The sequence below is a fragment of the Empedobacter sp. UBA1574 genome (genome assembly GCF_002322895.1).
Lineage (GTDB): Bacteria > Bacteroidota > Bacteroidia > Flavobacteriales > Weeksellaceae > Empedobacter > Empedobacter falsenii_B.
Window position 1 is genome coordinate 1 of sequence record NZ_DCOI01000024.1, and the last position, 57054, is coordinate 57054.

Sequence of the window (57054 nt, forward strand, 5' to 3'; positions counted from 1 at the left end):
TTTTTAGGGAAGATTACACATCCTTTAATAAATAAAATTAATGATATAGTAACTTCTGGAATAACATTACCTAACGAAAGTGTAAATTCTTTTGTTCCACGTTTAATGAATTGTGAGTTCCATACAACTGGCTATTATAATTTTTATTATTACGTAGCACCGAATGATATGGATTTTGAATTTACATTGAAAGGAAATATTGATAAATTCCATTTTATGTTATGGAGACTTTCGAAAAATTCGAATCCTAATGATATTTTTGTAAGAACAGGTTCAAGTTCTAATGAATATACAACTATAAATCCAATTAGAGCTGTTTATAGTAACATAACAAAAGAGAAGGGTTTAAAGGGTGGTAAATTAAATGATTGTATATCAAATTCTACAGATGGTTTTGTAAGTGCTTTTGAAAATGGAAGTAAGTTAAAAGAAGGAGAAATTATTGTAATAGCAATTTATGGTACAGATAATCCAATTTTAGAGTTAACAATTAGTGGAGCTAAAACAGTAGATAATCTTGTTTTTGATAACCATTGTTATACAGATGATTATTTATTATCAGATGTGAAGACCAAAATTATAAATGATATTAGAGTTTCAGACCCAAGTATAAATGTTGGGAATATAGAATTTTATAAACCAGATAATACATCTACAAATGATAATATCAGCTATATTAACGGAATAGAACAAATTTTGTATGCCAGAGTTTATGATAATTCTAATAAATTAGTTTATATCTATAAATCTATAAAATTCAAATTTATTCCAGAGTTGATTTATACAGTTCAAAACAAAACAGAACAATATTGTGCTACGTCAATAACTTTTTTAAAAGAGGATTTAATTAGTAGAATATCTCCATCTATTAATTCCTCTAAATATGCAGATTATGAAGTATATGTTGATGACGCAATTGTTAATGGAAATATTCCTTTAAATAATTCTAATAATTATAGAATCAAATTAAAATATATTGGTGCTGAGTTCTGTTCTATAGATTTATTTTCAAGAGAAGTTGAATTTAAGCTAATTAACTCAAATCCTATTTTACCTTCTGGAAAATTTGCAGAAGTTTGTAATACTGAAATTTTATCAGAAGCTGAAATTTTAACTGCTTTAGGAGTTGACTCAACTATTTATCGTTTAGTGAATATGCCAACAACACCTTATAATTTTATTGGGAATGAAGCTAAGTTTAATGTTCAGATTGAAGATCGTTCTGATGCATCTTGTACAAGTAATATTGTAGAGTTTACAGTTAAGAAAAAAAACAAATGTAGATTTGGATAATTTGACTTTAACTTTTTGCCGAAGTGATTTTTCTTTTTCTGAATTTGAATTAATCATCAATAATGTAAAAAAGAATGATAATTTAGTTACTATAAATTTGGTTTATAATGGTACAAGTTATATTGAATCACAACTTCAAAATTTGTATAATGAGATTTACAACAATAGAACACAAACAAGTTTTAATTTATCAATTACAGGAAATAAAGCTGGTTTTTGTGAATCTACAGCTCCGTTGAAAATTACGTTAAATGATTCTTCTATTCCTACAAAACCTTTTGAAGTTTTATTCAATCCTGTTTGTTTAGGTGTGACACAAAATTATACTTTTGATATAGATGAAATAAAAGAACATATTAAAGATAAATTTGGAATTTCAAACATTACAGATTTTGATATTTTTAATTTAGATGGAACACCATTTTTACCAGTTAATGTTAATGCAAATTCTAATCAAACATTAAGTTTTAAAATAAAAAAAGTTGGTGAAAGCTGTTTTTCAGAAGATATGTATTTAATTGTAAAAACAGTTAATCAACCAAATGTTGTATCTGCAACATTTTCAGGTGTGTTTTGCGAAGGAGAAACATTAACAATTGATGATGATTTATTAAAAAATAATTTCGGACTAAATGTTTTTGATTACAAAATATTTATTGATGGAACAGAATATATTCAAGGAAATTCTATCCAAAGAATATTGAATTTTGGAGGAAATACTTCTTTGAATATTCCAATTGAATTTAAAAATACATTAAGAGAGATTTGTTTAACAGCTGTAGAATTAACGGTCAATAAAAAACAAGATTTAATTGTTGATGTTCCTTCATTAGAAAGTTATACAAAAGCGAATCCAATTGTTTTTTGTGAAGGTGAAAACGATGATGCGAAAACTCAAATTCAAGCAATTTTAGATTACATTCAAACTAATTATTCTTTAACAAGTTCTAAAACAAAAGATCAAATTTTTGATCAATTTAATTCTAATCAAGGTTCAGTAGATGTTGATTTTTATAATTTGGACTATTGTGGTGTGATTACCTTAAAATTAAACTACAAGAAAAATTCTTTACCTAATATCGAGGTTGAAAATCCAGATCCATTGTGTACAGGAGAAAAATATAAGTTAGATTTTACAACTCAAACAGATTACGATAAGTATTATTATGAGGTAGAAAAAGAAGATGGAACTAGAATTTTAGGAACATATATTTTTGAGCTTGATGCAGGTAATTATAAAATTACAATTGAAGATAAATTATCGGGTTGTTCTATTGTTAAAACGTTAGTTGTTTCTCTTTCAGTATTGCCTACAATTGATAAAATTACAATCAACGAAAAAAGTATAATTGTTTCTGCAAAAGGAAATGGAAAGTTAGAATATGCGTTGTTTGATTCTGATGGAAAAGTAATTGTAGATTGGCAAACAAAGAATGAATTAATTATTCCAGATAATATCAAAAATAATAATTTTACAGTAAGAGTAAGATTGAATAATTGTGGAGTTTCGGAGCGTAAAAATGTTATTTACCTTGCTTTACCAAATGTTGTAACACCAAATAATGATGGTTTTAATGATATTTGGCAACCAATGACAAAAGATGGTAAAGTTACCGATACATCAAATTCGTACAAATTGATTATTTTTGACCGTTACGGAAAACAGATATTGACACAAGAAGGAACAGATATTATAAAATGGGACGGAACGCTAAATGGTAAACCTGTTGCAGATGGGACATATTGGTATTTGTTAGAATTCTCGAAGCAATCAGATGATTTGCAAGTTTTATATTCTGGTAGTATATTAGTTAAACGAAAAATCAATTAATTGATTGAAACATATTTATGAAAAAAATAACACTATTCATATTAACTCTATTCTCACTTTATAAAGTAGAAGCACAACAAGGGTTGCCGTTTTATAATCACTATTTGGTGAGTGATAAAATGTTAATTAATCCTTCGTACGCAGGACAAGACCCGAATGTGATTTCTATAACAGGAACGCATCGCAATCAGTGGGACGATTTACCTGAAAGTCCAAGTACACAAACGGTAAGTGCTCACGGAATTATTGTAGATCGTTTGGCGTTGGGAATGCAATTTTTCAACGATAGAAATGGGGCAGTTAAAATGACTGGTTTCGGAATTAATGCAGCATATCACATTCCTATTGATGATAGAAGTTATGATGGAGATGAAATCAATGTTTTCTCTTTCGGTGTTGGTGCTTCTAATGTTTCGCAACGTTTTGATTATTCAAAAATTATCGCAGAAGATCCGAATGACCCTGCTTTACAAGAAGATAAATATTCTACATATTTTGCGAATTTGGGATTATCTTTCAAATATGCTGGTTTCTCCGCTGGAGTGTCGGTTTTGGATATTCCGTTAAGCCAAAATGTGTATTATGTGAACAATGTAGAGCCTTTGCCAACGTGGTATTATTTCAATGTTGGATATAAATGGAACGTTTCCGAAGGAATTGCGTTAGAACCTTCTTTGGTGTATAATTTGAACTCGAATTCGGAGCGTCATTTGGATATAAACTTGATGTCGCATATTGGTTTTGGAGACAATAATCAAGGCGTTGATATTGGAGTAGGGTACAAGCAAGGAATGGATTCTAAAAATAGCAATCCGTTGTTTGTTTCACCAATCCTAAAGTTTAAAGTTGGTTCTTTAAAAGCTGGAATTTCCTACGATATTGGTTTATCAGATTATCAAGTTGATGGTCGCAAGAACGGAATGTTATTTAGTTTAGGTTTCGATTTGCAAAACCCTTGGGGAGCAAGATTTGATTAATATTATGAATAATGAATAAAATTTTACTTTTAGTCCTATTTATTGTTGGTTGTTCATCTTTTAGTTTTTGTAAGTCAAGTCCAGAAACTAATTTTTGGAATTGGTTTAAAAAAAATGAAAAATACATTTATGATAATATAGATAGCAAAGAATTACAATTAGAATTGTATGATAAGATTAGAAATGAATTAGTAAAGGTTGATTCAAATTTAGCTTTTAATTCAAGTCCAATATTAGAAAATGGGAAAAGAGAATTTACGATTTCGGCTGATGGTTTAAAAGAGAGTTTTGTATCAGTTGAAAAACTAGTTAAACAATCTCCGAAATTCAAAAATTGGAATATTATTGCTTTTCGCCAAAGAATTGGTAATGATAATTTAGGGATTCGTTACAATGATTATGAAATATCTTATGATGATTTGTATTATAAATCGTCTATAAATGAAGGTTTATATGGAATAGATTTATACATCAAGAATTTTGATGGTAGTGGACAAATGCAAAATACAATTTATATTTTACTTGATGCTTTGTTAGGAGAATATGACACAACAATGCGTATAGATTGGATTGAATGGTATAGTTTGAATGAAGAAGATCTGTCTAATTTCAAACATATAATAGAATTAAGAAAAGAGATAGATAATAGAAAATAACCAAAAAAAACCTTCCATTTCGGAAGGTTTTCTGTTTTTATTGTAAGGGTTGTTCTAGATTATTAATTTGAACTTCACGTTTATAAATATAATAAGGTTGAAGACTTTCGCGTGTTACAATTTTTTGTCCACGTTGCGAACCTGCAAACCTTGTGAAACCAGCTCCAATTCCGAAACCAACTTCATTTTTCAAAATATAAATTTGACGATAAAAAGGATAAACACCATATTTCAAATTCGGAATAGTTGGCAATGCTAAATTTCCTTTATCATCTGCAATTGATAATATTTTTACCTTTTTAAGATATTCTTCAACTTTCGGATTTCCTTTATCACTTAAAATATTCAATCCAATAATTCCGATTGCAGTTTTATCTTTTTGTACAAAATCAATCACTTTTTCTGCATCGCCCATAGCTGTTACTTTTGCGCCATTTTCTACAGATAATTTTAATTTATCATTTATTGTATTGTAATTGGCAGAGTTTGGATGATCGTAAACAAATGTTATTTTCGGATCATTTTTATACAAATTATCCTTAATATCATTCATCGAGATAGAGTTGATTGAATTATCAACAGAGGTAATAAAAACTGTTGCGTCTAATGCAATTACAGAAGAAATATATTTTGTTGTTGTTTTATTGAATAAATGTTGTTGTTGAGCTTTTGTTAAAGGCTTACTTACCATCAAAATAGGAATCTTCCCTTCATAAAAATCTTTGATAGCTTTTTCTTCAATCTCTTCGTTAATCGTAATTTTTACATCTGGATAATCAACCATATACATATTTGCTAACGATTGCGCCAAATTCTTAAAGCTTGGATCTACCGTCATTGCCAAATCTCCGTATTCGTGTAAAGCGCGTTTTACAGCAGTTTTTTGTTCAGCTTTTGTCTGTTTTTCTTTGTCTTTACAACTAAAAGTGGAAAAAATAAGAAAGGCCGAAAGTGAAAGTAAACTAATTTTTTTGATCATTTTTATAAGATTTTATACCGCGATAAACACGAAAAGCGCCATAAACAATAAATAAAATACCCAATAACATCGCTTTTATTTCATCTAATTTGATGATGAAAAACTGATATTTCCAAGTAAAAATTCCGATCAAAAAATAACCGAAACCAATCAATCCGTAAACAATATTCTTATTCATAATTCGCAACGAAGTTACAATTTTATTGTGTTAAGATTGACTTAAAACTTAAATTTTATGCGACAAATATACATTTAAAAGAACTTTTTCTGAATAGATATTCAATTTCTTAAACAATAGAAACCATCACACTCAAAAAAATGAATGCAATGGTTTCAGAAAGAAAAGTATTATTAATTATTCGTTTGTTTGAAATCTAACAGGAATTGAAAAGATTAAATTTGCATCCGAACCATCTTCTAATTTTGCAGGCGTTATTTTTTTACCTTTTCTTAGAATTTGTTTATTGATACGCTCCAACGCAGATTTAGCTTCTTTGCCTAAATCTTGATTACTTCCACTTAACGGTTTTACTTGTGAAATTTCTCCATTTTTGTTTACAATAAATTGCATTTTTGCAACCGCTGAACCAATATTATTTCGAGAAGCAGTTTCGGCAAAATCACTTAATTCTCCACCTAACTCTTTCGAGATTTTATCACTCATACATTTTGTTAAAGCTGCATTTCCTTTTTTGCTCTCACTTTCACAACCAGGATAAATTGCCATTACTGCAGCATTTTTCGCTGAAATTGCAACATCAGGTTTTTTAGGTTCTGGAGTTTTTGGACCTTCTGGAATGTCCGTATTTTGTTTACCTACTTTATTTCCTTCGTCACTTACTTCTCCACCACCAACTTGTCCATTAGATTTATCACCATTTCTATTAAAAACGCCTAAATCTTTTCCTTTTAGTTCGTCAACAGATTTTATAGTTTCTTCAACTTTTGGACTTTCTGTTGGAGTTGGAATAATATGTTTCGCCTGATCTGTTTTTAATTGAATTGTTTTTTCTTCCATCGGTGGATCTTCTTTTGGAGGAGTTACTTCTTCTATTTTTTTATCAGGAGGAGTCACATTATCTAAAATAACAATTACACCATCATCTTTTTTTGTTATTTCATTATTCATTGTTTTATTATTTGCATAAATAGTTCCACCAGTAATTAATGCAACAATACCAATCCCAACAAAAAGAGATTTCATCAAATCGTGGTTTGCAACTTGTCTTAGTTGGTACGCACCATATTCTTTGTTTCGGTTTTCGAAAAGAATGTCTAAAAAAGCTTTGTTACTCATATCAATATAATTTAAGGTTAATGAATCTTTTTTCTTTATAGATTCATCTTTTTGCAAAAAGGTTGGTTGAGGTTTGAAAAATTTTCGAAAAAAGTTTAATTTTATTGAAAAGTAGATTTTTATGCAGCTACAAATTGATAAAAAATGCAATCAGAATTGGAACGAAATGAAGGATGCGGAGTCACAACAAAAGTTTTGTGATGTTTGTTCTAAATGTGTTCACAATTTGGACCATTATTCGTTCAAAGAATTAAAAACTTTTCTGAATGATAATCCTACCGCTTGTGTAAAAATTAAAACCAGAAATTTAGAACAATTTAATTCATACGAAGCTTCAAAATCTATTTCTAATCAATCCAAAAGATGGTTACAACTTTCTTCTTTAGTTGGATTTTTAAGCTTTTCAACTATCACAAAAGCACAAACAGAAAATGATTCGATTGTAGTGCAAGGAATTATTAATGATGGTAATGGTTTTCCAGAATATGATATTCCAGTAAATCTTAAAAATTCGAAAAATATTGTATATACAAATGAAAATGGTGAGTTTAAAATAAAGGTTCCGATTAATCAAGATTTTTATACTTTAGAATATGATAGCTATGGAATTAAAGAATTCACTTTTACAAATTCTTCTATATGTCAGAATATAAAAACTGAAACAGGAGATATTGTTTTAGGTGCTGCAGTTGTAAGTTATTATAAATCTCCAACTATTTTAAGAAAATTAAGTCGCACAATTTCTTGGCCATTTCGACAAATTGGAAAGCTTTTTTAGTGCATCCATATGTTTTTCGTCATTCTTGTCAATTAATTCAAATAAACTTCTCGTTACAATTGGTGCATTTCGTTGATTAAGTTTATCTTTGCTTCTTAAATTTTAAAACAAATGCCAAGAATACTTACAGGAGTTCAAGCTACTGGAACTCCGCACTTAGGAAATATTTTAGGAGCAATTTCTCCAGCAATCGAATTAACGGAGAAAGAAGGAAATGACTCTTTCATTTTTATTGCTGATTTACACGCTTTAACGCAAATTAAAGATGCGGAAGTGTTAAAACAAAATACGTACGAAGTGGCTGCAACTTGGCTGGCATTAGGTTTAGATCCTTCGAAAGTAGTTTTTTACCGTCAATCTGATGTGACTGAAACAACAGAATTAACATGGTATTTATTGAACTTCTTTCCATTTCAACGTCTTACTTTAGCGCATTCTTTCAAAGATAAAGCAGATTATTTAGCAGATGTAAATGCAGGATTATTTACGTATCCAATTTTGATGGCTGCGGATATTTTATTGTATGATGCTGAAGTTGTACCTGTTGGGAAAGATCAATTGCAACATTTAGAAATTACACGTAGTGTTGCCGAAAAATTCAATCACCAAATGGGAGAAACTTTTGTTTTACCACAAGCTGCAATTGATGAAAATATTATGTTGATTCCAGGAACTGATGGAAACAAAATGTCTAAATCAAGAAATAATTTTATCAATATTTTCTTACCAGAGAAACAATTGCGCAAGCAAGTAATGTCGATTGAAACGGATTCAACTCCATTAGAAGATCCTAAAAATCCAGATACAGACAATGTTTTTGCTTTATACAAATTATTGGCAACGCCAGAACAAGTAGAGGAAATGCGTCAAAATTATTTGAATGGAGGTTACGGATATGGTCATGCAAAACAGACTTTATACGAATTAATTTTAGAGAAATATGCTGATGCGCGTACTAAATTTGATGAGTTGATGAATGATAAAGTGACTTTGGATGCATTTTTAGAAAATGGTGCATTGAAAGCAAGAGATGTTGCACAAAAAGTATTGAAACGTACGCGAAACAAATTGGGATTGAAGTAATTTGATCAAATTGTAAGTTGGCGATAAATAATATAACTTAAGCGATTGTTAATATTTATATCGTTCATTATTTGAAGTCATTTTAAATAAGTATCTTTGCAATATAAAATTAGAATCAAATGATTAAGGTTTCAGAATCAGCAAAAAATAAAATAATATCACTTTTACAAGAAGAAGGAACTTCTATAGAAGAATCTTTTGTTCGCGTAGGAGTTACGAGTGGAGGATGTTCAGGTTTAAACTATAATTTAGAGTTTACGAAAGAACAAAGTGCAGAAGACAAATTGTTTGACGACAATGGTGTAAGAATTTTGGTTGACAAAAAATCATTCTTATACCTTGTTGGAATGACATTAGAATATTCAGGAGGGTTGAATGGAAAAGGTTTCGTGTTCAATAATCCAAATGCATCTCGCACGTGTGGTTGTGGAGAAAGTTTTGCAGTTTAAGATGAAAAAAATAGCTTTATTCGTTACGTTTTTGATTGGTTTTGTCGCTTTTGGACAAAATACAATTGTAGAAAAAGATTTGATGGTTTTTCAACCAACAGAATCTTCAAAAAAGTTGAATAAAGCTTATTCAGAACATATGTTTTTCGGTTTGTTTAATGTAAAACCTTTTATAAAAGCGTTAGACTTAGACGAATCAAAAATCAAAACAATTACCATTACCAATGCATCAAACAAAAAAGTTGCGTACAAAGCAAATTATGATGCGACAGGAAATCTTCTTGATTTTGAATTGACAGATGAGGTTGCAACGCCAACTAAAGTAAATTATACGTATAAAGATGGTGTAATTTCTGCCGAAACGATTGCAAGAAAAGGAAGTGAAGTAAAAACAAATCAATTCTTTTACAACCAAGAAAATATGTATGTCAAAAACGGAAATAAACTTTTTGATATCATTTGGTTAGAAGGAGATGTGATGTTGAAGAAAACCTATATGGAGCAGAAAATTGGTTTTGAAGACCGATTAATGCACGATTGTAGAATTACAAAATCATTAGGTCAAGACATAAATAAGATTTGTTATAGCAATTCGACATTTAAGGTGCCATTCAAAATAAAAGAATATACGCCAGATGTTGCACCAAAAACAGAAAGAATTAATTTGGTAGAAGGACCTTTGTCAGAAATTAAATTAATTGCTCAAAATAAATATCAGATTTCGAAAAATAATCAACCACAATTTGAGGTGATTTTAGATCAAAATCAACGATTAAAAGAATTCAAATTTTTAGGAAATAAAGCTAATAAACAGCAACCTTTACAGTTTAATTTTACCTATACATTTTATAAATAATAAGATGAGTAACACAAAATATACAGAAGACGATCTACGTGAAGATCTTGCTAGCCAAAAGCAATATGAGTTTGGTTGGACGACTGAAATGGAATATGAAGAATTCCCAGTTGGATTGAATGAAGATATCGTGCGTGCTATTTCAGCCAAAAAAGAGGAGCCTGAGTGGATGACGGAATGGCGTTTGGAAGCTTACCGCGCTTGGGTTAAAATGGAAGAACCAGAATGGGCAAACGTAACTTACGAAAAGCCAGATTTTCAGGCTATTCAGTATTATGCAGCTCCAAAACCAAAGAAAGAATTAGCAAGTTTAGACGAAGTTGATCCTGAATTATTAAAAACTTTCGAGAAATTAGGAATTTCTTTAGATGAACAAAAACGTTTGTCTGGAGTTGCGATTGATGTGGTTTTTGATTCAGTTTCAGTAAAAACAACTTTCCGCGAAACATTAGCAGAAAAAGGAATTATTTTTATGTCAATTTCGGAAGCAATTAAAGAACATCCAGAATTGGTGAAAAAATACATTGGTAAAGTAGTTCCGCCAACAGATAACTTTTATGCAGCTTTAAACTCGGCAGTTTTCTCGGACGGATCATTCTGTTATATTCCAAAAGGTGTTCGTTGTCCAATGGAATTATCAACGTATTTCCGTATCAACTCTGCAGGAACAGGACAGTTTGAGCGTACTTTATTAATTGCGGACGAAGGTGCTTATGTTTCGTATTTAGAAGGTTGTACAGCGCCAATGCGTGATGAAAACCAATTACACGCTGCTGTGGTTGAGTTAATCATTATGGATGATGCTGAGATCAAATATTCTACTGTACAAAACTGGTATCCTGGTGATGATAAAGGAAAAGGTGGAGTTTTCAACTTTGTAACAAAACGTGCAGTTTGCGAGAAAAATGCAAAAGTATCGTGGACGCAAGTTGAAACAGGTTCTGCGGTAACATGGAAATATCCATCTTGTATCTTAAAAGGAGATAATTCGGTAGGTGAGTTTTACTCAATTGCGGTAACAAATAATTATCAACAAGCGGATACAGGAACAAAAATGATTCACATCGGTAAGAATACGAAATCGACAATTATTTCGAAAGGTATTTCTGCTGGTAAATCTCAAAACTCTTACCGTGGTTTGGTGAAAGTGATGAAAAACGCTGAAGGAGCACGTAACTTCTCTCAATGTGATTCATTGTTGATGGGTAACGAGTGTGGTGCGCATACTTTCCCTTACATCGAAATCGAAAATAAATCGGCTCAATTAGAACACGAAGCAACAACTTCTAAAATTGGTGAAGATCAATTGTTCTATTGTAATCAACGTGGTATCGATACTGAAAAAGCGATTGCATTAATCGTAAACGGATTTAGCCGCGAAGTATTAGACAAATTACCAATGGAGTTTGCCGTTGAAGCGAAAAAATTATTAGAAATCTCATTAGAAGGTTCTGTAGGATAGTTATTAATAATGAGTTGATGTGATAATTTGTTAATGAGTTAATGATGGAAAAAGATAATATCATTTTAAAATTAACTTTAGAATTTTCACTATTAATTATAGAATATTGTGAAGAACTTGAATTGGATAAGAAATTTGTTATTTCAAATCAATTATTAAAATCAGGAACTTCAATAGGAGCAAATATTAGAGAAGCTCAAAACGCTGAAAGCTTGAATGATTTTATTCACAAGTTTAAGATTGCAGCAAAAGAAATTGATGAAACCAAGTATTGGTTAGAATTATGTCAATTATCTAAAAATTATCCAAATACAGAAAGTTTATCTGATAAATTGGTAAACATTTCTAAAATTGTGAATAAAATTATAAGTACATCAAAATCAAGATAATTAAAGAATTATCACATTAACTAATTTACAAATTAGATTATGTTATTAAATATAAAAGACTTACATGCTCGTATCGAAGAGCGCGAAATTTTAAAAGGTTTAAACCTTCAAATTAATCCAGGTGAAGTTCACGCGATTATGGGACCTAATGGTGCAGGAAAATCAACTTTATCTAACGTTATTACAGGTAAAGAAGATTACGAAGTAACCGATGGTGATATCGAGTTTGATAATGAATCAATCTTAGAATTAGCACCAGAAGAAAGAGCACAAAAAGGAATTTTTATGTCTTTCCAATATCCAATCGAAATTCCTGGAGTTTCTGTAACAAACTTCATCAAAACTTCTATCAACGAAACGCGTAAAGCGCAAGGTTTAGAAGAAATGGGAGCTTCTGAAATGTTGAAAGAAATTCGTGCAAAAGCTGAATTATTAGGAATCAAAAAAGATTTCTTATCTCGTTCGCTTAACGAAGGTTTCTCTGGAGGTGAGAAAAAACGTAACGAAATTTTCCAAATGTTAATGTTAAACCCAAAATTAGCCATCTTAGATGAAACTGATTCTGGTTTAGATATTGATGCTTTACGTATTGTTGCGGATGGTGTAAACGAATTCAAAAATGAAAACAATGGAGTGTTAGTAATTACACACTACCAACGTTTATTAGACTATATCGTTCCTGATTTTGTACACGTTTTAGCAGACGGAAAAATCATTAAATCTGGTGGTAAAGAATTAGCTTTAGAATTAGAAGCAAAAGGTTACGACTGGGTAAAAGAAGAAGCAGGAATCTAAACATTTTGTAAAATGTAAAATGTATTAAGTCCAAAGTACTTTTTACTTCTTACATAATACATTAATACAATATCTAAAATGATTGATTTAAAAGAAAATTTAGTTTCTCGTCATTTAGTGTTCAACGAAAAAAACAAAGTGAATAAAGAAATCGAAGGTTTACGTCAAGAAGCCATCGAAATCTTTAATCAAAAAGGTTTTCCGACACGTAAAGACGAAGAATGGAAATATACAAATCTTGCTCCTTTGTTGAAGGTGGATTACAAATTGTTCCCAGAAGACGAAGTTGCAATTGAGTACAAAGACATCAAGAAATATTTGATTAATGATATCGATACGTACACAATCGTATTCATTAATGGAAAATATTCTTCGTTTTTGTCAAATACAACACATGATGAAGCTGATATTTGTGTCTTGTCAAGCGCAATGCATAAAACAACTCATCAAGCTGTAATTGAGAATTATTACGGAAAAATTGCGAAAAAAGGTGAAAGTTTAGTTGCTTTAAATACAGCTTTTGCAAAAGATGGAGCTTACATTTATGTTCCAAATAATGTAATTTTATCTAAGCCAATTCAGATTGTTTATTTCTCAACAGGAGCTTCTCAAGAAGCGATGTATCAACCACGTAATTTGGTTGTAGTTGGAGATAATGCGCAAGTTCAAATTATCGAAAGACATCAAACATTAGACGAAAAAGCAAACTTAACAAATGTTGTTTCGGAGGTGAATGTTGGACGTAATTCTGAGATTCATTGGTACAAATTCCAAAATGATTCTAACGATGCTTCTTTAGTTGATAATACATACATCAATCAAGAAAGAGATTCTCGTGCCAATGTATTTACGTTTGCTTTTGGAGGAAAAATTGTACGTAACAATTTGAATTTCTTCCAAAATGGAGAAAATTGTAACTCTGTAATGGACGGAATTACGGTGATTGATGGAAAACAACATATCGATCATCATACATTTGTGGAGCATAATTTCCCGAATTGTGAGTCGCACGAATTGTACAAAGGAATTTATGATGAGAAAGCGCAAGGAGTTTTCAATGGTAAAATCTATGTTCACAAAGAAGCGCAAAAATTGAATGCATTCCAACAAAATAATAATGTTTTATTATCTGATGGAGCTTCAATTAATACAAAACCTCAATTAGAGATTTTTGCTGATGATGTAAAATGTTCGCACGGATGTACAGTTGGACAATTAGAAGAAGAATCTTTGTTCTATATGCAACAACGTGGTATTCCAAAGAAAGAAGCGAAAGCAATGTTATTGTATGCCTTTGCTGCAGACGCTTTGCGACATGTACAAATTCCACAAATCTCAAATCGAGTTAACTCTATAATTGCAAAAAAATTAGGAGTTAGTTTAGATTTCGAATTATAAAATATAGTTCTGAGTTATAAGTAATAAGTTTTAAGTTGAACTTATTTTGAAATATAAAGTAAGTATTTGAAACTATTTTGAATACTTACTTTTTTATTACACATCACTCATAACTCATTACTCAAAACTTAAAAAAATGTCAATAGATATTCAACAAATAAGAAGTCAATTTCCAATTTTAAATAGAGAAGTCAACGGAAAACCATTGGTTTATTTAGATAATGGTGCAACTTCTCAAAAACCGAAAGTTGTTTTAGATGTTTTGGACGAATATTACGAAAAGTACAATGCAAATGTACATCGTGGAATTCATACATTAAGTCAAGAAGCAACAGATTTGATGGAAGAATCGCGTCGTAAGATTCAGAAATTTATCAATGCGAAACACGATTACGAAATTATTTTTACGCGTGGAACGACGGAAGGAATTAATTTAGTTTCTAATTCACTTCGTAATGTTTTATCAGCCGATGATGAAATTATTATTACCGAAATCGAGCATCATTCTAATATCGTTCCTTGGCAATTGTTGTGTCAGCGAACTGGTGCTAAACTAAAATATATTCCGTTAACTGCAGAAGGTATTTTGGATATTGAGAAGTTGGATGATTTATTGACAGATAAAACCAAATTAGTTTGTGTTAATCAAGTTTCAAATGCATTAGGTGTTGTAAATCCGATCAAAACAATTATCGAAAAAGCGCATGCAAAAGGTGCTTGGGTTTTGATTGATGCGGCACAATCTGCTCCACATACTGCAATTGATGTTCAAGCAATGGATTGTGATTTCTTGGTTTTTTCTGGTCATAAAATGTACGGTCCAACTGGAATCGGTATTTTGTATGGAAAAGAAGATATTTTGAATGAATTACCACCTTTCCACGGAGGAGGAGAGATGATAAAAGATGTAACAATGGAGGTTTCAACATACGCTTGTTTACCTTTCAAATTCGAAGCTGGTACACCAGATATTGCAGGAATTATCGGACTTGGAGCTGCGGTAGATTTTATCAATTCTATTGGAATGCAAACGATTCACGATTACGAAAAAGAATTGGTAGATTATACAATTCAACGTCTATCAGAATTTGATGAAGTGGAGATTTATGCAAAAGATGCAGAACATTCTGGCGCAGTTTCTTTCAACTTAAAATTTGACGGCGTTCATTCATCTGATGTCGGAATGATTTTGGATAAAAAAGGAATTGCTGTTCGTACTGGTCATCATTGTGCACAACCAATTATGCAGCATTTCAATATTCCGGGAACGGTACGAGCTTCATTCGCTGTTTATAATACAAAAGAAGAAATAGATACATTTATTGAAGGTCTAAAAACCGCGATTCGAATGTTAGGATAATTCATATTCCAAATTTATTTTGGAATCTTATAAAATAATAAAAGGGAAACATCACTGTTTCCCTTTTATTTTAAACGCTAAAGAAGTACAATTTCATCAATTATAATTTCTGTAATCGTTTTTTGTTGACCATCTTTATCTTGATAATCTCGGTAAGTCAATTTGCCTTCTATAGCAAGTTGCTTCCCTTTTTCTACATGTTTTTCGATCACATTTACAATTGGTCCGTAAGCAACTAAATTGTGCCACGTCGTTTGCTGAACTTTCTCACCTTTGCTATTTGTGTAGCTTTCGTTCGTTGCTAGACTAAATTTTGTAAACTTCTTTTCGTTTTCTAATGTTTTAACATCAGGATTGCTACCAACATTCCCAATTAGCTGAACTTTGTTTCTTAATGTACTCATGGCGATAAATAATTTAAAATTAATGTATGACCAAATTTAAGAAAATATTTTTAAAACATTCGTTTTTAAGCGTTTAACTTTTATAAAACATGTTCTTTATATAATTGATCCAAGGTTTTATCAAGGTTTGTTGTTTTACCAGGATGCGGACGAGAACTTTGGATAGACGAACTTCTGACAGCTGTTAACCAACGAAAACGTTCAGGGGTTTCGAAATTAGATACAGCAGATTCGGGATGAATTCCTTCGGCAATTTTAGACAAAGCATTCAAATTACTGTCAATAAAATCAAGATCTAATTCGTGGCAAAAAGCATTGATTCTACTATCATTAATAAAATATTTTACTTTCAAATAATCTTCTTTTTTCGAAAATAAAATTACTCCAACATTGATAAACTCTTCGCGTTCAACTTTAGGAACCAAACGAAGAATTGCATACTCATATAAGATTTTTTCTGGCATTATTCGCTTCGTTTATAAAAAGTTCGGAATGTTGTAATCGTGTTTTGATAAATGTTTTGTAAACCGTTCTCATTTCTTCGTGAGTAGCATGTGTAACTTCTGTTTCTAACCATTCATCAGGAATCAAATCGACAATTTTATCAATGATTTCATCATTCAAAATCGCTTTAAATTCTGTATCAACTTCTTCAAGTTTTGTAGCATTTTTCAATAGAACATGGTCTTTAATTGGCGTAAAGGGTGCAAGAGCTGCTTTTTCCCAATTGTCCCACGAATGATGAAAATAATAGGAAGCACCATGATCAATCAACCACAATTCTTTGTGCCACATTAACATATTTGTATTGCGAAAAGTACGATCAACATTCGTCAAAAAAGCATCTAACCAAACAATTTGAGAAGATAATTTATCATCAATTTTCATTACAGCAGGATCATAATTGATTGCACCAGATAAATAATGCAAAGCCAAATTAGTTCCTTCGCTAAATTTTAACAAATCCTGAATTTCTTCATCAGCTTCGGATTGACCAAAATATTCGTCCAAATTTGCAAAAACTAATTCAGGAACTTTAAATCCTAAAACACGTGCAATTTCTCCTCCTAATAATTCAGAAATCAGCATGCGAGGACCATGACCAGCACCTTTAAATTTTAAAACATATTTAAAACCGTCATCTGCATCAGCTAGTGCAGGCAAAGAACCACCTTCGCGCAAAGGTTGCAAATAGCGTTCAACGGTAACTGTTCTTAACTCAATCTCATTCATTCTCTAAAATTACGATGAAAAATTTAAAATAATTTTCACATTTATAATTTTTAAATATCACTAAACTTATAGACTGTTGAATGTTAAAATTTTTTAAAACAAAAGATAGTTGAGTAAACTTGTAAAAATAGGAAGATTTGTAATGCGTAAAAGTATGTTTATCGCTGGATTAATAGCGGTTTTTACTTTGATCGTTGCATTGATTATTCAAGTTTTTACTTCGTATTACATTTACAATTATCAAGGAAATATTCCGTCAGATTATCGTGTGGCAGTTGTTTTTGGTGCAAAAGTGCAAGCTAATGGACAACCAACTCGTTTTTTGAAAGATCGTTTGGATGCTGCAATTCGACTTTACAAAGAGGATCAAGTGGATGTAATTTTACTTTCTGGAGAAAAACTTCACGAGAATTTTAATGAAATTGATGTGATGGAAAAATACTTGTTGGATAGAGGTGTCAAAATTGAAGATACTTATCTAGATGGAGCAGGTTTGGATACATATAGCACAATCTACAGAACCAAAAATATTTATCAATTTGATAAAGTGATTTTAATTTCTCAATCTTATCATCTCAAAAGAGCGCTTTTCTTAGGAAAAGTTTTCGGATTGGATTGTATTGGATATAATGCGGATAGCGGACCTTATAAAACGGAAGGTAAACAGAGTTTTAGAGAAATTTTAGCGAATATAAAAGCTTTGTTGGATATTGGTAATGAAAGAGCGCCAGAAGTGATTATAGCGCCTAAAAAATAAAAAAAACTCCGCTCAAAATTTTGAGCGGAGTTTTTAGTTTAATATTCTGTTAAAGTAACAATATCAGTTGTAAAAGATGTTAATTTATCTTTACCATGTAGGAAAGTTAAATCAACAATAAAAGAAAACTGTGTTGTTTTTCCACCACATTTTTCTACCAATTTAGCACAAGCTTCGGCAGTTCCACCAGTTGCTAAAACATCGTCGTGAATTAGAACTCGCGCACCATCTTTGATGTAATTCGAATTTACTTCGATAGTTGCTTGTCCATATTCCAAATCATAAGATTGACTAATTGTTGGAGGAGGTAATTTACCAGCTTTACGAATTAATACAAAAGGAACTTTTAATTTTTGTGCAATCTGAATTCCGTACAAAAATCCACGGCTTTCAATTCCACAAACAATATCCACTTTACCTTTTGCTTTTTCTACAAAAGCGTCTACAATTTCATTCGAAAGTTCAGAATTTAAGAACAATGGAGTAATGTCTTTGTAGACAATTCCTTCTTTTGGAAAATCGATAACGTCTACAATCGTTTGATTGATTTTTTCTTGAAGTGTTGACATTCGTTTTTAATCATGTTTTGTTAAGGAACAAATTTAATGAGAAATCATTTGCAAGAATTTGTTTTAACGAATAATTAATGATTCTAAATAATATTATAAACCTAAACTTGTCCAAATACGTTCTGGAATACGAACAGGACGACGAGTTTCGGCATCAATACAACATAAAATAGTGTATCCTTGATTAATTATTTTTCCCACTTCATTATATATATTGTAATCAAATCGAATGCGAACACCTTTGTCACGCTCATGAACTGTTGTTTCAATTTCGATTAATTCATCGTACAAAGCGCTACCAATATATTTTGTATGCATTTCAATAATTGGCATCTGAATTCCCATTGCTTCCAATTCAGCATAAGGAAAACCACGTTTGCGCATCAATTCTACACGACCAATTTCATAAAACTCAGGATAATTTCCATAATAAACCACTTTCATTTGATCGGTGTGTTTATATAGAATACGAGTTTTGGTGCGAAAAACATTTAATTGTTCGGTTTCTTCTATCTTCTCCATAATTTTCTAAAACATCATTTTAATCTTCAAAAGTAGAGAACAAAAAAAAGACTTTATCATTAATTATATAAAAAATGAAAAAGTCTATTCAGTAATTTTTTTGTAATCCATCCAACTAAAAGAAGTTTGCGAAGAATCTTTTTGCTCTTCTTTTAAGAAATCATATTGAATTTGAATAATTGTTTTGAAAGTAGGATTTGCTATTTCATAATAAAAAGTCCTTACATTTTTTTCTTCACCTTGTTCAATTCGTAAAAGAGAAAAATTATTTTTGATGCCCAAATCATTTAAATGATTTTCTACTTTGATAATTGCGAAGTCAATTTTTTCTTGTGTAATTTCCATAGTGATACAAAAATAAGAATTAATAGTTTTATAAGCCAAAATATGTCCGAAAAGATTATCTTTGCAGTATTTTTTTTTTATCTAAAACTACTTATTGATTATTTTTAATTATACAAAGTATTTTTTAATATATCAATACCTAAATCATTTTTTTTATTCAAAATTTGTTCACAATTTTGTAGAGAAGGGTTGATGAAAATTTAACATTGACTTTCAGTATTTTACATTAAAACTTAAGCACTTTTGGACAATATTATGACGATAACTGCAAATTCTGTGTGGGAAAAATGCTTGTCTTTTATAAAAGACAACATTGCAGAAGATGCCTTCAATACTTGGTTTGTACCGATACGTCCGGGCAAACTAAATAATAATGTTTTAACAATACAAGTACCAAGTAAATTTTTTTACGAATGGTTAGAGGAGCATTATATCAAAATTTTAAAAAGTGCCTTACAAAAAGAATTAGGTTCTGATGCAAAATTGGTATACAGTATTTTGATGGATCAAAAGTCGCAAGGACGTGAGCCATTCACGGTACGTATTCCAAGTTCGAACAAAGAAAAACCTCGCCCACAAGAGGTAGAAGCGCCAATTAATTTGCAAGCTGGTAAAATGATGAATCCTTTCGTTATTCCAGGATTGCAAAAATTAAAAATTGATTCGCAATTAAATCATAATTATACATTCAATAATTTTATCGAAGGAGAATCAAACCGATTAGCACGTGCGGCTGGTCGTGCGATTGCCAAACGCCCAGGAGGAACTTCGTTCAATCCACTATTCATCTATGGTGGAGTAGGGTTAGGAAAAACTCATTTGGTGCATGCGATAGGTTTAGAAGTAAAAGATTTACACCCAGAGAAAACTGTTTTGTATGTTTCAACTGAGAAATTTACACAACAATTTATTGAAGCTGTAAAAAATAATAATCAAAATGATTTCATTCACTTTTATCAAATGATTGATGTTTTGATTATGGATGATATTCAGTTTTTATCTGGAAAAGCAAAAACGCAAGAAGTTTTTTTCCATATATTTAACCATTTACATCAAAGAGGAAATCAGATTATTTTGACTTCGGATAAATCTCCAGCAGATATTCAAGATATGGAAGATCGATTAATTTCTCGTTTCAAATGGGGATTATCAGCCGATTTGCAAAACCCTGATTACAATACACGTCTTTCAATTTTGAAACAAAAATTAGAAAACGATGGTATCGAATTTCCTGATGAAGTAATGGATTATATCGCACAAAATATTGATACAAATGTGCGTGAATTAGAAGGTTCATTAAACTCAATCATTGCGCAAGCAACGTTGAATAAACGTGAAATTACCTTAGATTTAACATCACGTACGTTATCTAAATTAGTACAAACAGCTCGCAAAGAAATCTCGATTGATTACATTCAGAAAACAGTTTGTGAATACTTTAAAGTGAAGATTGAAGATATTCAGTCAAAAACACGTAAACGTGATGTCGTACAAGCGCGTCAATTAGCAATGTATTTTGCAAAACAATATACAAAAGCGTCTTTGGCAAGTATTGGAACACAAATCGGTAAACGTGATCACGCAACAGTTTTACACGCTTGTAAAACAGTGAAAAATTTACAAGAAACGGACAAGCAATTTCGTGGTTATATTGAAGATATTTCACGTAAAATTTCAGATTAATCTATAAATATTTTTTCAATGAAAATTTTGATGGTTTGTTTAGGTAATATTTGTCGTTCTCCGTTGGCAGAAGGAATTTTACAATCAAAGGTTGGCGACAATCATTTGGTAGATTCTGCTGGTACGGGTGATTGGCATGTTGGTGAACAACCAGATAGACGCTCGGTTGCGGTTGCTAAAAAATATGGTGTTGATATTTCTGATCAACGTGCAATGCATTTCAATCCAATTTTTTTCGATGAGTTTGATTTAATCTTTGCAATGGATAAACAAAATTTAATTAATTTGCAACAATTAGCTCGAAGCGAAGAGGAGCAAAGTAAAATCAAATTGATCTTGAAAGATGGAATAGGGCAAACGCAAAATGTTCCTGATCCTTACTACGATGGAGAAGATGCTTTCGAGCATGTTTATCAATTATTAGATGAAGCCACAGACGGAATCATCAAAAAATATAATCTTTAAAATTATACAATGAAAACGGCTAAAGTTTATTTGATTCCTTCACTTTTAGGTGAAAGCGAACACAGTAGAGTATTGCCTTTATACAATCTTGACATTATTCGAGCAATTGATACGTTTGTGGTAGAAAACGAAAAATCTGCACGTAAATTTATCAAACAAGTTTGCCCCGAAAAAGTTCAAGCCGATTTAGATATTTACATTCTAAACAAAGATACAGAGCCAGAAGAAATGTTAGATTTGATCAAATTATTTGATCAAAACAAAACGATCGGAATTATTTCCGAAGCTGGTTTGCCTGCGGTTGCAGATCCGGGTGCGCAGTTGGTAAAAGTTGCGCAACAGAAACGCATCCAGGTAGTTCCTTTGGTTGGTCCATCGTCGATTTTGTTGGCGTTAATGGCTTCTGGAATGAATGGTCAAAACTTTGCTTTTCACGGTTATTTACCAATCGATAAAACAGAACGTAAAAAGAAATTAGCGCATTTGGAAGCTGAAAGCGCGAAAACGGGAATTGCTCAAATTTTTATGGAAACGCCTTATCGTAACAATCAAATGGTAGACGATTTAACGAAGATTCTTCGTGCCGAAACCAAGATTTGTGTCGCGTGCCACATTACATTAGAGGACGAAGATATCCGCACGTTATCGATCAAAGAGTGGAAAAATGAAAAGTATGATTTTCATAAACGTCCTGCTATTTTTGTGATGCAAGCTTAAAATTTTATAATATAGATCAACACTTCGTGTTGCTTTTCACGAGTCGTTTATCCAAAGTAAATAAAATAGCCAACTTGAAAAAGTTGGCTTTCTCGTATAATCGTTTTTTGCGGTGAAAATAGTTGAAGTGAGAAAATTAAAAAGTTTATTCTTTTATACGATTCTTCAAATCCATTTCCGCACCGAGAATTCTTGTTATTTCAATTTCATCTTTAGTTAGAATTCTATAAAAGATAATGTGTTGATTGGCTAAAAATCCGTAAAGTTCAGAATTAATCTCACTATAATTTCTTCCAATCATGGGGTTTTCGGCTAATAACTGACAAAAATTGATTAGTTCTTCATAATATTTATCCGCTTGATTCTGTGACCACAATTCAAACGTATATTCATATATTTTCGAAAGATCTTCAACAGCTTTATTTGTCAAGAAATACTTAGCCATTATTTTTTATTTTGGCTTTCAAAGTTTCGAGGTGTTTTTTTGCATCAAAATCCTCTGCAATTCCACTATCTATACCTTCTTGTATCGAATTTTTCAATAACTGAATTTTATCTTCTTCTTCTTCCAAAAGTCTCAAACCAGCTCTAATAACCTCACTTGCATTTTTGTATCTTCCTTGAGAGACTTTTGTATCAACAAATTCTTCAAAATAATTTCCCAAAGAAACAGATGTATTTCGTCCCATAACGTCTTATTTAGTTTAATAAAATAAAGTTACCAAATTTTGGTAACTATTGCTAATGTTTTAATATTGAATTTGTTTTATTTAGAAAATAGGTGGTATAGGATTCTCAATTTTATTTCTTTTTATATAATAAACTGTCATTAAAATGATACATAATGTAGCGATTGTAGTTATTCCGGTTAAAAAATAGTAGGTGGTTTTGTGCGTATTATAACTTAATAAAATTTTATTTTCTTTCTCTATTTGAACTATATCCAAGTTATTTTTATTAGAATTTGAAGGTGAAAAATATACTTTTACTTTGTCACCGTGACTAATATTATTATCAAGCTCTGAATAATTTTTAGTCATTTTGTATACTGCGAGATTTTGAGGATAATTAGAAAGTTTTAAAAAGAATATTTTAGAATTTTTGTTTGAATTTATAATACCTTTATTTGTTATTATACCTTCAACTTGCGAATATTTAGATAAATCTTTAGAAGCTTGATTATAAAAAATATAAGTTAGTAGGGTAAAGAGTGTGATACCAAATAGTATTGCAAATACATTTATAATTTTTGTAAACATTAATTGGATTTTGTAAGATATTTCAAGTTATATTCAAATTTACAACTATAATTTTGGTTTTAAAGTTTAATAATCAAACAAATTCAACCTATATTTAAGTTAAAATCATCCAATATGAGAAAAATAGAACAACTTTTTAGTGAATATGGAGAAAGTCATCAAAATGGAACAAACAAAACTATTCATTGGATTTGTGTTCCTTTAATCTTTTGGACGATTCTTGGTTTTATATCCTACATTCCAGCGCCGCATTTGTATGTTCAGAACTTTGGTTATATCAGTATAGCTTCAATCATTGCATTGGTTATTGTTTCAATATTTTATTTTAGATTATCGGTTGTCGTTGGTTTCATTATGATTTTTCTAATGTTGATTATGGAATATTTTATTTCGTTGTGCAATGTGCAATTCGGTACAAAATCTTGGTTAGTTTATTTGGTAGTATTTATTATCACGTGGATTTTACAATTCGTTGGACACAAAATATAAGGGAAGAAGCCAAGTTTTCTCAAAGATTTACAATTTTTGTTGGTTGGTCCTATTTGGTTGTTAGGTTTTATTTTGAGAAAAGTTGGTATAAAGTATTAATCTATTTCTTACTCAAAATTTCATTTACTTTTTTCTCAATGGCCTCTGATAATCTGCTAAAACCTAAATCATTTGGATGAATTCCGTCTGTAGAACCTTCGTTATCCGAACCAATTAAATTATCACCTTTCAATAAATACAAATCTTTTATGCCTTCTTTTATCAACGCATCGTATTGGGCTCGATAGGTTTGATTTTGTCTTGTCATATCTTCGTGAGCGATTAAATCAAATTTACTCATTGGTCGAATCAAGCTTTCTACCATCAAGATTGGTGTTTTTGGATGATATTTTCGGAGTAATTTGACGAACGGAATTGTTCTACTTTTGATCTCTTCGGGTGAACTATTTGGAACACAATCCAAGATAAACAAATCAACCCCTTGAATATCTTTGATCATTTCAGCCAATTCAATTTCAATTTTTGCACTTCCACTCAAATCAAGATTAATGAATTCATAGCCTGTTTTTCGTGTTAAAATAGAAGGATAATTCATTCCAGGACGACTTGCCGAAGCACCTTGCACAATGCTTGAACCATAAACCACGATTTTCTTTTTATACGCAATCGGTTGATTGATAAAATTAGCGGAAGCATCAATTCCTATTTTTAAATCTGTAATTTCGTTCCAAAGTGGCAAATAAAGTATGAATTCCTTTTCTGTCTTTGATAAATTCTTGACGATATCAATTCACTTTTGATATTTTGCTGATTTGGTAAAGCCGCACCTGCAAAAATCCACTTTCCGTTTTCTTTGATATACAAATCCAACCCACGCGCCATAATTCCAGTTGTATTCGCGCCCAAATAAGTAGAACGAGTTGTCCAATCCAGTTTTATTTGTGAAGTATTCGATTTGAATGTAACATATAATCCAGCGGGAGCAGTAAATAAACCTTTTACTTTTTCAGGAAGATTTGCGTATTTGTTGGTATCGATTCTATGGTAAAAAGGTGTATTATCAAAGGCTTTTCCTTGTACAGTAAATTCTTTGTTCGTGATATATTTGATTTGTCCAACTACGTGAAAAGAACAAATAAGTGCAAAAAACAGAAAGAATTTTCTCATTGGTTATAATTGATTAAAGGTTAAAATTAAAAAAAGACTTCCAATTTGGAAGTCTTTTTTTTGTTTCATGTGTTTGTCTTAAGCGTGTTTACACTTTAAGGTCTGTATGAGCGCCTAAAAGTGTTTTATTTTCTTCGATAATTGGATCAACCAAATCTTTTAAGAATTCTTCTGTTTGTTCAGAAGCAAATCCTGTAAAGTTTTTCGGATCTAATAATTCGACTAATTTCTCTTTGTCAATTTTTACATTTTCATCGGCAATGATACGTTCAATTAAATCGTTAGATTTTCCTTCCATTTTCACTTGTTTTGCAGCTTCCATAGAATGTGTACGGATAATTTCGTGTAATTCTTGACGATCTCCACCATTTTTAACACCTTCCATAATGATATATTCGGTTGCCATAAATGGTAATTCTTCCGCGATATGCTTCTCGATGATTTTAGGATAAACGACTAAACCATCTAAAATATTGTTCCAAATGATTAAAATTGCATCAATCGCTAAAAATGCTTGAGGTACTGCTAAGCGTTTGTTAGCCGAATCGTCCAACGTTCTTTCGAACCATTGAGTTGAAGCAACCATTGCAGGAGAAGTTGCTAAGGACATCACGTATTTCGCTAAAGAGGCGATACGCTCTGAACGCATAGGATTGCGTTTGTATGCCATTGCAGAAGATCCAATTTGATTTTTTTCGAAAGGTTCTTCAATCTCTTTTAAATTTTGTAATAAACGCAAGTCGTTTGTAAATTTATGTGCAGATTGTGCAATGTTTGATAATAATTCTAATGCTTGAGCATCAATTTTACGATCGTAAGTTTGTCCTGAAACTGCAAAAACATTTTTGAATCCGAAACGTTCAGATAATTTTTTGTCTAATGTTTTTACTTTTTGGTAATCTCCATCAAATAATTCTTTGAAAGAAGCCGCTGTTCCAGTTGTTCCTTTTACACCGCGAAAACGTAACGTATCTATTCTGAATTCTAATTCTTCTAAATCTAATAAAACAGATTGTAACCAAAGTGTTGCACGTTTTCCAACGGTTGTTAATTGTGCTGGTTGGAAATGCGTAAATCCTAAAGTTGGTAAATCTTTGTATTGACGCGCAAATTTTGCTAAACCATCAATCACATTGATTAATTGTCCTTTTACATGTTGAAATCCATCACGAATCTGAATCAAATCTGTGTTATCGCCAACAAAAGCCGAAGTAGCGCCTAAATGAATAATTGCTTTTGCGCTTGGTGCAACATCTCCGTACGTATGCACGTGAGCCATTACATCGTGACGAAATTTCTTTTCGTAAGCCGCAGCAACATCATAATCAATATTAGTTGCATTATTTTTTAATTCTTGAATTTGTTCGTCTGTAATATCTAATCCAAGTTCCTTTTCAATTTCTGCCAAAGCAATCCAAAGCTGTCTCCATGTTGTAAATTTTTTCTCAGGAGAAAAGATATATAGCATTTCGTCGCTACAATATCTCGATTCTAAAGGATTTTGATACTTGTTCATTGTATTTGTTTGTTTTGTTTTTTAAAATTTTTTCAAAATGGTTTGCACATCTTTCACATAATAACCTTCGAAAAGGTAAGCGTGTATCAGCAATGGAAATAATTGTGCAATTGGTAAACGCTCTTCGAAATTTGGTGCTAAAGGATTATTTTCGTGATAGGCATCAAAAAATACATCATCAAATCCTCCAAAAAGCTTTGCAATAGCCAAATCCATTTCGCGATGACCATAATAAATTGCAGGATCTATAACCGAGAATTCGCCTTTTTTGTTGGCTAAAATATTTCCATTCCAAAAATCTCCATGCAATAAAGCAGGTTTTTCTTCTGGAAATATCGAATTCAATTGTTTACATAAACTCTCTGCAGATTTTATTTGTTTTGAATTGATTAATTGTTTGTTTTGCAATAGTTTCATCATTGGCATGATGCGATTTTTTGCATAAAATTCGCTCCAAGAATCTGTTAAACTATTCGGCTGAACGACAATTGCAATGTAATTATCTTCTGACCAACCAAATTGTTTACTTGTATTTTGATGAAGTTTTGCTAAATTTTTTCCTAAGTTTTCCCAATTTACAACAGTTGGAGTAGAGGTTTCCATCCATTCTAATAATAAATATTGAAAATCTTTTCCAGCTTCGCCAACATTTACCACTTTCGGAACCGAAAATGTTTTGGTCTTTTTGATGGCTTCTAAAGCACGTGCTTCTTTCTTGAAAAGATGAGGAAAGTTGTTTGCGGAATTTACCTTTAAAAAATATTTTTTATCAAACGATTCTAATCGAAAAGCATCGTTAATATCACCACCTTTCATCGGGACGATAGAATCTATACCTAAATTCAATTGTTTTAATCGTTCTAAAATTTCGTTCATAAAAATATCTCATAAAGTTATAGCCCAACAAAAGTCAGGCTATACTATTTAATTTATTAAAATAAAGTTGTTCTAATAATGTTTTGAGAACGCTCTGGTCCAACCGAAACTAAATAAACTTCGATTCCTAAGTATTTCTCAATGTAGTGAATGTAATCTTGCGCTGTTTGCGGTAACTCATCAAAAGATTTTACGTTTGTAATATCTTCTTTCCATCCTGGTAATTCGTCGTATTGCGCTTCGTAATCAGCTAATTTAGTTGTAGAAGAAGTGAAATAATCAATGATTTTTCCGTCTTCTGTTTTGTAACCTGTACAAACTTTTACTGTATCAATATTCGACATTACATCTAATTTAGTAATTACTAAATGTGTAATTCCATTAATCATACAAGCGTGTTTCAATGCAACTAAATCTAACCAACCTGTGCGGCGTGGACGACCTGTCGACGCTCCGAATTCGTGACCAACTTGACGAATTTGTTCTCCTAATTCGTTGTCCAATTCTGTTGGGAAAGGACCGTTACCAACGCGTGTACAATATGCTTTCGAAACTCCAATCAAATTTTTCAATTTTGTAGGAGGAACTCCAGCACCAACACAAACTCCACCTGTTGTTGGAGAAGATGATGTAACGAATGGATATGTACCAAAATCGATGTCTAACATTAATGCTTGAGCACCTTCGAATAATACATTTTTACCTTCGTCAATTGCGTGGTTAATTTCTAACTCAGAATCTAAGATACGTTCTTTCAAACGCTCACCATAAGCTAAATATTTTTCGTAAATGTCTTCGAATTTTAATGGTTCTTTATTGAATAATTTTTCGAATAAAGCATTTTTAACCACTAAATTTTCTTTGATTTTTTCTGCTAAAACTTCAGGATTTAATAAATCAATTGCACGAATACCAACGCGCGCTACTTTATCCTCATAACAAGGACCAATTCCGCGTTTTGTTGTACCAATTTGACTATCTTTTCCTGCAAATTCTTCACGATATTCGTCTAACAAAATGTGATAAGGCATGATGATATGCGCTCTTCTCGAGATAAAAACGTGATCTGTAGATAAACCTTTTGCTTCTAATTGTTCAGTTTCTGCAAAAAAAGCTTCAGGATTTACTACGACACCATTCGCAATAATACATTTTCCTTTGCATTGTAAAACTCCAGAAGGTAATAAGTGTAAGACAAATTTATCATCGCCTACATATACCGTATGACCAGCGTTGTTACCACCTTGGTAGCGTACAACATAATCCGATTTTTCGGCTAATACATCTGTAATTTTTCCTTTTCCCTCGTCACCCCATTGAAGACCGACTACTACGTGTGTTGACATATTGTTTGTTCGTTATTTGATTTGGAATAAAAATGAAACTAATCATCTTTTCTTGGTTCACTGCAAAGGTAATTTAAACCTTGTCTTAAACAAATTTAAAACTCAATTTAGCACGATTATTTTTCAAGATTTTGTTAATAATTTTTCAAGATAAAATTAACCGAAAAATAACCGAATCCATTCAAATAAAAAGCGTATTTTTACAAACTTTTACACCAAAAATTTCTATAATGAAAATTGAAATCTGGTCGGATGTAATGTGTCCGTTCTGTTATATCGGAAAAAAACATTTTGAACAAGCTTTAACGCAAATTCCTTATCAAGATAAAATACAGGTTGAATGGAAAAGTTTTCAGTTAAATCCTGATTTATCAAAAACTGAAATTACTTCTGTCAATGATTATTTAATCAAAACAAAAGGAATTTCGGAAGAACAAGTTTCGGCAATGAATAATCAATTGGCTGAAATGGGAAAAGTTGTTGGAATTGATTTTCAACAACAAAATTCTAAAGTTGTCAATACGGGTGATGCTCACCGATTGATTCATTTTGCGCAAGCGAATGGAAAAGGTTCGGAAGCAGAAGAAAGACTTTTTAAAGCGTATTTTACAGAAGGTAAAAATGTAGCTGATTATGAAGTTTTGGCTGAATTGGGAGAAGAAATTGGTTTGAACAAAACCGAAGTTCTTGAAATGCTAAATTCTGATGCAAATGTTTTTGAAGTTGCTTCGGATATTTTAGATGCGCGTAATATTGGTGTTTCTGGCGTTCCGTTTTTCGTAATTGACCGTAAATATGCACTTTCTGGTGCTCAACCAGTCGAGTATTTCGTTTCTGCTTTGACACAAGCTTACGAAAAAGATCATTTGGACCAACCACAAAATGGTGCTTCTTGTGATGTAGACGGAAATTGTGATTAATACAATTTGCAAATAAATATAGAAAAGGACTTCAATTGAAGTCCTTTTTTTCGTTTTATATTGATTGATAATTTTCTAAAAATTGTACAATTTTTTCTGCTAATTGATTTTTATGAAAAGAGCTTTTCAAAGTTTTATATTCAATATCAGTCAACAGAAGATCATTCGTTCAATTTTAATTTTGGGCGAAGAATTCAACGACCAGCTTTTTGGGAATTAAATCCAAATAAATGGTATAGTAATCCTATTTCTTACACAGAAGGAAATCCTTTTATGCAACCAGCTTTTGTGTATAATTTCGAGTTAAGTTATGGATTCAAAGATTATTTACAAGCAAAAGTTTATTATCAAAATATACAAGATGATTTTGGTCAAATTGCCTTTCATCAAGAACAAGAATTGGATGGAAAATAGAGAAAAAACAAAAAATCTCAGAGCAAAATACTCTGAGATTTTTTTATGTCTAATTCTTCAATGCTTCAAAAATTTTATCTGCTATTTTAGGGTAATTACTTTCGTTTGTTAATATTTTTCGGTCATCGTCATTTGTCAAATAACCGATTTCAATCATAATAATTGGAACTTGTGAATCTCGTAATATTTTCGAATTTGTTTCAACAATTCCTAAGTTTTCAAAACCTAAAGAACTTATACTTGTTCCAATTTTTTCGCCAAGTATTTTACATTCTTCGAAAGTAGGATTCAATGGAGAAAGGTGAATTTCTGTTCCTTTTTTCGAATCTTTTACATTATAATTTGCGTGAATTGATAAAACCAAATCAGGTTTTATTTCATTAATCATTTTCGCACGACTTGTATTGATAATTTGTTCGTCACCTTTTCTCAATAATACAAAATCAATATCTGTAAAAGGATTTTTTTCTTGAATAATTTCTGCAATTTTCAGCGCAATATCTTTTTCCTGAAATTCATCTTTTTTTACGCCAGTATCTGTTCCTCCATGTCCAGCGTCCAAAAGGATTACGCGCTTTGTAGAAAGTGTTTTATTTTCGATAAAATTTGTTTGTGCAAAAAGACTTGTTGTTAAAATTAAACAAAAGATCTGTAATAGTTTTTTCATGGTTGTTCAGATTAAATTGACCAACTTTAAGCAATAATTGTGCTTATTTTTCTAAAAAAATGGTTAAAAAAACTTTTTTTAAAACAAACCTCGCGCTTTTATCTCTAAATATTTATTGATTAAGTTAATAGACAATTCTTGTGGTTCGCAGTAAATCGTTAAAATCCCGAATTGATGCAAACGATTTATGATTAATTCTTTGTCGTAATTAAACTTTTCGGCAATTGTTTGATCGTAAATATCAGTAGTAGTCTTTGCTTTCTGATGATTAAGTTTTTTCAATTCCGAATTTTTAAATAGAATCAAAACGACAACATGCGATTTTTTAATCAATTTCAGATATGGTAATTGACGTTCCAAACCATCAATTGTTTCAAAATTGGTATAAATAAATAAAAGCGATCGTTGCGTTAATTTTCGTTTGATATAGGCATACAATTGTCCAAAATCACTTTCCAAAAAATCAGTTTGTACATTGTATAATTTCTCCAAAATCAATTGCATTTGATGATTTTTTCTATCCGCAACAACGTGATCTTGAATTCTTTTATTAAATGTTATTAAACCTGCTTTTTCATTTTTTTGAAGTGAAATATTTGCGACAACTAAGCTAGAATTGATTGAATAATCCAACAATTTTAAACCATCAAAAGGCATTCGCATCGTTCTCCCTAAGTCAATTAACGAATAAACAGGCTGCGATTTTTCTTCCTGAAATTGATTGACCATCAGTCGATTTGCTTTTGCCGTTGCTTTCCAATTGATTAAACGATATTCGTCACCAATCGTATAATTTTTTATATTTTCAAATTCTGTATTTGTTCCAATTTTTCGAATCCTTTTCATTCCAAATTGATTCTGTAACTGAGCGGTAGAATATAATTGAAACTGTTTTAATTGCAAATAAGAAGGATAACAAGCAATCGAAATTGGTTCGTTTATTTTGATCTTTTTCTCAATCAATCCAAAAACAGAAATAAATACATTTGTTAATCCAAATTTATATGAACCTCGTTCTGTTGGTCGAATTTTGAAATCAAATTTAGTATTTTGACTACTTTTAAATCGTTTTCTAAACTGAAAATCTCTTAATTGTAATTGAACAGGAAACTCTTCTATAATCCTTACATTTAGAGGGAATTGATAATGATTTGTTACGAAAAGTTCCAATTCATTTTCATCACCATTTGAAAGTCGTTCTGGATAATTTCGAAGAACTTCAATGGAAGTTTTAGGAATATAAACCAAAAATATTTCGACAATAACACTGACGATAAAGACAAGTGTCAAAATCTTTGCAATAATGTAAATAGGAGATAGAAAAAATGCAATCACATAACAAAATGCAATGAATAATCCCGCATAAAAAAAGCGATTGGTAAGAAATAAGCTTCTGAAAAATTTCATTAACGAGGAATTTCTACGCGATCAATAATTTGCTGAATAATATGTTGTGTTGTAAAACCTTCCATCTCTTTTTCAGGAACCATCACAACGCGGTGTCCCAAAATTGTATGCGCAATTTGCTTGATATCTTCTGGAATCACAAAATCGCGTCCATTCACCGCTGCATTTGATTTTGCAGCATCTAAAATCGCGATAGAAGCACGTGGCGATGCACCCATATACAAGGTTTGATCGATTCTGGTTTGATGAACAATTGTCGCAATATACGTAATCAACGCTTCGTGTACGAAAACTGATTTTATGCGATCTTGGAACTCAATAATTTCATTTCCTGAAATTACTTTTTCTACCAACGTTTCTTTGTCAATATTTTTGCGTTCTTGTTGTTCTTTCAATAATTCAATTTCACTTTCTAACGAAGGATATTTGACATAAATCTTAAACATAAAACGATCCAATTGTGCTTCTGGTAAGCGATACGTTCCTTCTTGCTCGATTGGATTTTGAGTTGCAAAAACTAGAAAAGGAGCTTGTAAAGGATAAGTTGTTCCATCAACCGTCACTTGTTTTTCTGACATCGATTCGAATAAAGCCGCTTGAGTTTTTGCAGGCGAACGGTTAATCTCATCAATTAAAATAATATTCGAAAAAATTGGTCCTTTTTTGAACTCAAATTCATTGATTTTAGAATTTAAAATAGACGTTCCAATCACATCAGAAGGCATTAAATCTGGCGTAAACTGAATTCTACTAAAACCAGAATCTATCGTTTTTGCCAACAATTTTGCCATCATTGTTTTGGCAACTCCAGGCAAACCTTCTATCAGAGAATGTCCGTTAGAAAGCAAAGCCAAAATTAATTGATCGATAATATCATCTTGTCCGACAATTACCTTTTTCAATTCATTTTTTACAGTTTGCATTTTATGTTGTACATCCGAAAAATCGACTCTATTTTCGAATGGTTGATATGTATTTTCGCTCATTAGATATTTGCTTTTTGTTTATAGTTTTCGATGATTTGATACACAATTTTCAAATCGTGTTCATTTGGTTGATTTTTTTGATAAATATTTTTCAGAATCGTGAATTTTTCAAGACATTCTTCTTGGCTCAAATTTGCTTTTTGTGCAACAATTTCAATGAATTGTTTGTTTGTAATATCGTCTGTTTCGATTAAAAATGTTTTTCTCAATTTGTATAAAAAATAATCGATTTTCTTTGAAACAATGTCTTTTACTTCGCCATTTTCTTGGTATAAAGAGGAAATTGTCTTAGCAAATTCGACGGTATGATTTTCTTCTTTGGTATAAATTGGAATGATGCGTTGTTCGCGTTTGCTTCTAAAAATTAAAAAGAAGAAAAGTAAAACCAATAACGTAATCCAAGCAGCTTTTAGAGCTGGTTCGCTCATTATGAAACGCATCATTGATGAACTTCCTGCATAAGTTTTCGAGGTATTGTACCAAAAAATAGTTTTCCCTTTCAGTGGTTCTAAAACTGATTTAGCATAGAAATAACTGTCCTCATTTAACAAATAATAATTGGTAAAATAAAGCGGTTCTGCGTGATATAAATAATAACCTTTATAATTTTTTGGTTTGATTTTTAAATAATTTGGGTAAGCCTTATCTTTATAAGTAATTGTTCCAAAAATTTCAGAATCATTTGTGATATCGCTAAAATAGTGATGTTCGATTTCTTTTTTCTTCTTTATTTTGAACAATTTATTTGTTCTAAGTTCAAAATTATCATTAATATTTATTGTCTGATTGTACAAGATATTCTCTTCAGATTCCGTAGAATCAGTTGTTGGCGTATCTGTAGAATACGTTTCTTCGTTAATATCTTCTTTTCCATTTGTGTCATCACCAAAATTGTCATAATAATCTGCAATCATCACAATTCCACCATTTTCGGCAATTTTGCTCAATAAATTTTTAGAAACTGTATCAAAATAAATTTCAGAACCGAGCACAACAACTGCATAATCTTTTGCTTTTTTAGGATCAATTTTTAATTCAGAAAGTTTTTCCAAATCTTTCATTTTCCCATTAGATAACTTCCCAAGTTCTTCGTGCATAATAAATAATCCGTACGGATCTTTACTATTTTGATAAAGGCTTACATTCCATGATTTAGGAAGCTTATAACGAAGTTTTGAGAAAGAAAATATAAAAATTCCGATCAATAAAATAGCGCCTAATAGAATACCTAATTTCTTTTTCATGAGGCTAAATATTGGTTAAACTGATTGAAATTTGTCTTGAATTCGTGGTATTTATTTTCATCAATTTTAAATTCTCCAAACCAAACTTGATTGAAAATTTTAGTATTTTGATTGAATAAAATCTTTGATTTTTCGTCTTTTATTTGATTGATAAATTGTTGATTTGTTTTCTTCGGATCCCATTCAATCCAACCTTTTTTATCTAAATTTTGTAGATTTTGATAATGCAAATAACGAATTGCTAAAGCAAAATTTTGTTCTGTTTCTGCTTTATTGATTAATGAATTCAAATTAACTTCGGCTAAATTTTCTTCGATAAAATCAAAATCAGATTCGTCATATAATTTTTTCGAATTTCGTTTAAGAATTCCACCATTTTTGTAAATACGTGTGGCAAGAAAAATTAAGAATAATCCAATTACAAAATAGAAAATGATTTCCCAAGGTAAATAAGAGAGAAATCTAAAAATACCTTCGATTATTTTTGAGAAAAAGCCAGGTTCGAATTCTTTTTTAGGTTTTGGAACATCATTATAATCAAATTCTTTTCCAGCATATTTTTCTTTGAATGCTTTAAATTCTGCTGTTTTTTCTTGTGCAAAAACAACGAATTGAATTAATAATAATGTAAATGTAAAAAATAGTCTAAATTGTTTCATTCGATTCTAAAGTTTGATTGAACGAAAAAGTTTTTTGTCTATTTTTTTGAATCGGATAAATGATGTAATACCAAATAATTAAGATTAATGAAAGGATTATTACCAATAAACTCAATACAATATTAACATCATATAAACGCGTAATAAAACCTTCGATAAATCCAGCTATAATAAACATTGGAACAGTGCTTAATAAAATCATTACCGCTTCTTTTGCTTTGATTGTGAGTGATTTTTTTCGCGATAAAGTTTTTGGAAACATAAAGCCATTTCCAAGCATTAATCCGCAAGCTCCAGCAATAATAATCACCGAAATTTCGATTGTTCCATGCATCCAAATTGCTGACATTGCCTTTCCCAAAACGCCTTCTTTGAAAAACATATAATGAAATGCACCTAACATAATTCCGTTCGAAAATAGAATATATCCTGATCCAATACTGAAAAATAATCCTAATGTAAAAGCAAAAAAAGCAACACGAATATTGTTGATGGTTATAGCTAATGTAGAGCCAGTCTGACTTCCTGATTTGTAAATTGCTGCAGGATCACCTTTTTTGATGTTCATTAACGTTTCGTCTACATATTGATTTCCTAAAATTAATCGTGTAAAATCTGGATCGAAATGCGATGATAAAACGCCAATTAAAACCGCTAAGGCAAAAATTAAGAATGAATACAACAACATTTTGTGATTTTTGTAGACTACATTTGGCACATCTTCTTTGAAAAATTGCACAAATTGATTCCCAGAAGTTCGTTGATCTTTGTAAATTGACTGATGCGCAAATAAAGCTAACTCGTTCAAATAATCTTTTGTCTTACTTTTTGGGTAATAAGTTTGAGCAAACGCCAAATCATTTGTAATTTCGATGTAGTTTTTTGCTAAAATATCTGGATGAACATCAATTTTATTTTTCAAATTATGTTCAATATCAGACCATTTAGACTTATTTTTATCAATAAAATGCGCTTCTCTCATTGTAGAGTAGTTGTTAGTGAACCAAATATATGAATAAACTTTTAGTCAATACACCTCAAAACGTGCAAATTGCTTATAATATTGCACCACTTGGAAAACGTTTGCTTGCGTATATCATCGATATGATTATCCGAATCATATTAGTCTACGGTATGTATTATTTCTCTGAGTTTATTCCGAATAGAGACGAATGGTTTCGTATGGGAATTTATAGTATAATAGGTTTTATATTTTTACTTTATCCGTTGGTTCTCGAGATTTTAATGAAAGGGCAAACAATTGGAAAATGGATTATGAAAATTCGTGTAATACGAATGGACGGAAATCGTGCCAATAATTTTGATTATTTCTTGCGTTGGGTAATTGGAAGTGTCGAATTGTTTTTATTTACTGGACTTATCGCGTTGATAACGATGATTATAAATAAAAATGGTCAACGTTTAGGTGATATTGTTGCGAATACATGTTTGATTGATTTGAATCCGAAATTAGCTTTATCACAAACTATTTTCGCTGAAGTTTCTGAAACCTATAAAATTCGTTTTCCCGAAGTTTATCGCCTGTCTGATCGTGATATTAATATTGTAAAAGAAAATTTTACGTCTGCATTAAACAATAATAATTATGATATTTTATTAAAATTAACGCGAAAACTGGAGGAAATAATGGAGGTGAAAAGTGATGGTTTAGGAAATATTGATTTTATTCAAGTGGTGATTCAGGATCATTATCATTACCACAAAGACAAGTAAACAGTATCTTTGCAAAAAATAAAGAATAAAATGAATTGTCCTTGTTGTTCTGGAAAAGTATATGCAACTTGTTGCGAACCTTTTCATTTGAATATTGAATTGCCAAAAACTCCCGAAGAGTTGATGCGTTCTCGTTACGCTGCTTTTGCAATGGTTTTGCCTGAATATTTAGTTGATACAACACATTCTTCTACGCAAAAAGATAATGATTTTAGTGATATCGAAGATTGGGCAAAATCGAATAAATGGTTAAAGTTAGAAATTGTTTTTGCTAAAGATAATAAAGTTCGATTTAGAGCTTATTACCAAGACAAACAAGGTGAAATCTACGAACATGATGAACTTTCTAGGTTTGTGCAAGAGAATGGCAAATGGTTTTATGTAGATGGCGAGTTTTATTGATTTTTAAAAATAAATTCAGAAAATATTATTTCAAGCGAAGTCTAGAAATTAAAAAAAATGGATATTTTTTTTGAGCAATTACTTTTACAATTCCTTCAATTTATCCTGAATTTCTGTATCATAAATTTCTAAAAAACGTTCGTCATAAGGATAAGTATCTTTGAATCCTTTCTTAATCAAAACTAAGCTTTTATTGTAATTTATTTTTGCAGAATCTTTCCAACTTTATTTTTGAAAGAAAAGTAAAGTATTGAAGCGAGAATTATCACTACAACAATAGTTAAATAGATAAAATAATTAATGTATTTCATTCTATCTAAGATATGTAAACTTTTTGCATAAAAAAACTCAATCCATTGAATTGAGTTTTTTGTTTTCTATTTAAAATATTGTTCTGCTTCTAACACGCTTTCTGGTCGACCTACGTCGATTAAAATTCCGCCAGAATGATCAAAACCAATGATAGATTCAGTTTTCATCAAGTCCATATAAACTTTCATGATAGAAAATTTACCTTTCTCTGTAATTTTATCAAATAGAGTAGGAGAAATAACATGAATTCCACTAAAAGCTAAATCTTTGCAATTGTCTAAAGAATCTACAGCTTTTATTTCTTCTTCTGTTTTCAGATTTCGCCAACCTTTTAATTCATTTTGTTCATTGAAAAATAGTTTACGAGATGAATTTCGATCAGAAACTGCTAACGTTACTAACGCTTTGTTTTCTTGATGTGCTTTGATAAATTTAGCAAGATTTAGATCTGTTAAAATGTCCACATTCATCACCAAAAAATCTTCCTCGAAATTAGCTTTTGCTTTAACCAAACCACCACCAGTTTCAAGAACTTGATCTGTTTCATCTGAAATAGTAATTTCAATTCCGAAATAATTATTATCTTCTAAAAACTCAATGATTTGATCTGCAAAATGATGCACGTTAATCACGATTTCATTAATTCCGAAAGATTTCAAATATTCTATATTTCGTTGCAAAAGAGGTTTTCCATTTACAACTGCTAAAGCTTTGGGATGGTTGTCAGTAAATGGTTTTAAACGAGTCCCAAGACCCGCTGCAAAAATCATTGCTTTCATATTAATACGCCTCGTTTATCCAATTTTTTTCTTCTTGCACAATATGATGTAACGTAACTTGCGCTTCTGGAAATTTCTCTTGAATATGTTTTGCAGTCGCATCAGCAGAATAAACTGATCGATGTTGTCCGCCTGTGCAACCAAAATTAATTTCTAAATTCTCGAAACCTCGTTGCAAATAATCTTCGATCGAAATGTCAATAATTTGAAAAACACCTTCTAAAAAAACTGCAATTTTAGTTTCTGTTTTCAAGTATTTTTTAACCTCTTCGTCGCGCCCTGTTTGTGTTTTATATGCCTGAATTCGACCTGGATTTAGAATTCCACGACAATCAAAAACGAAACCACCACCATTTCCAGTTGGATCGGTTGGAATTCCTTTTTTATACGAAAAACTACGAACGTTGATGTTTAATTTAGCCATTTATTTTATGATTTATGCGTTCTAACGTTTCTGGAAGAACAAGGATTTTTATAATATGTTTTAATTCTGGATAATTTTGTAATATAGGATAATCGATTATTGATTCTAAGTTTTTAAGCCCAAATGAAATACTTTCTAAAAAGTGTTTTTTACGTTCAATAATTCCTCTCAAACCATAGGTTCCTAAAACTTGTAAAAGTCGAGCAACTACACAATATTCGTACGATTGACGAAAATCTATTGGAACTAAAGTTGGAATTTGTTTGGTTAATTCTTGGTAATAAAATTCGTATAATTCTTTTTTAAATTCAAATGGTAAATTGGCTTTTGCTTGCCAAATTAACGAAACCAAATCATAGACAACAGGTCCATATAAACCGCCTTGATAATCGATAAAATAAGGTTCGTTTTGATGAATCATAATGTTGCGCGTTTGGAAATCTCTGAACACAAAACCTTGTGGCGAAAGTTTATCAAATTGAGACGCAAAACGATCAAAATCTTTGATTAATTTTCCTGCATTGTAATCAATTCCTAAGACATCTAAAAAGTAAAAATTAAACTGAAATAAATCTCTTAAAATTAATGTTTTATCTAATTTTGGATACGAAAAAGTATGATTAAAATCGATTTTAGTTGCACCTTGAATTTGAGCAATTGCTAATTTTTCTAATGTCTTAAAATAATAAGGTTTTGCTTTTTCGAAATCATTCAAGACAATATTCATCAGTGTTTCGTCTCCTAAATCTGTTTGAACATAGGTTGCAAAATCTTCTGAAACTGAAACAATTTCTGGAATATTATTGATGACTTTTTTTAAATCTAAAGAGAACTGAATAAATACTTTATTTTCTTCAATATTAGAGCTTTCAGCCAAAATATACGACTGATTTTGATCAAAAAATCTCGAATATACTCGAGCTGAACCTCCTCCTGAAAGTTGAGTTAAACTTTCAATTGCTTTTTGAGTAAAGTTTTCTTGCAAAAATTGAGCTGTAGTATCGTTCATCAGAATATTTTGCGAAAGTTACGCATATCAAAAATGATTTAAAAATATTTGTTTGCTGTAACTTTTTTCAAAATGCTGCATCTATTTAGTAAAAGAGAAACTAATATGAAAAAAATAGCACTTATTATCGCAATGATTTCGTTACAATCATGTATTACAGTAAAAGTTAATGCAGATGTTGATTCGAATAATTTTTATAGAAAAGTGGATAATCCAAATATCAAATCGCAAGGAACTTTTTTTGACAAAGGAGTGGGGGATTCGAAATGGTCGAATTCGAATGGTGATAATTGGACAAAAGCGAAGTTTGAAGATGCTTCTGGAACGAGTTATATCAAGCTAAATGTTTCGAAAAGTTTAACTGCTAATTTTCATTCGAATATTAAATTAGAAGGCGAAATGATTTTTGAAATTGTAGATCAAAATAATGAAGTAGTGTTTAATCGTCAACTTACAAATTCGAAAGAAGAAAATTTTACAGTTGATTTAGCAAAAGGTGATTATCAAGTTCGTTGGAATTCTACGAATGCAACTGGAAGTTATTTTTTGGAATGGAAACAAGATAAATAACATAAATTTTAGCATATTTTTTGGTCGATCGATTACTTTTTTGATGTATTTTTAGAAAGATTTTAAATAAGTAATTATGTCTTTAATAGATGATTTGAAATGGCGTTACGCTACAAAAAAATATGATCCGTCTTTAATTGTTGAAGAAGAAGACGTTAAAAAAATTGTTGAAGCAGCTCGTTTAGCACCAACTTCATCAGGTTTGCAACAGTTCAGAATTTTAGTTATTAAAAATAAAGAATTGCAACAAAAAATTGTTCCAATTGCCTATGATCAGCAAGCGATTGTAGATTGTTCGCATTTATTGGTTTTTGTAGCTTGGGATCGTTATACAGAAGATCGTATTGATGCAATTTACGATTATACAACGGATGAGAGAGATTTGCCAAGAGGTCGTTTTGGTTCGTATACAGATAAATTGAAAGGAATTTATTTGCCTCAAACTTCTGAAGAAAATTTTGCACATACAGCTCGTCAAGCATACATTGGATTAGGTTTTGCTCTTGCTCAAGCAGCAGAATTGAAAATTGATAGTACGCCAATGGAAGGTTTTGATAATGCTGAATTGGATGATTTGCTTGATTTGAAAGAAAAAGGAATGCGAAGCGTTTTAATGCTTCCTTTGGGATACAGAGACAGTGAAGATTGGCTAGCGCCAATGAAAAAAGTTAGAAATCCGATGAAGGATTTTGCTACGAAATTATATGAATAACAAAAAAGCTTTCTCAATTTTGAGAAAGCTTTTTTATTGAATCTATTTTTACAATCCCAACATTTTTGGACCTTGTTCAAAAACAACATCAACTGGAATGTTTTTTGTTTTCAAGACATCTAAATCTTTTTGTAAATCGTCGTGAATAATTCCTTTATCAGCATATAATTTTTTTACACCATCATAATCTCCATTTCCTTGAAGTGTCAAAATTAATTCTGATAAACCATTCATTGCTTTTTCCATTTTAGCTACATTTACTCTGTAACGTCCATTTGTAGTTTTTTCGAAAGCTCCATTTTCAGCAAAATAGTTAAACGCAATCATGTTTGCTTGTCCGTGTGCAGAACTTGCTCCAAAACGAACTGAACGTAAGATTCCAGCCAAGAAAGTCACAAAATAATCTTCTTGTGTTCCTGTCAATTCACCTTTTTTCAACAATTGATTCACCATATACAAACCAAGAATATCAGCTTTTCCTTCTTCTAAAGCTGAATTAGCTTCTTTTAAAGCATCGCGGACAGAACCTTTTTCATTTACTGTATTTTTGATTCCTAAACCATGCGCCACTTCGTGAAACATCACATTAGAAAAGAATGCATCAAATTTGATGTTTTTCTGTTGGCTTTCATCAATCAAAGCAGTTGCAATTGGGGCAAGAATTTTATCAAATTTCGCTTTCATAGCATTTTTTAATTGCAAACGGCGCGTTCCTTTTTCTAGTTGAACTTTTTCATCATTTGGTAAATTAATCGCAATTGTTTTTCCAGCAGCGTTACAATCTCCCGCATAATACACCACATCATACGCATTAAGATCCGAATCAGTTCCAGGAATTTCTTTTTTGTAATTTGCAGAAACAGGTAAATTCTTCTGTAATTCTGGTAAATATTGAACGAATTTTGCCAATTTTTTCGACCATTCAATATCTTTTACTAAAATATATGCAGAATATGAAGTTTTATATCCAAACAATTGATCTTCGTAATTTTCAATCGGACCAACCACCATATCAATATTTGCATTTTTCATATCCATCCAAGCCAAATCACTTGCATAAAAATCATCGCTTATCAAAGCTGCAGCACGTAATTTTAAATATTTTTTAAGCCCAGCATCTTCTGCTAATTCTGATGCTTTTGTTAAATATTCAGCGGCTTTTGATAATTGATTTTTGAAATTTTCGTGGTATGGAATCGAATATAATTTTCCTTCACGATTACGACGAATAATTGAGTAAGGAGATTTACCATCTTTGATATTTGCTTGTTCAAATTCCTCTTTCGTCATATCAATTGGATAGAAAGTTGCACCAGCAGGTTTTGCTCCAATACCGTTTATAAAAGGCGTTTCGTTATTCAATCTATCCCAAGGACCGTAGTTTATTTTTGCATATTCTTTGGCTTCACCTTTCGTTTCGTCCATCAAATCTATTTTAGCACCATAAGCTTGTTGCCAAAATAAATCGTCCATAATATCTGCCGTTTTGAACATCAAACGTAAAATCTCTTTTTCGTTTTTTGTTAAATGCGAAATATCTGTTGTTAATGGAACTTGAGCATAATATTGAAAAGCGTAATCTTTTGTCATTTCTATTGAGGTTTGAGTTGATTCTGCTGCTGTTTTTTGAGTTGAACAAGAGCTTAAAACTCCAGCAAAAGCAATCATTCCTAAGAATATTGATGATTTTTTCATTTTGAATGTTTTGGTAAATTTACAACGAAGAATCAAACTAAAAATCATTCTTATTTTTTTTATCCATAAAAATATAATTTAAAATAACCAAGAATCCTGACTCCTAATCCAAAAATTAAAAAGCTTTAGAATGCAATTGTAAGAAGTTAGAGATAGAGCTTTTTTCTTATTCAGATTATCACAAATTTTTGCATTGCTCCCAAGTTTTGATATTAATTCAATAAAAAAATCTCAACTTCTATTGAAATTGAGATTTAATATGGGTGAATGATGGGTCTCGAACCCACGACCTCCGGAACCACAATCCGGCGCTCTAACCAACTGAGCTACAATCACCATTTGGTTTGAATTTTTTTTGAAACTAATTCTAAAGTTTTTAGGGTGAATGATGGGTCTCGAACCCACGACCTCCGGAACCACAATCCGGCGCTCTAACCAACTGAGCTACAATCACCATTTGGTTTGAATTTCTTTTGAAACTAATTCTAAAGTTTTAGGGTGAATGATGGGTCTCGAACCCACGACCTCCGGAACCACAATCCGGCGCTCTAACCAACTGAGCTACAATCACCATTTTTATTGCGAAATTAACTTTTATTTAATCTCTCAATTGGACTGCAAATATAGCCTATTAATCGGTACTTGCAAATAATTTTGACAAAAAAATAAAGGTTTTTTACACCTTTATTTCTAAATTAAAGAATCTAAATTATTTACGCCAATATAACTTCGCGAAATAAATCCTTCTCCACCTTCAGTTCCGATTAATCTTCCTAAATCATATGCACGATATCGGATAGAATCTGTAAAATTCTTCGATGAAATTGGTGTTTGAGGTTCGCTCGAATTTGGATCAAAAAATTGCGTTTTATACGCCATGCAAGCTTCCACTTTTGTATCAACAAAACCAGAAATATCAATTACAAAATGAGGTTCTAAAGGCAACCATTGAATGTAGTGGAAGTGCTTTTTTGGACGCCAAGCTGGTAATCCATTATCAATTTTTGGTAAACCCGATAAGAAAATAGCAGTATTCACTAAATCTGAACCTTTTCCATGATCTGGATGGCGATCGTGAGGTGCATTACTCAAAATAATATCAGGTTGATATTTGCGAATGATTTCGACAATTTTCAATTGATTTTCTTTATCATTCAAGAAAAAACCATCAGGAATTCCAAGATTTTCTCTTACAGCAACTCCCAAAATGTTTTTGGCATCATTTGCTTCTACACGGCGCGTTTCATCAGTACCACGAGTTCCCAATTCTCCTTTTGTTAAATCGAGAATACCAACTGTTTTACCGTTTTTAATTTCTTTTGCAAGTGTTCCTCCACATCCCAATTCTACGTCATCAGGATGAGCTCCAATTGCAAGAATATCTAACTTCATTTACTATTTATTTAACCAATCTATTATTTCTTTTGAATCTGGAGTTACTTTTGATGGATAAGAAGCCTCTAAAGTTCCGTCTTCGTTAATCAAAAATTTCGTAAAATTCCATTTTACATCATTATCAGATTTTCCGTTCAATGATTTTTTTGTTAAGAATTTGAAAATTTCATTTTGATTTTTTCCAATTACATCACTTTTTGACATCAAAGGAAAAGTTACGCCATAATTTAATTTACAAAAACTTGCAATTTCTTCATTGTTGTCAAATTCCTGACCTCCAAAATTGTCTGAAGGAAATCCAACAATAACTAAACCTTGATCTTTATATTCTTGATACAATTTTTCTAAAGCATCATATTGAGGTGTGTAACCACATTTTGAAGCTGTGTTAAGAATTAAGATTTTCTTTCCTTTCAAATCCGCGAAATTAAAATCGTCATCATTGATATCTTTGAATGTATAATCGTAAATTTTGTTCACTTTATGAGGTGTTTTTGTTGTTTGATGAATGGTTTGCTTTTTAGAAACTTTCTTAGTTTCTTGCGCATTACAAGCTATAAATAGCCCTAAAAATCCGATGAATAAATATTTCATTGCGTACTATTTTAAACAAATTTAAAAAAAATGTTATGATTTGTAAGTTAAAGTAGGTTAAAATAAAAAAGCTCATCTTTGGATGAGCTTTTTTATTTTATAATATTTAAAGAAATTAATTTTTTGATTTTACGTGGTAAACTTTGTTTTGGAAATACCAAGCTGCAATAGATAAAACTAACATTGCGACTGCTGTTGCAGGAACCCAGAATGGAATTGGAATTGGATCTCCGGCTGCGTATGAGTGTAATCCAGATAAGTAATAGTTAACGCCAAAATACGTCATAATTACTGTCCAAACAGCCCACATTGCTGCAACATTGAAGGCAAATTTCCCTCTCAATCCTGGAACTAAACGCATATGTAAAACAACTGCATAAACAATTACAGAAACGAAAGCCCAAGTTTCTTTTGGATCCCAAGACCAGTAACGTCCCCAAGATTCGTTTGCCCACATACCTCCTAAGAATGTACCAACGGTAAGTAAGAAAATACCAATTGTTAATGACATTTCAGAAACGTAAGTCATTTCTTTTAGCGAAATTTCAATCTTTTTATTTGGTTTAATCATCATGATAATTAATGAGAAAACTCCTAAAATAGCACTTAATCCAAAGAAACCATAAGATGAAACGATAATCGCAACGTGTACAATTAACCAATATGATTTTAGTACAGGAACAAGTGGTGTAATTTGTGGATCTAACATAGAACCTCCGTGTGCAAATCCCATCATAATTACAGCAACCATAGCTCCTGTTGTTGGAATAAATGCGTTTCGGTTTTTGTATAATAACAATCCAGCTAAAACACTAATCCATGAAATAAATACAATGGCTTCGTAACCATTAGACCAAGGTGCGTGTCCAGTTAAATACCAACGAACACCAAGTCCTGCGGCTTGTACGATAAAGACAATAAATATTAATCCCAAACAAACATTGATAATTCGATGAAGTGCTTTGCTTTCTGAAAATAACTGAATGAAGGATAAAATCATTAAAACTCCACCAACCATACAATAAGCAATCATCACCCAAAAGAAAACGTTGTATTTGTTGTATAACACTTCTATCTCAACTTTTGTTGGAGAAGGCACAACATTTTTACCCCATTTTTGTTGGTATTTATCGATATAATCTACCGCATTATCTGCAGGCGTCCAATTACCATTTTCTAATCCTTTCGAAACCATGTTAAAATAAACACTAATCATTCCAAGTGCCATTGTATCGATTTCTACAGGATTTTCTTGTGTTTGATAAATCCAAGAAGTCCAACGCTCTGAAGGATCATTCTGAACTGGAATTATTTTTAATTGATATCCTTTTGCAGTTTGATCTAAAATATTGAAACGCTCTGTAACCTTAATTACTTCCTCATCAAATTTAGAACGCTCTGAAGGTTTTCTTGAGAATGCCTCGTTATAGGCTTTATCTAATTTAAAACGAGTCGTTTTTGGATCGATCAAATTCATTAAAGATGTGTAACCATCTTCGTTTGCGCTTGTAATTTTCTTTAAACGATCTCCTCCTTTATCTCCAACTTCAATCATCGGAGCATTTACCCAATAAGCAGGGTCTAATTGCAAAGAAATAAACCATTTATTGGCAGATAATCCGTGGAATTTATCTTTTTTATAAACTTTTCTAAGGATTTCTAAAGCTTGTGTATTAAGAGGTTTTATACGTCCTTCGATATCTTGTGTAAGTAAATGACCAAATTTATCAGCGTGTTCGTCAGGAATTTTTACATTCTTCGCTAATTCATCTCCATCAGCCATTTTTGTAGAAAAACTACCAATGTGCTCTGATGAATGAACGTTCCCTTTTTCCGAATCAGTCTGAATTTTTTGATGTCCATTTTTTCCTCCATCAGTAGTACTTGGATTTTGAGCAAATGCTAATCCAGAAAGTAAAAATAATGGAAGTAAAATATTTATTTTTTTGGTATGTAAACTTTTTAATAGAGAGTTTAATTGCGTAAAACGAGTTCCTTTCCAGAATAATGAAACAAACATTCCTCCAAATAATAAGAAGTATCCTAAATAGGTAATGTTAGTCCCCCACCAGTCTTGGTTAACTTGTAAAATAGTTCCGTCTTCCGTTGGAAAATAACTCGATTGGAAGAAACGGTAACCTTTATAATCCATTACATTGTTCATATAAATGTGATGTTTTGTTTCTTTTCCCTCGTCGATAACTGTAATGTTAGATTCGAAAGAAGAAGGATTTGTAGAACCAGGATAACGATCTAAAATAAAGTCATCTAAACGAATGCTAAATGGAACTTTTACTAATTTAGAACCGTAACCTAACGAAATATTCATTCCGTCAATTTGTACATCAGCAGAATAATTTGTGACACCCTTTCCACCAACAATTGTCACTGTATCGCGTTTATCACCAACAATAACTTCGGCTCTAATTGCACCAGGTAGATTCTTTTCTTCTGCTTTAAATTTAGAACCTTGTCTATATAAAACTTCACCTTTGAAAGCCGGATTTGGAACTACAAATTGCGCTCCGTTGATTGTATATAACGAACGTAGTTTTAATGGAGCAGGAACATTAAATTCAACTTTTCCAGCACCTTCTTGCAATTTTTGCATGTCTGTAATTTGTCCAACTTGTTGTCCAGCCATTTGTACATATTCTCCTTCGAAAGGCGATTTGATAACCAAATTTTCTCCTTCTCCAGTAATTTGTACCGCACCATCTTGCGGTCTATTGTACGAAACTAAAGTTCCATTAACACTTTTTATTTCACCATTTCTGATGAAAACAGAATTACGTCCAGCTTGTCCAACTGTCACGATTTCTAAAACATTAATTCCTTCTTTTTTTCTTACAACCGTATCTAAAGCGTGAGGTACGTAATCAAAAGTTTTTAATTTAATGACTTTATCTTTGAACTGATATTCACCTTCAAAGTGTCTACGGAACAAAGAACTTGTACTATCTTTTCTGTCAAAATACGTCATATTGTATTGATGATTGTCATACGCCAAACGTTGTGTACCATCATCAACCATCATCTTGAAATAAGATTTGTACGATGTAATTTCGTTACTTGTTCCTCCTTCTGGAATAGGCATTTCACCCTCGAAACTGATGTAACGAGTAATTCCTCCTCCAATAAAAATAAACAAAAATGCTAAGTGGAAAACCAATAAAGGCAATTTTTCCTTTGACCATAATCGGTATCGTTTGATATTCATTAAGAACAAAACGATCAACCAAATCATTAATACCTCAAACCACTTTGCCTCGTAAATAACAGCTTTTGCAGTAGCCGTATCGTAGTCATTTTCAATGAAAGTGGCATAACCCATGGCGATTGCGTAGATGAATAGCAAGACCGTCATGGTTCTGGTAGAAAATAGATATTTTTCTAATTTACTCATTACTTATAATTGATTTACAAAAATAGGTGAGTTTATCAGATAAAGCATTAAAACTTAAATGATTTTTATTAGAATCAATGAGTTAATAGAATGTTAAATATGTTGTGCCAAAATTGATTTTAAATGTTTAAAAAACACACTGTTAATCAGAAATGTTTATAACAAAGTATTTTATTCAAAAATAATTTGTTAAGAAAATATTTAGAAATATCAAAAACATATCTTAAAAGGAACAATTTTTGTTAAAGCTCAATAACCAATTATAATGATATGAAAAAATTAACTCAAATTTTATGTGCTGGAGCTTTCATTTTTGCTTTAGCAAGTTGTCATAACAGCAAGGCTGTTGCATACCAAAAAGATAATGGTACAGGCGGTTATACCGAAGAAAAGGTGAACAATGATACCTATATTGTTAGTTTTGATGGAAACGAATACAATAAAAAAGACAAAACGTTTGACTATGCTTTGTTGAGAGCAGCAGAAATTGGTCAGCGTAATAATTTTGATTATTTTGCAATTTTAAGTACGGTGAACGATAAAGTTTTGGAAAAAAGTAACAGCTATACAAAGTTAGATAATAATGATACGTGGCTGAAAGTACAATATTTCAAAAACAGTAAACCGATAAAATTTCAAACGGTTTATGAACCAGCTGTTGTAATAAAAGATTTGCATAAAAAATATAAAATTAAATAAGAATACAAACCACTCATTTGAGTGGTTTTTTATTTTTGAATAATTTAACATTTTCGATGACACAATGTGGCGTTTTAACTTCTCAACTTTGTATTATGTTCGCATTGATAGATTGTAATAATTTTTACGCCAGTTGCCATCGTGTTTTTCAACCGAAGCTTCTTCATCAGCCAATTGTAGTATTGTCTAATAATGATGGTTGTGTAATTTCGCGTTCTGCCGAAGCAAAGTTAGCTGGAATTCCAATGGGTGCGCCTGCGCATCAATTTCAACGTATTTTTGAACAGAAAAAAATCAAAGTTTTTTCGTCAAATTATCAATTATATGCGGATATGAGCAATCGTGTAATGTCGATTTTATCGTTGTATTCGCCTGATCAGGAAATTTATTCGATAGACGAATGTTTCTTAAAATTGAATGGATTTGATCGTTTTGATTTGAAAAATTACGGATTAGAAATCAAATCTAAAATATATCAATTTACAAAATTGCCAGTTTGTGTAGGAATTGCTCCAACAAAATCCTTGGCGAAATTAGCGAATCATATTGCGAAAAAATTTCCAGAAGTTCATCAAGGGGTTTATATTATTCAGACTCAAGAACAAATCCATAAAGCGTTAAAATGGTTAAATATTGAAGATGTTTGGGGAATTGGTCGACGAATGTCGCGACGTTTGAGAATGATCGGTGTCAATAAAGCGTTGGATTTTGTACAATTAAAAGATGATTTTCTTCGGAAAGAATTTTCGATAGTAGGTTTGCGTTTGAAAAAAGATTTGTTAGGTGAAGCGGTGTTAGATTTAGAAGCGATTTCGGCAAAGAAAAGTATTGCAACGACGCGTAGTTTTGAAGAATATACCAACGATTTTGAATATGTAAAAGAGCGTGTTGCTACTTTTGCGGTTTCGTGTGCAGAGAAACTTCGGAAACAGAATTCTTCTTGCAATTTGGTTACAGTTTTTATTCAGACCAATAATTTTGATAGAAATAAACCACAATATTACCGTACAATTTCGGTCCATTTACCTTACGAATCGAATTCAAGTATAACGTTGTCCAAATTTGCAATTAAAGCGTTTGAGCAAATTTATAAAGATGGTTATGAGTACAAAAAGGCTGGAGTAGTGGTGTCTGGAATTGTTTCGTCAGATCAAAAACAATTATCGCTTTTTGAAGAAGAAAATCCAAATCACCCAGATTTGATGAAAGTCATCGATTTGTTGAACAAAAAATTTGGTGCGGCAAAAATAAAATTAGCTTCGCAAGATTTGAATAAAACGTGGAAAATGCGTCAAAATAATTTATCACCTTGTTATACAACCAAGTGGAAAGATTTGTTGGTGGTGTATTAAACGATAGAAAAAATGAATGGAGAGATAAAAATGTTAGACAAAGAACTCAACCTTTTTGTTATAAATACAGATGGTGAGAAAAAATATATTCCGAATTTTGGTCATGTAAATGCTGGATTTCCTTCACCTGCAGAAGATTTTGTGGACGATAGAATAAGTTTGGACGAACGTTATTTAACGCATCCCGAATCTACTTTTTTGATTGTCGTTGGTGGAGATTCGATGTATCCTGTTTATCAAAAAAATGATATTTTGGTGATTCGGACAGATCTTATTCCGTTGCATCACGATGATATTATTGTTTCTGTTAATAATGAAGATTATACGTTGAAACGCTTTGATAAAATAAACAATAAACTGATTGCGATAAATCTAAATTACAAAGATTGTGTTCAAATACACGAAAATGATGAGGTGGTTATTTTAGGAGTTGTTGGTGTTTTGGTACGAGAAATAACGAATAGAATTTAAATCTTTGTTGTAACTTTTTTATAAAACATGCATCTTAATAGTAAAGATATGATGTTATGAGAAAATTTATTTTATTGTGTTTTGCAGTGATGTTGGTGCAATCTTGTATTACAATTTCAACTGTTTCGAATGTGTCAACGAATGCGTCAAGATATTTGAGTATTGATGGAATTTATAAAACAGAAGGAACAACATATTCAGCAACAAAAGTGATTAGACGAAATAATAATCAAATCGTTTTGGACTTTACACAAATGCAAGGAGAAGTTTATTATTTCTTGAAAACAAATCAAGATATAGAACTTGAATTAGATTATGAAGTGAAACAAAAAAATGGTTTAATGGATTTTTCGATTGTAGATTATACAGGAAAAGAATTAACTCAAATAGGTAGTGCTTCGAAAGGAAAAATGAATAAAAAAGAATCTATTCATTTAGAATCTTATAAAAGTTATAGAATCAATTTTAAAGGAGATGATTTTAAAGGAAAAGTATCTGTTCAGTTAAATAATAAATAAATAAGGTCGAGTTTTACTCGACCTTATTTATTTTATTGAAATGCTCCAATTGTAGGAGTTGTTCCTCGAGGTTGTCCGTTATAATCTAACGGATATTGTTGCGCAAAAGATATTTTTCCTTTCCCTTTAGCAGGTGATTCATTTTTCACAGCTAATTTATTTGCGAAATAATTTGTATTCTCAAACATCGGATCTAACGTAATACTTGCCAAGAAATTTGGCGCAGTTGTCACATTTAATACTGAAGTATCCGCATTGTGAATAACATTGGTGTCAAATAAATAATTGAAAGCCGCACCATCTTTTTTATCCAATAAAATAGCATTTGGCGTGCGTTCATTATATATAATACAATTTCCGAACGTTGCTTTTGTCAAAGCCGAAACATTTTTATCATTGTTTTCGTTACTCAAGAAAAGCGAATAAGCTGGACCAGCACTTGTCGCAAAATTGTAATAATTGGCAAAAGTAGAATGATAAAATTCGTACGAACCACCATATTCTATTGCTAAAGTTGCCAAATTACTATTATTCATCACCAAGTTGTAACCTGTAATTGTAGCGTTTGTTGCTAAAATTCCATACGATTGATTATTAACAATTTTAGCATTACTAATATCTAATTTCGAATTATTTACGTGTAAACCAGTATCTGCACCAATAATTTTTGCATAATTGATTTTTGATGTACTATTTGGAGCTAGTTCGATTTTGTTCCATTGATCAGGAATCGAATCGTATTTATTATCATGACGAGCTGAACGAAATTTCACTTCTTCATTCAAAGCTCCATTTACAGTAAGTTTTGCATTGTTTCCAACTGTTAAACTTGCTCCTTTTTTGAAATAAACTTTTGCACCTTTATCAATTGTTAAATCACTTGTAATAGTTAAATTTCCGTCAATTACTTGGGCTTCGTCCATATTCCAATTTGCAGAAGAAATTGTAGCATCTTTTGTATGAATTTTAGCTTTTTCTATCCAAGAAAGTAACTTGATTTTTTTAGAAGAATTGGTTGTTTTAAAGTTAATTTCGTCATCGTAAAGCGGATTAAGAGGCGCTTCTTGAGCATTTACTTCAACAAAAATAAATAAACTATCCTTTTTGCGAATCGGCACATTTTCGAAACTTGTTCCTGCTTTTCCGTCTACATTTATATTGAAAAATGAATTATTTCCACGTGTCAAATATATTTTTGGAATCACGCGATCATCATTCTCAGGATTATAAATTTTAAGCAGATAGGTTTCAGATTTAGAGAAATTATATACGGTATCTACGGAAACGGTATCTTTGCTAAAGCGCAATTCAGAACTAATTGGATCATAGTCAAAATCATCGCGACAAGATTGAAAACCAATCAAAGAAGCAATACCAAGTCCGGCGATTAATGTTTTTACGTTCATAAAATTATGATTCATTATATAAGTTTAAACAGCAAATAATAGGTTTTATTGTAGATGGACAAAGATAAAAAATAGATTTTTATGAATAGATTCACCAAAAATATTTGTACGAATTACTAAAATGTTTATATTTGCACCACGAAAAATGTGTACAAGAAGTGCAGGTTTAATTTTAAGAAGCCCATTACACTCGAAATTAAATTTGCTTAATGTATTGTTTTAAATGTTTTTTCAATAAAATTGATTGTAACATTCTGTAAATAATATTATCTTTGCACTCCAATAAAGTTAACAAAGAAGATTAAAAAAATGAAAAAAGATATCCACCCAACAAATTACCGTTTGGTAGCATTCAAAGATATGTCTAACGAAGATGTGTTCATCACAAAATCTTGTGCTGATACTAAAGATACATTAGTTGTTGACGGAGTAGAGTACCCATTAATCAAAATGGAGATTTCTTCTACATCTCACCCATTTTACACAGGTAAAACTAAATTGGTTGATACTGCAGGACGTATCGACAAATTCAGAAGCAAATACGCTAAAAAAGGATAAGAATAGGCAACTATTTGCAATCTTTAAAATATATCAAAAACCTACAAGAATTTCTTGTAGGTTTTTTTAGTTTAATCAGGTTTTAATTATAAATTTGTAACGTTATATTAACACAAAAAATAGTTAACTCACATGTCTTTATTCGACAATACACAGTTTGCTTTCGAATCGAAATCAGATAAAGATTTAAAGAAAGCGTATTACTTATACAAGTTAATCGGAAGCCCCGCATTGACAAGTTTTGGAACTAAGTTTTTTAATTTACCATTTGCGGTAGATATCCCATTCGTAAAACCTGTAATTCGTGAAACAATCTACAAACAATTTGTAGGAGGAGAAACGGCAGAACAAGGTGTGGTTGTCGCAAATGAATTATTTAAATATCACGTAAGTTCTATTTTAGATTATTCTATCGAAGGATTAACAGAAGAAAAACAATTTGACGAAGTTCGTGACGTTATGTTACACTTGGTTGATTTAGCAAAATCTAATCAATCAATTCCATTTGTAGTATTTAAACCAACTGCATTTGGTCGAATCGAATTATTTGAAAAAGTAGGGAAGAAACAAACGTTAACTGCAGAAGAAGAAAAATCTTGGGCTAATATTCGTCAACGTTTCGAGGCAGTATGTCAAAAAGGATATGATTTGGATGTTAATATCATGGTAGATGCAGAAGAAACTTGGATGCAAGGTTCTGCAGATGATTTGACTGACGAAATGATGGTGAAATATAACACAAAACGTGCATTAGTTTGGAATACGTTGCAAATGTATCGTCATGATCGTTTGGCTTATTTGAAAGAAATGCATGCAAAAGCAGAGCGCGAAGGATATTTCTTAGGATTCAAAATTGTGCGTGGAGCATATATGGAGAAAGAGCGTGCACGTGCGCAAGCCGAAGGTTATCCATCTCCAATTCAACCAAACAAAGAAGCTTCGGATAGAGATTATAATCTAGCGTTAGAATTTATTGCTTCTCATCACGAGCGTTTTGGTTTATTCGCAGGTTCGCACAACGAAGAAAGTTGCGAATTGTTAATCAAATTGATGAACGAAAACGGAATTGAGAAAAATAATCCAAATTTCTGGTTTGGACAATTATTTGGAATGAGTGATAATATTTCATTCAACTTGGCGCATTTAGGATACAATATTGCAAAATATTTACCTTACGGGCCAATCAAAGAAGTAATGCCTTACTTGGTTCGTCGAGCACAAGAAAACACTTCTGTTGCAGGACAAACAGGACGCGAATTGATGCTGATTGAAAAAGAATTAGAGCGTCGTAAAAAATCGAAATAATCGTATTTTATATAAAGCAAAAATCCACTCAATTTGAGTGGATTTTTTGATTAATTATTATTTTTCTTGATTCTAATCTTGCCTTTATGTTCATGATACATCATACAAGTTGCTTTATTTTCTAACTCTTTGCATGTTTTTTCAAAATCATAAATAACACTCACGGTTTCACCTTCTTTTTTGTCTGAAAATATTTCATTGTTACAAACCAAATAATCCTCTTTGTCATCAACACGAATGTAAGTTCCTGTACAATCTCTCACAATCGTTCCAGTAAATAATCGATCGTGTTTAATACTTGTACTGCAAGAAGATAGGGCTAAGGTAAGGAGAGTAGTTAATGAGAAAAGTAGTTTCATATTTTGATAAATTAATAATCATAAATATAAAGTTTTTTATAGTGTAAATAAATAGAGTTTAACTATATTTTAAAAACTTTTTTTATTAAAATTTAGAATAACCAACATCATCGAATCTTGTAAGGAAGTCACTTGATGAATAACTTTTGGAGGAAGAATATATTCGTCAAATTCTTTTAAATTGACAATCTCAATTTTTGAATCAATTTCTATTTCACCTTTCAGCATTAAAATTTTTGCATTTACAGGTAATTGATGATCGATTAATTTCAAACTTTTTTTTAGTCCAAAAGCAACAACACGCGTATCATCATTTCTGAAAATGATTTTTATAATTGGTTTTTCCGATTCCGAAATCTGATCTAAAATGGCATGTAACATAATGATAGTTTTTGAATTCTCTTAAAATTAGTATTAATTCTTCAAACTATCTGAAAATGAAATATTAATAATTTGTGAAATTTTAAGCAATTGTAATCTTCATTCTTAACACAAAAAAATGTTTAACTTGCGTTTTTAATCATATAAAATGACAACGAATTATTTTGCCGAAATTATTTTACCACTTTCATTAAATGGAACATTTACATACCATCTTTCTGAAATTGATTTACAGCAAATTAAAGTTGGTCAGCGTGTTTCCGTGCCTTTCGGAACGCAAAAATTATATACAGGAATTGTACATTCTATTCATCAAAATGCGCCAGAATTATACAAAACAAAGGCGATTCATGCTTTTTTGGATGATGAACCTTTGGTGACGCAAACGCAAATTAATTTTTGGGAATGGATGGCGAATTATTATATGTGTTCACTGGGCGATGTTTTTCGAAATGCTTTTCCTTCTGCATTAAAATTAGAATCTCAAACTTTTGTTCGATTAATTAATCCAAATTATGAAACAATTGAAGAGCTAAATGATTATGAATTCTTAGTTTTTGAAGCGTTGAAATTGCGTGAAATCATTTCAGTTGAAGAAGCAGCTTTAATTGTAGACGAGAAATCAGCAATTCCAACACTTAAATTATTAATTGATAAAGGAATTATTCGGTTAGATGAAAAACTGAACGAAAAATATACGCCAAAAATTGATAATTATGTCCGATTACATCCAGATTTAAAAGGAAATGAAACTGCCTTTATCGAGATTTTAAATCAATTAAATAAAGCACCAAAACAGCGCGAAACCTTGTTGCAATTGATTACGTTAGAAACGCAATCGCAAGAAAAACCGCTAAAAGTTGCAGATTTTATAAAACAAGGTGCGACAAATGCTGTACTTAAATCTTTAGCAGAAAAAGGAGCAGTTGAAATTTATCAACATCAAACTTCTCGTGTAGATGAAGATGAGAAAGAAGTTGCTGAAATTGCTGAATTGACCTTGAAACAAATTGCAGCTTTAAATCAAATTAAAGAAGATTTTAAGGATAAATCAACCGTTTTATTACATGGTGTAACATCAAGTGGAAAGACAGAAATTTATCTAAAATTGATGGAACAAGTAATTGCGAAAGGAAATAAAGTGTTGTACTTATTACCAGAAATTTCTGTGACAACTCAAATTGTTCATCGAATCAAAAAACATTTTGGAGAAAGAGTAGGAGTTTATCATTCGAAATTCAATCAAAATGAACGTGTAGAATTGTGGCAGAAAACCTTGAATGGCGATTTTGATATTATCATTGGTCCACGAACAGCGTTGTATTTGCCTTTTGATAATTTAGGAATGATTATCGTGGATGAAGAGCACGAATCTTCTTATAAACAAATGGATGTAAAACCATTTTTTCATGCGCGCGATATGGCGATGTTGCTTGGAGGAATGATGAATGCGAAGGTTTTATTAGGTTCAGCGACACCTTCGGCTGAAAGTTATTATAATGCGAAAAATAAAAAATATGGTTATGTCGAATTAACTGAACGTTTTGGGAGTATAAAATTGCCCGAAATTAATTTGATTGACCTCAAAAAAGCGCAAAAGGAAAAAGAAATTACAGAAGATATTTCGCATACACTTCGTGATGAAATTTTCAATCAATTGCATCAAAAAAAGCAAGTCATTTTATTTCAGAATCGTCGTGGATATGCGCCAATTATGGAATGTAA

At 31.2% G+C, this 57054-nt stretch carries 63 protein-coding genes, 3 tRNA genes and 1 pseudogene (1 of these 67 only partly in view); 31 read left to right on the forward strand and 36 right to left on the reverse strand.

Translation table 11 applies throughout. From position 1 onward, the window contains the following. The 4 genes from B3578_RS06800 to B3578_RS06815 form a co-directional block, all read left to right on the forward strand. A partial coding sequence (locus tag B3578_RS06800) for a hypothetical protein (protein ID WP_291047508.1) occupies window positions 1–1293 on the forward strand: 1293 nt, incomplete at its 5' end. Further along, window positions 1286–3124: a T9SS type B sorting domain-containing protein gene (locus tag B3578_RS06805; protein WP_219035208.1), complete on the forward strand. Its 1839-nt coding sequence runs from the start codon at window positions 1286–1288 to the stop codon at window positions 3122–3124. The genes B3578_RS06800 and B3578_RS06805, both read left to right, overlap by 8 nt. Before the next feature lie 17 nt (window positions 3125–3141). After that, window positions 3142–4101 carry a PorP/SprF family type IX secretion system membrane protein gene (locus tag B3578_RS06810; RefSeq protein ID WP_219035207.1) on the forward strand — a complete coding sequence of 320 codons (960 nt, stop codon included), beginning with the start codon at window positions 3142–3144 and terminating at the stop codon, window positions 4099–4101. Between the two features lie 11 nt (window positions 4102–4112). Next, window positions 4113–4757, forward strand: a complete 645-nt coding sequence (locus B3578_RS06815; protein WP_219035206.1) for a hypothetical protein — start codon at window positions 4113–4115, stop codon at window positions 4755–4757. A 37-nt stretch (window positions 4758–4794) separates the two neighbouring features. Here the strand turns inward: B3578_RS06815 and B3578_RS06820 are convergent, their stop codons facing one another. From B3578_RS06820 to B3578_RS06830, 3 genes are all read right to left on the reverse strand, one after another. After that, window positions 4795–5736, reverse strand: coding sequence for a PstS family phosphate ABC transporter substrate-binding protein (locus B3578_RS06820; protein ID WP_135834485.1), 942 nt, complete (start codon window positions 5734–5736; stop codon window positions 4795–4797). After that, complete coding sequence (locus tag B3578_RS06825) at window positions 5720–5914, reverse strand: C4-dicarboxylate ABC transporter (RefSeq protein ID WP_135834486.1); 195 nt, start codon at window positions 5912–5914, stop codon at window positions 5720–5722. The genes B3578_RS06820 and B3578_RS06825 overlap by 17 nt, the downstream gene beginning before the upstream one ends. A gap of 177 nt (window positions 5915–6091) precedes the next feature. After that, window positions 6092–7090, reverse strand: coding sequence for an energy transducer TonB (locus B3578_RS06830; protein WP_291047510.1), 999 nt, complete (start codon window positions 7088–7090; stop codon window positions 6092–6094). A gap of 64 nt (window positions 7091–7154) precedes the next feature. Here B3578_RS06830 and B3578_RS06835 point away from each other — a divergent pair, with 64 nt between their 5' ends. The 9 genes from B3578_RS06835 to B3578_RS06875 all read left to right on the forward strand — a co-directional run bounded on the left by B3578_RS06835 (window position 7155) and on the right by B3578_RS06875 (window position 15603). Beyond that, on the forward strand, window positions 7155–7811 hold the full coding sequence (locus B3578_RS06835; protein ID WP_286495869.1) for a hypothetical protein: 657 nt from the start codon (window positions 7155–7157) through the stop codon (window positions 7809–7811). A 111-nt stretch (window positions 7812–7922) separates the two neighbouring features. Beyond that, entirely contained in the window at window positions 7923–8894 is a 972-nt protein-coding gene (gene trpS, locus B3578_RS06840) for a tryptophan--tRNA ligase (RefSeq protein WP_286495867.1), read from the forward strand. A gap of 119 nt (window positions 8895–9013) precedes the next feature. Continuing rightward, window positions 9014–9343 (forward strand): HesB/IscA family protein, encoded by a 330-nt coding sequence (locus tag B3578_RS06845; RefSeq protein WP_291047513.1) that lies wholly within the window; start codon window positions 9014–9016, stop codon window positions 9341–9343. Window position 9344: 1 nt separating this feature from the next. Continuing rightward, the gene (locus B3578_RS06850) at window positions 9345–10199 is read left to right on the forward strand and encodes a hypothetical protein (protein WP_291047515.1); all 855 of its coding nucleotides are present in this window, start codon (window positions 9345–9347) and stop codon (window positions 10197–10199) included. 4 nt (window positions 10200–10203) lie between these two features. Next, entirely contained in the window at window positions 10204–11661 is a 1458-nt protein-coding gene (gene sufB, locus B3578_RS06855; protein ID WP_114999857.1) for a Fe-S cluster assembly protein SufB, read from the forward strand. 44 nt (window positions 11662–11705) lie between these two features. Next, window positions 11706–12050, forward strand: coding sequence for a four helix bundle protein (locus B3578_RS06860; RefSeq protein WP_219035200.1), 345 nt, complete (start codon window positions 11706–11708; stop codon window positions 12048–12050). 39 nt (window positions 12051–12089) lie between these two features. Beyond that, the gene (gene sufC / locus B3578_RS06865) at window positions 12090–12845 is read left to right on the forward strand and encodes a Fe-S cluster assembly ATPase SufC (RefSeq protein ID WP_219035199.1); all 756 of its coding nucleotides are present in this window, start codon (window positions 12090–12092) and stop codon (window positions 12843–12845) included. 78 nt (window positions 12846–12923) lie between these two features. After that, the gene (gene sufD, locus B3578_RS06870) at window positions 12924–14243 is read left to right on the forward strand and encodes a Fe-S cluster assembly protein SufD (RefSeq protein WP_219035198.1); all 1320 of its coding nucleotides are present in this window, start codon (window positions 12924–12926) and stop codon (window positions 14241–14243) included. 136 nt (window positions 14244–14379) lie between these two features. Continuing rightward, a complete protein-coding gene (locus B3578_RS06875; RefSeq protein WP_257468255.1) occupies window positions 14380–15603 on the forward strand; it encodes an aminotransferase class V-fold PLP-dependent enzyme in 1224 nt (407 codons plus the stop codon). Between the two features lie 77 nt (window positions 15604–15680). Here B3578_RS06875 and B3578_RS06880 read toward each other — a convergent pair whose 3' ends face one another. From B3578_RS06880 to B3578_RS06890, 3 genes are all read right to left on the reverse strand, one after another. Then, window positions 15681–16007 (reverse strand): single-stranded DNA-binding protein, encoded by a 327-nt coding sequence (locus B3578_RS06880; RefSeq protein WP_125349072.1) that lies wholly within the window; start codon window positions 16005–16007, stop codon window positions 15681–15683. Between the two features lie 80 nt (window positions 16008–16087). Next, on the reverse strand, window positions 16088–16471 hold the full coding sequence (locus B3578_RS06885) for a DUF3037 domain-containing protein (protein WP_125349073.1): 384 nt from the start codon (window positions 16469–16471) through the stop codon (window positions 16088–16090). Continuing rightward, the gene (locus B3578_RS06890; protein ID WP_219035197.1) at window positions 16449–17240 is read right to left on the reverse strand and encodes a HipA family kinase; all 792 of its coding nucleotides are present in this window, start codon (window positions 17238–17240) and stop codon (window positions 16449–16451) included. The genes B3578_RS06885 and B3578_RS06890 overlap by 23 nt, the downstream gene beginning before the upstream one ends. Window positions 17241–17349: 109 nt before the next feature. On the opposite strand from B3578_RS06890, the gene B3578_RS06895 reads away from it, so the two are divergent. After that, entirely contained in the window at window positions 17350–17997 is a 648-nt protein-coding gene (locus B3578_RS06895; RefSeq protein WP_286495865.1) for a SanA/YdcF family protein, read from the forward strand. Window positions 17998–18035: 38 nt separating this feature from the next. Here the strand turns inward: B3578_RS06895 and B3578_RS06900 are convergent, their stop codons facing one another. From B3578_RS06900 to B3578_RS06910, 3 genes are all read right to left on the reverse strand, one after another. Then, on the reverse strand, window positions 18036–18566 hold the full coding sequence (locus B3578_RS06900; protein WP_219035195.1) for an adenine phosphoribosyltransferase: 531 nt from the start codon (window positions 18564–18566) through the stop codon (window positions 18036–18038). A gap of 93 nt (window positions 18567–18659) precedes the next feature. Further along, window positions 18660–19088, reverse strand: a complete 429-nt coding sequence (locus tag B3578_RS06905; RefSeq protein ID WP_125349076.1) for an acyl-CoA thioesterase — start codon at window positions 19086–19088, stop codon at window positions 18660–18662. A gap of 84 nt (window positions 19089–19172) precedes the next feature. Continuing rightward, the gene (locus B3578_RS06910; protein WP_038333588.1) at window positions 19173–19433 is read right to left on the reverse strand and encodes a hypothetical protein; all 261 of its coding nucleotides are present in this window, start codon (window positions 19431–19433) and stop codon (window positions 19173–19175) included. Window positions 19434–19688: 255 nt separating this feature from the next. On the opposite strand from B3578_RS06910, the gene dnaA reads away from it, so the two are divergent. From dnaA to B3578_RS06925, 3 genes are read left to right on the forward strand one after another with little or no spacing between them, the layout of a single operon-like run. Further along, a complete protein-coding gene (gene dnaA / locus B3578_RS06915; protein ID WP_286495871.1) occupies window positions 19689–21116 on the forward strand; it encodes a chromosomal replication initiator protein DnaA in 1428 nt (475 codons plus the stop codon). A gap of 18 nt (window positions 21117–21134) precedes the next feature. Further along, window positions 21135–21581, forward strand: coding sequence for a low molecular weight protein-tyrosine-phosphatase (locus B3578_RS06920; protein WP_219034670.1), 447 nt, complete (start codon window positions 21135–21137; stop codon window positions 21579–21581). 9 nt (window positions 21582–21590) lie between these two features. After that, window positions 21591–22298 carry an SAM-dependent methyltransferase gene (locus tag B3578_RS06925; protein WP_286495863.1) on the forward strand — a complete coding sequence of 236 codons (708 nt, stop codon included), beginning with the start codon at window positions 21591–21593 and terminating at the stop codon, window positions 22296–22298. Window positions 22299–22443: 145 nt separating this feature from the next. Here B3578_RS06925 and B3578_RS06930 read toward each other — a convergent pair whose 3' ends face one another. The 3 genes from B3578_RS06930 to B3578_RS06940 form a co-directional block, all read right to left on the reverse strand. Continuing rightward, window positions 22444–22743: a type II toxin-antitoxin system RelE/ParE family toxin gene (locus tag B3578_RS06930; protein ID WP_219034672.1), complete on the reverse strand. Its 300-nt coding sequence runs from the start codon at window positions 22741–22743 to the stop codon at window positions 22444–22446. Then, window positions 22736–22987 (reverse strand): type II toxin-antitoxin system ParD family antitoxin, encoded by a 252-nt coding sequence (locus tag B3578_RS06935; RefSeq protein WP_219034673.1) that lies wholly within the window; start codon window positions 22985–22987, stop codon window positions 22736–22738. The genes B3578_RS06930 and B3578_RS06935 overlap by 8 nt, the downstream gene beginning before the upstream one ends. A gap of 81 nt (window positions 22988–23068) precedes the next feature. Beyond that, window positions 23069–23557 (reverse strand): hypothetical protein, encoded by a 489-nt coding sequence (locus tag B3578_RS06940; RefSeq protein ID WP_286495862.1) that lies wholly within the window; start codon window positions 23555–23557, stop codon window positions 23069–23071. Between the two features lie 114 nt (window positions 23558–23671). Here B3578_RS06940 and B3578_RS06945 point away from each other — a divergent pair, with 114 nt between their 5' ends. Beyond that, complete coding sequence (locus B3578_RS06945) at window positions 23672–24046, forward strand: DUF962 domain-containing protein (RefSeq protein ID WP_286495861.1); 375 nt, start codon at window positions 23672–23674, stop codon at window positions 24044–24046. A 100-nt stretch (window positions 24047–24146) separates the two neighbouring features. Here B3578_RS06945 and B3578_RS06950 read toward each other — a convergent pair whose 3' ends face one another. The 5 genes and pseudogenes from B3578_RS06950 to B3578_RS06970 all read right to left on the reverse strand — a co-directional run bounded on the left by B3578_RS06950 (window position 24147) and on the right by B3578_RS06970 (window position 28951). After that, entirely contained in the window at window positions 24147–24785 is a 639-nt protein-coding gene (locus B3578_RS06950; RefSeq protein ID WP_286495860.1) for an SGNH/GDSL hydrolase family protein, read from the reverse strand. Further along, a pseudogene (locus tag B3578_RS06955) lies at window positions 24786–25213 on the reverse strand (SGNH/GDSL hydrolase N-terminal domain-containing protein); the annotation flags it as partial. It lies immediately after the preceding gene. An 88-nt stretch (window positions 25214–25301) separates the two neighbouring features. Further along, on the reverse strand, window positions 25302–26729 hold the full coding sequence (gene purB / locus B3578_RS06960; RefSeq protein WP_125349080.1) for an adenylosuccinate lyase: 1428 nt from the start codon (window positions 26727–26729) through the stop codon (window positions 25302–25304). A gap of 21 nt (window positions 26730–26750) precedes the next feature. Further along, window positions 26751–27605 carry a fructosamine kinase family protein gene (locus B3578_RS06965; RefSeq protein WP_291047529.1) on the reverse strand — a complete coding sequence of 285 codons (855 nt, stop codon included), beginning with the start codon at window positions 27603–27605 and terminating at the stop codon, window positions 26751–26753. A 56-nt stretch (window positions 27606–27661) separates the two neighbouring features. Then, window positions 27662–28951, reverse strand: coding sequence for an adenylosuccinate synthase (locus B3578_RS06970; RefSeq protein ID WP_219034680.1), 1290 nt, complete (start codon window positions 28949–28951; stop codon window positions 27662–27664). 230 nt (window positions 28952–29181) lie between these two features. Here B3578_RS06970 and B3578_RS06975 point away from each other — a divergent pair, with 230 nt between their 5' ends. Together B3578_RS06975 and B3578_RS06980 are read left to right on the forward strand one after the other, a co-directional pair. Next, window positions 29182–29871: a DsbA family oxidoreductase gene (locus tag B3578_RS06975; protein ID WP_286495857.1), complete on the forward strand. Its 690-nt coding sequence runs from the start codon at window positions 29182–29184 to the stop codon at window positions 29869–29871. Window positions 29872–29931: 60 nt separating this feature from the next. Further along, entirely contained in the window at window positions 29932–30285 is a 354-nt protein-coding gene (locus B3578_RS06980) for a TonB-dependent receptor domain-containing protein (protein ID WP_185144102.1), read from the forward strand. 49 nt (window positions 30286–30334) lie between these two features. Here the strand turns inward: B3578_RS06980 and B3578_RS06985 are convergent, their stop codons facing one another. The 6 genes from B3578_RS06985 to B3578_RS07010 form a co-directional block, all read right to left on the reverse strand. Beyond that, a complete protein-coding gene (locus B3578_RS06985) occupies window positions 30335–30952 on the reverse strand; it encodes an N-acetylmuramoyl-L-alanine amidase (RefSeq protein ID WP_125349084.1) in 618 nt (205 codons plus the stop codon). Window positions 30953–31030: 78 nt separating this feature from the next. Further along, the gene (locus tag B3578_RS06990) at window positions 31031–32359 is read right to left on the reverse strand and encodes a DUF58 domain-containing protein (RefSeq protein ID WP_219034682.1); all 1329 of its coding nucleotides are present in this window, start codon (window positions 32357–32359) and stop codon (window positions 31031–31033) included. Beyond that, window positions 32359–33345, reverse strand: coding sequence for an AAA family ATPase (locus tag B3578_RS06995; protein WP_286495856.1), 987 nt, complete (start codon window positions 33343–33345; stop codon window positions 32359–32361). The genes B3578_RS06990 and B3578_RS06995 overlap by 1 nt, the downstream gene beginning before the upstream one ends. Continuing rightward, a complete protein-coding gene (locus B3578_RS07000) occupies window positions 33345–34589 on the reverse strand; it encodes a hypothetical protein (protein ID WP_286495855.1) in 1245 nt (414 codons plus the stop codon). Before B3578_RS07000 ends, B3578_RS06995 begins: the two co-directional genes overlap by 1 nt. Continuing rightward, entirely contained in the window at window positions 34586–35248 is a 663-nt protein-coding gene (locus B3578_RS07005; protein ID WP_280036848.1) for a hypothetical protein, read from the reverse strand. Before B3578_RS07005 ends, B3578_RS07000 begins: the two co-directional genes overlap by 4 nt. Then, window positions 35235–36230 carry a stage II sporulation protein M gene (locus tag B3578_RS07010; protein WP_219034685.1) on the reverse strand — a complete coding sequence of 332 codons (996 nt, stop codon included), beginning with the start codon at window positions 36228–36230 and terminating at the stop codon, window positions 35235–35237. Before B3578_RS07010 ends, B3578_RS07005 begins: the two co-directional genes overlap by 14 nt. 29 nt (window positions 36231–36259) lie before the next feature. Here B3578_RS07010 and B3578_RS07015 point away from each other — a divergent pair, with 29 nt between their 5' ends. Together B3578_RS07015 and B3578_RS07020 are read left to right on the forward strand one after the other, a co-directional pair. Further along, the gene (locus B3578_RS07015) at window positions 36260–36982 is read left to right on the forward strand and encodes an RDD family protein (RefSeq protein WP_219034686.1); all 723 of its coding nucleotides are present in this window, start codon (window positions 36260–36262) and stop codon (window positions 36980–36982) included. Window positions 36983–37012: 30 nt separating this feature from the next. After that, window positions 37013–37384, forward strand: a complete 372-nt coding sequence (locus tag B3578_RS07020) for a YchJ family protein (protein ID WP_219034687.1) — start codon at window positions 37013–37015, stop codon at window positions 37382–37384. A 377-nt stretch (window positions 37385–37761) separates the two neighbouring features. Here the strand turns inward: B3578_RS07020 and B3578_RS07025 are convergent, their stop codons facing one another. From B3578_RS07025 to B3578_RS07035, 3 genes are read right to left on the reverse strand one after another with little or no spacing between them, the layout of a single operon-like run. Further along, a complete protein-coding gene (locus B3578_RS07025; protein ID WP_219034688.1) occupies window positions 37762–38475 on the reverse strand; it encodes a nucleotidyltransferase family protein in 714 nt (237 codons plus the stop codon). Between the two features lies 1 nt (window position 38476). Next, window positions 38477–38899: a RapZ C-terminal domain-containing protein gene (locus B3578_RS07030; RefSeq protein WP_219034689.1), complete on the reverse strand. Its 423-nt coding sequence runs from the start codon at window positions 38897–38899 to the stop codon at window positions 38477–38479. Then, window positions 38892–39908, reverse strand: coding sequence for an aminoglycoside phosphotransferase family protein (locus tag B3578_RS07035; RefSeq protein WP_219034690.1), 1017 nt, complete (start codon window positions 39906–39908; stop codon window positions 38892–38894). Before B3578_RS07035 ends, B3578_RS07030 begins: the two co-directional genes overlap by 8 nt. Before the next feature lie 105 nt (window positions 39909–40013). Here B3578_RS07035 and B3578_RS07040 point away from each other — a divergent pair, with 105 nt between their 5' ends. Together B3578_RS07040 and B3578_RS07045 are read left to right on the forward strand one after the other, a co-directional pair. Further along, window positions 40014–40478 (forward strand): hypothetical protein, encoded by a 465-nt coding sequence (locus tag B3578_RS07040; RefSeq protein ID WP_147279970.1) that lies wholly within the window; start codon window positions 40014–40016, stop codon window positions 40476–40478. A gap of 76 nt (window positions 40479–40554) precedes the next feature. Further along, window positions 40555–41190 (forward strand): NAD(P)H-dependent oxidoreductase, encoded by a 636-nt coding sequence (locus tag B3578_RS07045; RefSeq protein ID WP_114999737.1) that lies wholly within the window; start codon window positions 40555–40557, stop codon window positions 41188–41190. A gap of 48 nt (window positions 41191–41238) precedes the next feature. On the opposite strand, the gene B3578_RS07050 is transcribed toward B3578_RS07045, so the two are convergent. The 7 genes from B3578_RS07050 to ccsA form a co-directional block, all read right to left on the reverse strand. Next, the gene (locus B3578_RS07050; RefSeq protein ID WP_125349098.1) at window positions 41239–42885 is read right to left on the reverse strand and encodes a dipeptidyl-peptidase 3 family protein; all 1647 of its coding nucleotides are present in this window, start codon (window positions 42883–42885) and stop codon (window positions 41239–41241) included. Between the two features lie 261 nt (window positions 42886–43146). Continuing rightward, window positions 43147–43222: transfer RNA gene (locus tag B3578_RS07055), tRNA-His, on the reverse strand. A gap of 42 nt (window positions 43223–43264) precedes the next feature. Further along, window positions 43265–43340 (reverse strand) — tRNA-His (locus B3578_RS07060). A gap of 41 nt (window positions 43341–43381) precedes the next feature. Further along, a tRNA-His gene (locus B3578_RS07065) sits at window positions 43382–43457 on the reverse strand. 118 nt (window positions 43458–43575) lie between these two features. Further along, on the reverse strand, window positions 43576–44277 hold the full coding sequence (gene bshB1, locus B3578_RS07070) for a bacillithiol biosynthesis deacetylase BshB1 (protein ID WP_125349099.1): 702 nt from the start codon (window positions 44275–44277) through the stop codon (window positions 43576–43578). Between the two features lie 3 nt (window positions 44278–44280). After that, complete coding sequence (locus tag B3578_RS07075) at window positions 44281–44874, reverse strand: glutathione peroxidase (protein ID WP_291047537.1); 594 nt, start codon at window positions 44872–44874, stop codon at window positions 44281–44283. 115 nt (window positions 44875–44989) lie between these two features. Beyond that, window positions 44990–48280, reverse strand: a complete 3291-nt coding sequence (gene ccsA, locus B3578_RS07080; RefSeq protein ID WP_291047538.1) for a cytochrome c biogenesis protein — start codon at window positions 48278–48280, stop codon at window positions 44990–44992. A gap of 270 nt (window positions 48281–48550) precedes the next feature. Here ccsA and B3578_RS07085 point away from each other — a divergent pair, with 270 nt between their 5' ends. Genes B3578_RS07085 through B3578_RS07100 form a run of 4 tightly spaced genes read left to right on the forward strand, consistent with a single transcriptional unit; the run spans window position 48551 to window position 51320 of the window. After that, window positions 48551–48979, forward strand: a complete 429-nt coding sequence (locus tag B3578_RS07085; RefSeq protein WP_180906237.1) for a CC0125/CC1285 family lipoprotein — start codon at window positions 48551–48553, stop codon at window positions 48977–48979. Between the two features lie 17 nt (window positions 48980–48996). Next, window positions 48997–50331: a Y-family DNA polymerase gene (locus B3578_RS07090; RefSeq protein ID WP_306459994.1), complete on the forward strand. Its 1335-nt coding sequence runs from the start codon at window positions 48997–48999 to the stop codon at window positions 50329–50331. A 12-nt stretch (window positions 50332–50343) separates the two neighbouring features. Further along, window positions 50344–50802 carry a LexA family protein gene (locus B3578_RS07095; RefSeq protein ID WP_115001214.1) on the forward strand — a complete coding sequence of 153 codons (459 nt, stop codon included), beginning with the start codon at window positions 50344–50346 and terminating at the stop codon, window positions 50800–50802. A gap of 56 nt (window positions 50803–50858) precedes the next feature. Then, on the forward strand, window positions 50859–51320 hold the full coding sequence (locus B3578_RS07100) for a hypothetical protein (RefSeq protein ID WP_219034692.1): 462 nt from the start codon (window positions 50859–50861) through the stop codon (window positions 51318–51320). Between the two features lie 32 nt (window positions 51321–51352). On the opposite strand, the gene B3578_RS07105 is transcribed toward B3578_RS07100, so the two are convergent. Further along, window positions 51353–52741, reverse strand: a complete 1389-nt coding sequence (locus tag B3578_RS07105; RefSeq protein ID WP_257468169.1) for a hypothetical protein — start codon at window positions 52739–52741, stop codon at window positions 51353–51355. Window positions 52742–53035: 294 nt separating this feature from the next. Between B3578_RS07105 and B3578_RS07110 the strand changes: the two genes are divergently transcribed. Together B3578_RS07110 and B3578_RS07115 are read left to right on the forward strand one after the other, a co-directional pair. Beyond that, on the forward strand, window positions 53036–53284 hold the full coding sequence (locus B3578_RS07110) for a type B 50S ribosomal protein L31 (RefSeq protein WP_038335685.1): 249 nt from the start codon (window positions 53036–53038) through the stop codon (window positions 53282–53284). Between the two features lie 132 nt (window positions 53285–53416). Then, complete coding sequence (locus B3578_RS07115; protein WP_115001213.1) at window positions 53417–54589, forward strand: proline dehydrogenase family protein; 1173 nt, start codon at window positions 53417–53419, stop codon at window positions 54587–54589. 50 nt (window positions 54590–54639) lie between these two features. On the opposite strand, the gene B3578_RS07120 is transcribed toward B3578_RS07115, so the two are convergent. Continuing rightward, the gene (locus B3578_RS07120) at window positions 54640–54948 is read right to left on the reverse strand and encodes a hypothetical protein (RefSeq protein ID WP_115001211.1); all 309 of its coding nucleotides are present in this window, start codon (window positions 54946–54948) and stop codon (window positions 54640–54642) included. A 69-nt stretch (window positions 54949–55017) separates the two neighbouring features. Next, window positions 55018–55329, reverse strand: a complete 312-nt coding sequence (locus tag B3578_RS07125) for a hypothetical protein (RefSeq protein WP_115001209.1) — start codon at window positions 55327–55329, stop codon at window positions 55018–55020. A gap of 148 nt (window positions 55330–55477) precedes the next feature. Between B3578_RS07125 and priA the strand changes: the two genes are divergently transcribed. After that, window positions 55478–57054, forward strand: partial view of a replication restart helicase PriA gene (gene priA, locus B3578_RS07130; RefSeq protein WP_286496372.1) — the 5' portion only. The gene runs 883 nt beyond the window's last position; only the first 1577 of its 2460 coding nucleotides appear in the window; its start codon is at window positions 55478–55480; the stop codon falls past the right edge of the window.

Bases quoted from the DNA above. Each gene is read 5' to 3' on its own strand.
- B3578_RS06810 (WP_219035207.1), top strand. From the start codon at position 3,142: ATGAAAAAAATAACACTATTCATATTAACTCTATTCTCACTTTATAAA.
- B3578_RS06815 (WP_219035206.1), top strand. From the start codon at position 4,113: ATGAATAAAATTTTACTTTTAGTCCTATTTATTGTTGGTTGTTCATCT.
- B3578_RS06820 (WP_135834485.1), bottom strand. From the start codon at position 5,736: ATGATCAAAAAAATTAGTTTACTTTCACTTTCGGCCTTTCTTATTTTT.
- B3578_RS06825 (WP_135834486.1), bottom strand. From the start codon at position 5,914: ATGAATAAGAATATTGTTTACGGATTGATTGGTTTCGGTTATTTTTTG.
- B3578_RS06835 (WP_286495869.1), top strand. From the start codon at position 7,155: ATGCAGCTACAAATTGATAAAAAATGCAATCAGAATTGGAACGAAATG.
- trpS (WP_286495867.1), top strand. From the start codon at position 7,923: ATGCCAAGAATACTTACAGGAGTTCAAGCTACTGGAACTCCGCACTTA.
- B3578_RS06845 (WP_291047513.1), top strand. From the start codon at position 9,014: ATGATTAAGGTTTCAGAATCAGCAAAAAATAAAATAATATCACTTTTA.
- B3578_RS06850 (WP_291047515.1), top strand. From the start codon at position 9,345: ATGAAAAAAATAGCTTTATTCGTTACGTTTTTGATTGGTTTTGTCGCT.
- sufB (WP_114999857.1), top strand. From the start codon at position 10,204: ATGAGTAACACAAAATATACAGAAGACGATCTACGTGAAGATCTTGCT.
- B3578_RS06860 (WP_219035200.1), top strand. From the start codon at position 11,706: ATGGAAAAAGATAATATCATTTTAAAATTAACTTTAGAATTTTCACTA.
- sufC (WP_219035199.1), top strand. From the start codon at position 12,090: ATGTTATTAAATATAAAAGACTTACATGCTCGTATCGAAGAGCGCGAA.
- sufD (WP_219035198.1), top strand. From the start codon at position 12,924: ATGATTGATTTAAAAGAAAATTTAGTTTCTCGTCATTTAGTGTTCAAC.
- B3578_RS06875 (WP_257468255.1), top strand. From the start codon at position 14,380: ATGTCAATAGATATTCAACAAATAAGAAGTCAATTTCCAATTTTAAAT.
- B3578_RS06880 (WP_125349072.1), bottom strand. From the start codon at position 16,007: ATGAGTACATTAAGAAACAAAGTTCAGCTAATTGGGAATGTTGGTAGC.
- B3578_RS06885 (WP_125349073.1), bottom strand. From the start codon at position 16,471: ATGCCAGAAAAAATCTTATATGAGTATGCAATTCTTCGTTTGGTTCCT.
- B3578_RS06890 (WP_219035197.1), bottom strand. From the start codon at position 17,240: ATGAATGAGATTGAGTTAAGAACAGTTACCGTTGAACGCTATTTGCAA.
- B3578_RS06900 (WP_219035195.1), bottom strand. From the start codon at position 18,566: ATGTCAACACTTCAAGAAAAAATCAATCAAACGATTGTAGACGTTATC.
- B3578_RS06905 (WP_125349076.1), bottom strand. From the start codon at position 19,088: ATGGAGAAGATAGAAGAAACCGAACAATTAAATGTTTTTCGCACCAAA.
- B3578_RS06910 (WP_038333588.1), bottom strand. From the start codon at position 19,433: ATGGAAATTACACAAGAAAAAATTGACTTCGCAATTATCAAAGTAGAA.
- dnaA (WP_286495871.1), top strand. From the start codon at position 19,689: ATGACGATAACTGCAAATTCTGTGTGGGAAAAATGCTTGTCTTTTATA.
- B3578_RS06920 (WP_219034670.1), top strand. From the start codon at position 21,135: ATGAAAATTTTGATGGTTTGTTTAGGTAATATTTGTCGTTCTCCGTTG.
- B3578_RS06925 (WP_286495863.1), top strand. From the start codon at position 21,591: ATGAAAACGGCTAAAGTTTATTTGATTCCTTCACTTTTAGGTGAAAGC.
- B3578_RS06930 (WP_219034672.1), bottom strand. From the start codon at position 22,743: ATGGCTAAGTATTTCTTGACAAATAAAGCTGTTGAAGATCTTTCGAAA.
- B3578_RS06935 (WP_219034673.1), bottom strand. From the start codon at position 22,987: ATGGGACGAAATACATCTGTTTCTTTGGGAAATTATTTTGAAGAATTT.
- B3578_RS06940 (WP_286495862.1), bottom strand. From the start codon at position 23,557: ATGTTTACAAAAATTATAAATGTATTTGCAATACTATTTGGTATCACA.
- B3578_RS06945 (WP_286495861.1), top strand. From the start codon at position 23,672: ATGAGAAAAATAGAACAACTTTTTAGTGAATATGGAGAAAGTCATCAA.
- purB (WP_125349080.1), bottom strand. From the start codon at position 26,729: ATGAACAAGTATCAAAATCCTTTAGAATCGAGATATTGTAGCGACGAA.
- B3578_RS06965 (WP_291047529.1), bottom strand. From the start codon at position 27,605: ATGAACGAAATTTTAGAACGATTAAAACAATTGAATTTAGGTATAGAT.
- B3578_RS06970 (WP_219034680.1), bottom strand. From the start codon at position 28,951: ATGTCAACACACGTAGTAGTCGGTCTTCAATGGGGTGACGAGGGAAAA.
- B3578_RS06975 (WP_286495857.1), top strand. From the start codon at position 29,182: ATGAAAATTGAAATCTGGTCGGATGTAATGTGTCCGTTCTGTTATATC.
- B3578_RS06985 (WP_125349084.1), bottom strand. From the start codon at position 30,952: ATGAAAAAACTATTACAGATCTTTTGTTTAATTTTAACAACAAGTCTT.
- B3578_RS06990 (WP_219034682.1), bottom strand. From the start codon at position 32,359: ATGAAATTTTTCAGAAGCTTATTTCTTACCAATCGCTTTTTTTATGCG.
- B3578_RS06995 (WP_286495856.1), bottom strand. From the start codon at position 33,345: ATGAGCGAAAATACATATCAACCATTCGAAAATAGAGTCGATTTTTCG.
- B3578_RS07000 (WP_286495855.1), bottom strand. From the start codon at position 34,589: ATGAAAAAGAAATTAGGTATTCTATTAGGCGCTATTTTATTGATCGGA.
- B3578_RS07005 (WP_280036848.1), bottom strand. From the start codon at position 35,248: ATGAAACAATTTAGACTATTTTTTACATTTACATTATTATTAATTCAA.
- B3578_RS07010 (WP_219034685.1), bottom strand. From the start codon at position 36,230: ATGAGAGAAGCGCATTTTATTGATAAAAATAAGTCTAAATGGTCTGAT.
- B3578_RS07015 (WP_219034686.1), top strand. From the start codon at position 36,260: ATGAATAAACTTTTAGTCAATACACCTCAAAACGTGCAAATTGCTTAT.
- B3578_RS07020 (WP_219034687.1), top strand. From the start codon at position 37,013: ATGAATTGTCCTTGTTGTTCTGGAAAAGTATATGCAACTTGTTGCGAA.
- B3578_RS07025 (WP_219034688.1), bottom strand. From the start codon at position 38,475: ATGAAAGCAATGATTTTTGCAGCGGGTCTTGGGACTCGTTTAAAACCA.
- B3578_RS07030 (WP_219034689.1), bottom strand. From the start codon at position 38,899: ATGGCTAAATTAAACATCAACGTTCGTAGTTTTTCGTATAAAAAAGGA.
- B3578_RS07035 (WP_219034690.1), bottom strand. From the start codon at position 39,908: ATGAACGATACTACAGCTCAATTTTTGCAAGAAAACTTTACTCAAAAA.
- B3578_RS07040 (WP_147279970.1), top strand. From the start codon at position 40,014: ATGAAAAAAATAGCACTTATTATCGCAATGATTTCGTTACAATCATGT.
- B3578_RS07045 (WP_114999737.1), top strand. From the start codon at position 40,555: ATGTCTTTAATAGATGATTTGAAATGGCGTTACGCTACAAAAAAATAT.
- B3578_RS07050 (WP_125349098.1), bottom strand. From the start codon at position 42,885: ATGAAAAAATCATCAATATTCTTAGGAATGATTGCTTTTGCTGGAGTT.
- bshB1 (WP_125349099.1), bottom strand. From the start codon at position 44,277: ATGAAGTTAGATATTCTTGCAATTGGAGCTCATCCTGATGACGTAGAA.
- B3578_RS07075 (WP_291047537.1), bottom strand. From the start codon at position 44,874: ATGAAATATTTATTCATCGGATTTTTAGGGCTATTTATAGCTTGTAAT.
- ccsA (WP_291047538.1), bottom strand. From the start codon at position 48,280: ATGAGTAAATTAGAAAAATATCTATTTTCTACCAGAACCATGACGGTC.
- B3578_RS07085 (WP_180906237.1), top strand. From the start codon at position 48,551: ATGAAAAAATTAACTCAAATTTTATGTGCTGGAGCTTTCATTTTTGCT.
- B3578_RS07095 (WP_115001214.1), top strand. From the start codon at position 50,344: ATGAATGGAGAGATAAAAATGTTAGACAAAGAACTCAACCTTTTTGTT.
- B3578_RS07100 (WP_219034692.1), top strand. From the start codon at position 50,859: ATGAGAAAATTTATTTTATTGTGTTTTGCAGTGATGTTGGTGCAATCT.
- B3578_RS07105 (WP_257468169.1), bottom strand. From the start codon at position 52,741: ATGAATCATAATTTTATGAACGTAAAAACATTAATCGCCGGACTTGGT.
- B3578_RS07110 (WP_038335685.1), top strand. From the start codon at position 53,036: ATGAAAAAAGATATCCACCCAACAAATTACCGTTTGGTAGCATTCAAA.
- B3578_RS07115 (WP_115001213.1), top strand. From the start codon at position 53,417: ATGTCTTTATTCGACAATACACAGTTTGCTTTCGAATCGAAATCAGAT.
- B3578_RS07120 (WP_115001211.1), bottom strand. From the start codon at position 54,948: ATGAAACTACTTTTCTCATTAACTACTCTCCTTACCTTAGCCCTATCT.
- B3578_RS07125 (WP_115001209.1), bottom strand. From the start codon at position 55,329: ATGTTACATGCCATTTTAGATCAGATTTCGGAATCGGAAAAACCAATT.